The sequence below is a fragment of the Micromonospora sp. NPDC005173 genome (assembly GCF_040608515.1).
Lineage (GTDB): Bacteria > Actinomycetota > Actinomycetes > Mycobacteriales > Micromonosporaceae > Micromonospora.
Map to the genome: position 1 here is coordinate 57,672 of NZ_JBEXIK010000017.1, position 56,336 is coordinate 114,007.

The 56,336-nt window shown below is 72.4% G+C and carries 57 protein-coding genes (2 of these 57 cut by a window edge); 34 read left to right on the forward strand and 23 right to left on the reverse strand.

The window, feature by feature from the left end:
* From ABZV00_RS20105 to ABZV00_RS20135, 7 genes are all read left to right on the forward strand, one after another.
* Positions 1-2,664: the 3' portion of a vitamin B12-dependent ribonucleotide reductase gene (locus ABZV00_RS20105; protein WP_355608323.1), read on the forward strand. 228 nt of this gene lie to the left of the window's left edge; the window shows 2,664 of its 2,892 coding nt (coding positions 229-2,892); its start codon lies beyond the left edge, outside the window; the stop codon is at positions 2,662-2,664.
* A gap of 392 nt (positions 2,665-3,056) precedes the next feature.
* Positions 3,057-5,084, forward strand: coding sequence for a hypothetical protein (locus ABZV00_RS20110; RefSeq protein WP_355608326.1), 2,028 nt, complete (start codon positions 3,057-3,059; stop codon positions 5,082-5,084).
* Positions 5,085-5,488: 404 nt separating this feature from the next.
* A complete protein-coding gene (locus ABZV00_RS20115; protein WP_355608328.1) occupies positions 5,489-5,677 on the forward strand; it encodes a hypothetical protein in 189 nt (62 codons plus the stop codon).
* Positions 5,674-5,853, forward strand: coding sequence for a hypothetical protein (locus ABZV00_RS20120; protein ID WP_355608331.1), 180 nt, complete (start codon positions 5,674-5,676; stop codon positions 5,851-5,853). Before ABZV00_RS20115 ends, ABZV00_RS20120 begins: the two co-directional genes overlap by 4 nt.
* Entirely contained in the window at positions 5,850-6,068 is a 219-nt protein-coding gene (locus ABZV00_RS20125; RefSeq protein ID WP_355608333.1) for a hypothetical protein, read from the forward strand. The genes ABZV00_RS20120 and ABZV00_RS20125 overlap by 4 nt, the downstream gene beginning before the upstream one ends.
* Positions 6,065-6,232: a hypothetical protein gene (locus tag ABZV00_RS20130; protein ID WP_328424835.1), complete on the forward strand. Its 168-nt coding sequence runs from the start codon at positions 6,065-6,067 to the stop codon at positions 6,230-6,232. The genes ABZV00_RS20125 and ABZV00_RS20130 overlap by 4 nt, the downstream gene beginning before the upstream one ends.
* A gap of 52 nt (positions 6,233-6,284) precedes the next feature.
* Complete coding sequence (locus ABZV00_RS20135) at positions 6,285-7,220, forward strand: DUF2332 domain-containing protein (protein ID WP_355608335.1); 936 nt, start codon at positions 6,285-6,287, stop codon at positions 7,218-7,220.
* 20 nt (positions 7,221-7,240) lie between these two features.
* Here ABZV00_RS20135 and ABZV00_RS20140 read toward each other — a convergent pair whose 3' ends face one another.
* From ABZV00_RS20140 to ABZV00_RS20155, 4 genes are read right to left on the reverse strand one after another with little or no spacing between them, the layout of a single operon-like run.
* Positions 7,241-8,173, reverse strand: a complete 933-nt coding sequence (locus tag ABZV00_RS20140; protein WP_355608338.1) for a MerR family transcriptional regulator — start codon at positions 8,171-8,173, stop codon at positions 7,241-7,243.
* A gap of 55 nt (positions 8,174-8,228) precedes the next feature.
* On the reverse strand, positions 8,229-9,068 hold the full coding sequence (locus ABZV00_RS20145) for an alpha/beta hydrolase (protein ID WP_355608340.1): 840 nt from the start codon (positions 9,066-9,068) through the stop codon (positions 8,229-8,231).
* 54 nt (positions 9,069-9,122) lie between these two features.
* A complete protein-coding gene (locus tag ABZV00_RS20150) occupies positions 9,123-9,686 on the reverse strand; it encodes a dihydrofolate reductase family protein (RefSeq protein WP_355608343.1) in 564 nt (187 codons plus the stop codon).
* A 51-nt stretch (positions 9,687-9,737) separates the two neighbouring features.
* Positions 9,738-11,033: an MFS transporter gene (locus ABZV00_RS20155; RefSeq protein WP_355608346.1), complete on the reverse strand. Its 1,296-nt coding sequence runs from the start codon at positions 11,031-11,033 to the stop codon at positions 9,738-9,740.
* Positions 11,034-11,213: 180 nt separating this feature from the next.
* Between ABZV00_RS20155 and ABZV00_RS20160 the strand changes: the two genes are divergently transcribed.
* The 3 genes from ABZV00_RS20160 to ABZV00_RS20170 all read left to right on the forward strand — a co-directional run bounded on the left by ABZV00_RS20160 (position 11,214) and on the right by ABZV00_RS20170 (position 13,160).
* A complete protein-coding gene (locus tag ABZV00_RS20160) occupies positions 11,214-12,203 on the forward strand; it encodes an asparaginase (RefSeq protein ID WP_355608349.1) in 990 nt (329 codons plus the stop codon).
* Between the two features lie 31 nt (positions 12,204-12,234).
* The gene (locus ABZV00_RS20165; RefSeq protein WP_355608351.1) at positions 12,235-12,489 is read left to right on the forward strand and encodes a DUF5522 domain-containing protein; all 255 of its coding nucleotides are present in this window, start codon (positions 12,235-12,237) and stop codon (positions 12,487-12,489) included.
* Positions 12,490-12,611: 122 nt separating this feature from the next.
* The gene (locus ABZV00_RS20170; RefSeq protein ID WP_355608354.1) at positions 12,612-13,160 is read left to right on the forward strand and encodes a hypothetical protein; all 549 of its coding nucleotides are present in this window, start codon (positions 12,612-12,614) and stop codon (positions 13,158-13,160) included.
* A gap of 18 nt (positions 13,161-13,178) precedes the next feature.
* Here ABZV00_RS20170 and ABZV00_RS20175 read toward each other — a convergent pair whose 3' ends face one another.
* Complete coding sequence (locus ABZV00_RS20175; RefSeq protein WP_328424853.1) at positions 13,179-13,868, reverse strand: metal-dependent transcriptional regulator; 690 nt, start codon at positions 13,866-13,868, stop codon at positions 13,179-13,181.
* A 100-nt stretch (positions 13,869-13,968) separates the two neighbouring features.
* On the opposite strand from ABZV00_RS20175, the gene ABZV00_RS20180 reads away from it, so the two are divergent.
* The 3 genes from ABZV00_RS20180 to ABZV00_RS20190 are packed head-to-tail and all read left to right on the forward strand — an operon-like array spanning position 13,969 to position 18,624.
* Positions 13,969-14,829 (forward strand): sulfurtransferase, encoded by an 861-nt coding sequence (locus ABZV00_RS20180; RefSeq protein ID WP_355608357.1) that lies wholly within the window; start codon positions 13,969-13,971, stop codon positions 14,827-14,829.
* A gap of 48 nt (positions 14,830-14,877) precedes the next feature.
* Entirely contained in the window at positions 14,878-16,059 is a 1,182-nt protein-coding gene (locus ABZV00_RS20185) for an acetoin utilization protein AcuC (protein ID WP_355608360.1), read from the forward strand.
* Positions 16,060-16,068: 9 nt separating this feature from the next.
* On the forward strand, positions 16,069-18,624 hold the full coding sequence (locus ABZV00_RS20190) for a GNAT family N-acetyltransferase (protein WP_355608362.1): 2,556 nt from the start codon (positions 16,069-16,071) through the stop codon (positions 18,622-18,624).
* A gap of 48 nt (positions 18,625-18,672) precedes the next feature.
* Here the strand turns inward: ABZV00_RS20190 and ABZV00_RS20195 are convergent, their stop codons facing one another.
* From ABZV00_RS20195 to sigB, 4 genes are all read right to left on the reverse strand, one after another.
* The gene (locus tag ABZV00_RS20195) at positions 18,673-19,080 is read right to left on the reverse strand and encodes a VOC family protein (RefSeq protein WP_328424861.1); all 408 of its coding nucleotides are present in this window, start codon (positions 19,078-19,080) and stop codon (positions 18,673-18,675) included.
* A complete protein-coding gene (locus ABZV00_RS20200) occupies positions 19,077-19,574 on the reverse strand; it encodes an SRPBCC family protein (RefSeq protein ID WP_355608495.1) in 498 nt (165 codons plus the stop codon). The genes ABZV00_RS20195 and ABZV00_RS20200 overlap by 4 nt, the downstream gene beginning before the upstream one ends.
* A gap of 5 nt (positions 19,575-19,579) precedes the next feature.
* A complete protein-coding gene (locus tag ABZV00_RS20205) occupies positions 19,580-19,957 on the reverse strand; it encodes a metalloregulator ArsR/SmtB family transcription factor (RefSeq protein ID WP_355608366.1) in 378 nt (125 codons plus the stop codon).
* Between the two features lie 124 nt (positions 19,958-20,081).
* Positions 20,082-21,098, reverse strand: coding sequence for an RNA polymerase sigma factor SigB (sigB, locus tag ABZV00_RS20210; RefSeq protein ID WP_355608369.1), 1,017 nt, complete (start codon positions 21,096-21,098; stop codon positions 20,082-20,084).
* A gap of 231 nt (positions 21,099-21,329) precedes the next feature.
* On the opposite strand from sigB, the gene ABZV00_RS20215 reads away from it, so the two are divergent.
* The gene (locus tag ABZV00_RS20215; protein ID WP_328426374.1) at positions 21,330-22,118 is read left to right on the forward strand and encodes a sporulation protein; all 789 of its coding nucleotides are present in this window, start codon (positions 21,330-21,332) and stop codon (positions 22,116-22,118) included.
* Positions 22,119-22,239: 121 nt separating this feature from the next.
* Here the strand turns inward: ABZV00_RS20215 and dtd are convergent, their stop codons facing one another.
* Together dtd and ABZV00_RS20225 are read right to left on the reverse strand one after the other, a co-directional pair.
* On the reverse strand, positions 22,240-22,662 hold the full coding sequence (gene dtd / locus ABZV00_RS20220; protein ID WP_328424867.1) for a D-aminoacyl-tRNA deacylase: 423 nt from the start codon (positions 22,660-22,662) through the stop codon (positions 22,240-22,242).
* 40 nt (positions 22,663-22,702) lie between these two features.
* Entirely contained in the window at positions 22,703-24,187 is a 1,485-nt protein-coding gene (locus ABZV00_RS20225; RefSeq protein ID WP_355608372.1) for a methyltransferase, read from the reverse strand.
* 94 nt (positions 24,188-24,281) lie between these two features.
* Between ABZV00_RS20225 and ABZV00_RS20230 the strand changes: the two genes are divergently transcribed.
* Positions 24,282-24,872 (forward strand): HhH-GPD-type base excision DNA repair protein, encoded by a 591-nt coding sequence (locus ABZV00_RS20230; protein WP_355608375.1) that lies wholly within the window; start codon positions 24,282-24,284, stop codon positions 24,870-24,872.
* Positions 24,873-24,881: 9 nt separating this feature from the next.
* Here the strand turns inward: ABZV00_RS20230 and ABZV00_RS20235 are convergent, their stop codons facing one another.
* Positions 24,882-25,193 (reverse strand): hypothetical protein, encoded by a 312-nt coding sequence (locus tag ABZV00_RS20235; RefSeq protein ID WP_278138095.1) that lies wholly within the window; start codon positions 25,191-25,193, stop codon positions 24,882-24,884.
* Positions 25,194-25,206: 13 nt separating this feature from the next.
* Entirely contained in the window at positions 25,207-25,494 is a 288-nt protein-coding gene (locus ABZV00_RS20240; RefSeq protein WP_328424873.1) for a hypothetical protein, read from the reverse strand.
* 104 nt (positions 25,495-25,598) lie between these two features.
* On the opposite strand from ABZV00_RS20240, the gene ABZV00_RS20245 reads away from it, so the two are divergent.
* Positions 25,599-25,958 carry a DUF3099 domain-containing protein gene (locus tag ABZV00_RS20245; RefSeq protein WP_355608378.1) on the forward strand — a complete coding sequence of 120 codons (360 nt, stop codon included), beginning with the start codon at positions 25,599-25,601 and terminating at the stop codon, positions 25,956-25,958.
* A gap of 27 nt (positions 25,959-25,985) precedes the next feature.
* Here the strand turns inward: ABZV00_RS20245 and ABZV00_RS20250 are convergent, their stop codons facing one another.
* Both ABZV00_RS20250 and ABZV00_RS20255 read right to left on the reverse strand, forming a co-directional pair.
* A complete protein-coding gene (locus ABZV00_RS20250; protein WP_355608380.1) occupies positions 25,986-26,885 on the reverse strand; it encodes a PfkB family carbohydrate kinase in 900 nt (299 codons plus the stop codon).
* Positions 26,882-27,817, reverse strand: a complete 936-nt coding sequence (locus ABZV00_RS20255) for a pseudouridine-5'-phosphate glycosidase (RefSeq protein WP_355608382.1) — start codon at positions 27,815-27,817, stop codon at positions 26,882-26,884. Before ABZV00_RS20255 ends, ABZV00_RS20250 begins: the two co-directional genes overlap by 4 nt.
* Positions 27,818-27,906: 89 nt before the next feature.
* On the opposite strand from ABZV00_RS20255, the gene ABZV00_RS20260 reads away from it, so the two are divergent.
* The 3 genes from ABZV00_RS20260 (at position 27,907) to ABZV00_RS20270 (ending at position 30,786) form a co-directional block, all read left to right on the forward strand.
* The gene (locus ABZV00_RS20260) at positions 27,907-28,125 is read left to right on the forward strand and encodes a DUF3039 domain-containing protein (protein ID WP_088946800.1); all 219 of its coding nucleotides are present in this window, start codon (positions 27,907-27,909) and stop codon (positions 28,123-28,125) included.
* A 40-nt stretch (positions 28,126-28,165) separates the two neighbouring features.
* Positions 28,166-28,828, forward strand: coding sequence for a trimeric intracellular cation channel family protein (locus ABZV00_RS20265; RefSeq protein ID WP_355608385.1), 663 nt, complete (start codon positions 28,166-28,168; stop codon positions 28,826-28,828).
* Between the two features lie 233 nt (positions 28,829-29,061).
* Positions 29,062-30,786, forward strand: coding sequence for a DEAD/DEAH box helicase (locus ABZV00_RS20270; RefSeq protein ID WP_355608388.1), 1,725 nt, complete (start codon positions 29,062-29,064; stop codon positions 30,784-30,786).
* 239 nt (positions 30,787-31,025) lie between these two features.
* Here ABZV00_RS20270 and ABZV00_RS20275 read toward each other — a convergent pair whose 3' ends face one another.
* Entirely contained in the window at positions 31,026-31,259 is a 234-nt protein-coding gene (locus tag ABZV00_RS20275; protein WP_328424885.1) for a hypothetical protein, read from the reverse strand.
* A 245-nt stretch (positions 31,260-31,504) separates the two neighbouring features.
* On the reverse strand, positions 31,505-33,109 hold the full coding sequence (locus tag ABZV00_RS20280; protein ID WP_355608391.1) for an RNA polymerase sigma factor: 1,605 nt from the start codon (positions 33,107-33,109) through the stop codon (positions 31,505-31,507).
* A gap of 289 nt (positions 33,110-33,398) precedes the next feature.
* Between ABZV00_RS20280 and ABZV00_RS20285 the strand changes: the two genes are divergently transcribed.
* On the forward strand, positions 33,399-34,220 hold the full coding sequence (locus ABZV00_RS20285) for an inositol monophosphatase family protein (RefSeq protein WP_355608394.1): 822 nt from the start codon (positions 33,399-33,401) through the stop codon (positions 34,218-34,220).
* 197 nt (positions 34,221-34,417) lie between these two features.
* On the opposite strand, the gene ABZV00_RS20290 is transcribed toward ABZV00_RS20285, so the two are convergent.
* Positions 34,418-34,936, reverse strand: a complete 519-nt coding sequence (locus ABZV00_RS20290) for a LytR C-terminal domain-containing protein (RefSeq protein WP_355608497.1) — start codon at positions 34,934-34,936, stop codon at positions 34,418-34,420.
* A 435-nt stretch (positions 34,937-35,371) separates the two neighbouring features.
* Between ABZV00_RS20290 and ABZV00_RS20295 the strand changes: the two genes are divergently transcribed.
* Both ABZV00_RS20295 and ABZV00_RS20300 read left to right on the forward strand, forming a co-directional pair.
* A complete protein-coding gene (locus ABZV00_RS20295; RefSeq protein WP_007075406.1) occupies positions 35,372-35,668 on the forward strand; it encodes a DUF4193 domain-containing protein in 297 nt (98 codons plus the stop codon).
* Between the two features lie 120 nt (positions 35,669-35,788).
* Positions 35,789-36,589 carry a hypothetical protein gene (locus ABZV00_RS20300; protein WP_355608396.1) on the forward strand — a complete coding sequence of 267 codons (801 nt, stop codon included), beginning with the start codon at positions 35,789-35,791 and terminating at the stop codon, positions 36,587-36,589.
* Positions 36,590-36,637: 48 nt separating this feature from the next.
* Here ABZV00_RS20300 and ABZV00_RS20305 read toward each other — a convergent pair whose 3' ends face one another.
* Positions 36,638-37,165, reverse strand: coding sequence for a DUF3093 domain-containing protein (locus tag ABZV00_RS20305; RefSeq protein WP_355608399.1), 528 nt, complete (start codon positions 37,163-37,165; stop codon positions 36,638-36,640).
* An 89-nt stretch (positions 37,166-37,254) separates the two neighbouring features.
* On the opposite strand from ABZV00_RS20305, the gene dut reads away from it, so the two are divergent.
* The 4 genes from dut (at position 37,255) to ABZV00_RS20325 (ending at position 39,692) form a co-directional block, all read left to right on the forward strand.
* Positions 37,255-37,791 carry a dUTP diphosphatase gene (gene dut / locus ABZV00_RS20310; RefSeq protein WP_355608402.1) on the forward strand — a complete coding sequence of 179 codons (537 nt, stop codon included), beginning with the start codon at positions 37,255-37,257 and terminating at the stop codon, positions 37,789-37,791.
* 25 nt (positions 37,792-37,816) lie between these two features.
* Positions 37,817-38,488 carry a DUF3710 domain-containing protein gene (locus ABZV00_RS20315; RefSeq protein WP_355608404.1) on the forward strand — a complete coding sequence of 224 codons (672 nt, stop codon included), beginning with the start codon at positions 37,817-37,819 and terminating at the stop codon, positions 38,486-38,488.
* Between the two features lie 114 nt (positions 38,489-38,602).
* Positions 38,603-38,983: an OB-fold nucleic acid binding domain-containing protein gene (locus ABZV00_RS20320; protein ID WP_328424899.1), complete on the forward strand. Its 381-nt coding sequence runs from the start codon at positions 38,603-38,605 to the stop codon at positions 38,981-38,983.
* 25 nt (positions 38,984-39,008) lie between these two features.
* Complete coding sequence (locus ABZV00_RS20325; RefSeq protein WP_355608407.1) at positions 39,009-39,692, forward strand: DUF3159 domain-containing protein; 684 nt, start codon at positions 39,009-39,011, stop codon at positions 39,690-39,692.
* A gap of 13 nt (positions 39,693-39,705) precedes the next feature.
* Here the strand turns inward: ABZV00_RS20325 and ABZV00_RS20330 are convergent, their stop codons facing one another.
* Positions 39,706-40,395: a TrkA family potassium uptake protein gene (locus ABZV00_RS20330; RefSeq protein WP_328424903.1), complete on the reverse strand. Its 690-nt coding sequence runs from the start codon at positions 40,393-40,395 to the stop codon at positions 39,706-39,708.
* A gap of 3 nt (positions 40,396-40,398) precedes the next feature.
* Complete coding sequence (locus ABZV00_RS20335; RefSeq protein ID WP_355608409.1) at positions 40,399-41,064, reverse strand: TrkA family potassium uptake protein; 666 nt, start codon at positions 41,062-41,064, stop codon at positions 40,399-40,401.
* A 162-nt stretch (positions 41,065-41,226) separates the two neighbouring features.
* Between ABZV00_RS20335 and ABZV00_RS20340 the strand changes: the two genes are divergently transcribed.
* From ABZV00_RS20340 to dxs, 4 genes are all read left to right on the forward strand, one after another.
* Positions 41,227-43,320: an APC family permease gene (locus tag ABZV00_RS20340; RefSeq protein ID WP_355608412.1), complete on the forward strand. Its 2,094-nt coding sequence runs from the start codon at positions 41,227-41,229 to the stop codon at positions 43,318-43,320.
* Positions 43,313-44,584: a TRAM domain-containing protein gene (locus ABZV00_RS20345; protein ID WP_355608414.1), complete on the forward strand. Its 1,272-nt coding sequence runs from the start codon at positions 43,313-43,315 to the stop codon at positions 44,582-44,584. The genes ABZV00_RS20340 and ABZV00_RS20345 overlap by 8 nt, the downstream gene beginning before the upstream one ends.
* 17 nt (positions 44,585-44,601) lie before the next feature.
* Positions 44,602-45,771 (forward strand): anhydro-N-acetylmuramic acid kinase, encoded by a 1,170-nt coding sequence (locus ABZV00_RS20350; RefSeq protein ID WP_355608417.1) that lies wholly within the window; start codon positions 44,602-44,604, stop codon positions 45,769-45,771.
* 128 nt (positions 45,772-45,899) lie between these two features.
* Positions 45,900-47,846: a 1-deoxy-D-xylulose-5-phosphate synthase gene (gene dxs / locus ABZV00_RS20355; protein ID WP_355608419.1), complete on the forward strand. Its 1,947-nt coding sequence runs from the start codon at positions 45,900-45,902 to the stop codon at positions 47,844-47,846.
* Positions 47,847-47,899: 53 nt separating this feature from the next.
* Here dxs and ABZV00_RS20360 read toward each other — a convergent pair whose 3' ends face one another.
* Positions 47,900-49,090, reverse strand: a complete 1,191-nt coding sequence (locus ABZV00_RS20360; RefSeq protein ID WP_355608422.1) for a hypothetical protein — start codon at positions 49,088-49,090, stop codon at positions 47,900-47,902.
* A gap of 384 nt (positions 49,091-49,474) precedes the next feature.
* Here ABZV00_RS20360 and ABZV00_RS20365 point away from each other — a divergent pair, with 384 nt between their 5' ends.
* Complete coding sequence (locus tag ABZV00_RS20365) at positions 49,475-51,190, forward strand: hypothetical protein (RefSeq protein ID WP_355608500.1); 1,716 nt, start codon at positions 49,475-49,477, stop codon at positions 51,188-51,190.
* On the forward strand, positions 51,190-52,977 hold the full coding sequence (locus tag ABZV00_RS20370; RefSeq protein ID WP_355608424.1) for a hypothetical protein: 1,788 nt from the start codon (positions 51,190-51,192) through the stop codon (positions 52,975-52,977). The genes ABZV00_RS20365 and ABZV00_RS20370 overlap by 1 nt, the downstream gene beginning before the upstream one ends.
* On the opposite strand, the gene ABZV00_RS20375 is transcribed toward ABZV00_RS20370, so the two are convergent.
* Positions 52,974-54,839, reverse strand: coding sequence for a hypothetical protein (locus ABZV00_RS20375; RefSeq protein ID WP_355608426.1), 1,866 nt, complete (start codon positions 54,837-54,839; stop codon positions 52,974-52,976). The genes ABZV00_RS20370 and ABZV00_RS20375 overlap by 4 nt on opposite strands.
* 150 nt (positions 54,840-54,989) lie before the next feature.
* Here ABZV00_RS20375 and ABZV00_RS20380 point away from each other — a divergent pair, with 150 nt between their 5' ends.
* Positions 54,990-56,270: a PQQ-binding-like beta-propeller repeat protein gene (locus ABZV00_RS20380; RefSeq protein WP_355608429.1), complete on the forward strand. Its 1,281-nt coding sequence runs from the start codon at positions 54,990-54,992 to the stop codon at positions 56,268-56,270.
* Positions 56,267-56,336: the beginning of a PQQ-binding-like beta-propeller repeat protein gene (locus ABZV00_RS20385; protein WP_355608432.1), read on the forward strand. The gene runs 1,217 nt beyond the window's last position; only the first 70 of its 1,287 coding nucleotides appear in the window; its start codon is at positions 56,267-56,269; its stop codon lies beyond the right edge, outside the window. Before ABZV00_RS20380 ends, ABZV00_RS20385 begins: the two co-directional genes overlap by 4 nt.

A 56,336-nucleotide genomic window follows, 5' to 3' on the forward strand; every position in this document is an offset into this window, starting at 1 on the left:
ACCACGAAGTACTTCCGGGGCGCGGTGGGCACCCCGGAGCGGGAGTGGTCGCTCAAGCAGTTGATCGACCGGGTGGTCAGCACCTACCGCACCGCGGGTGAGGAGTACGGCTACTTCGCCAGCCCGGCCGACGCCGAGATCTTCGGGCACGAGCTGACCTGGATGCTGCTGCACCAGGTGTTCAGCTTCAACTCGCCGGTCTGGTTCAACGTCGGCACGCCGTCGCCGCAGCAGGTCAGCGCCTGCTTCATCCTGGCCGTCGACGACTCGATGGACTCGATCCTCGACTGGTACAAGGAAGAGGGGCTGATCTTCAAGGGCGGCTCCGGCTCCGGCGTCAACCTGTCGCGGATCCGCTCCTCCCGGGAGCTGCTCTCCTCCGGTGGCACCGCCTCCGGCCCGGTCAGCTTCATGCGCGGCGCGGACGCCTCCGCCGGCACCATCAAGTCCGGCGGCGCGACCCGGCGGGCGGCCAAGATGGTCATCCTCGACGTGGACCACCCGGACATCGAAGAGTTCGTGGTCACCAAGGCGCGCGAGGAGAACAAGATCCGCGCCCTGCGCGACGCCGGGTTCGACATGGACCTCGGCGGCGCCGACATCGTCAGCGTGCAGTACCAGAATGCCAACAACTCGGTCCGGGTCTCCGACGAGTTCATGTCGGCGGTGCAGAACGGCGGCGGCTTCGACCTGCGCGGCCGGCTGGACGGCGCGGTGATCGACACCGTCGACGCCAAGAAGCTGTTCCGCACCATCGCCCAGGCCGCCTGGGAGTGTGCCGACCCCGGCCTGCAGTACGACGACACCATCAACGACTGGCACACCTGCCCGGAGACCGGCCGGATCACCGCGTCGAACCCGTGCTCGGAGTACCTGCACCTGGACAACTCCTCGTGCAACCTGGCCTCGCTGAACCTGATGAAGTTCCTCCGCGCCGACGGTGGCTTCGAGGTGGAGAAGTTCGTCAAGTCGATCGAGATGGTCATCACCGCCATGGACATCTCGATCTGCTTCGCCGACTTCCCGACCGAGAAGATCGGTGAGACCACCCGCGCCTACCGACAGCTCGGCATCGGCTACGCCAACCTGGGCGCCCTGCTGATGGCCTCCGGCCTGCCGTACGACTCGGAGCAGGGCCGCTCGGTCGCCGCGGCGATCACCTCGCTGATGAACGGCACCGCGTACCGCCGCTCGGCCGAGCTGGCCGGCATCGTGGGCCCGTACGACGGTTACGCCCGCAACGCCGAGCCGCACAAGCGGGTCATGCGCAAGCACGCCGCCGCCAACGACGAGATCAAGCCCACCAGCACGGTGGCCACCGCGATCGTCCGCGAGGCGACCAAGCAGTGGACCCAGGGCAACAAGATCGGCGACAAGAACGGCTGGCGCAACTCGCAGGCCAGCGTCCTCGCGCCGACCGGCACCATCGGCCTGATGATGGACTGCGACACCACCGGCGTCGAGCCGGACCTGGCGCTGGTCAAGTTCAAGAAGCTGGTCGGCGGCGGCTCGATGCAGATCGTCAACCAGACGGTGCCGCGCGCCCTGCGCAGCCTCGGCTACCCCGAGGAGCAGGTCGAGGCGATCGTCGAGCACATCGCCGACCACGGCCACGTGGTGGACGCCCCCGGCCTCAAGCCGGAGCACTACCCGGTCTTCGACTGCGCGATGGGTGAGCGGACCATCGCCCCGATGGGTCACGTGCGGATGATGGCGGCCGTCCAGCCGTTCATCTCGGGCGCCATCTCCAAGACGGTCAACATGCCCGAGCAGGCCACCGTCGAGGACGTTGAGAAGATCTACTTCGAGGGCTGGAAGCTCGGCCTCAAGGCGCTGGCGATCTACCGGGACAACTGCAAGGTCGGCCAGCCGCTCTCGGTGGCCAAGCCGAACAAGACCACCGCCCCGGCCGCCGTCGAGGCCGCCAAGGCCGCGCCGGCCGTCGAGAAGGTCGTCGAGTACCGGCCGGTGCGCAAGCGTCTGCCGAAGAAGCGTCCGTCCGAGACGGTCTCCTTCTCCGTCGGCGGTGCCGAGGGCTACCTCACCGCGTCGTCCTACCCGGACGACGGCCTCGGCGAGGTCTTCCTCAAGATGTCCAAGCAGGGCTCCACCCTGGCCGGTGTGATGGACGCCTTCTCGGTGGCCATCAGCATCGGCCTGCAGTACGGGGTGCCGCTGGAGACGTTCGTTAGCAAGTTCACCAACATGCGCTTCGAGCCGGCCGGCATGACCGACGACCCGGACGTGCGCATGGCGGCCTCGGTGATGGACTACATCTTCCGTCGCCTGGCGTTGGACTTCCTGCCCCATGAGCGCCGCGCCGAGCTGGGCATCTTCACGGCCAGCGAGCGGGCCGCCCAGTTGCGGGCCGAGGCTGAGGCGGAGAGCGCCGCGGTGACCGGTGCGGAGCTCACCGCGATGGCGTCCTCGGCGCCGGTGGAGGCCCCGGCCAAGCCGGAGCCCGTCGCTCAGCCGGCCCAGGAACTCGCCGAGGTGGCCACCGCCAAGCCGGCCCCGAACGTGGGTTCCAGCACCGAGTTGCTGGAGGCCGTGATCGGCAAGGCCGCCGACGCGCCGCTCTGCTTCACCTGCGGTACGAAGATGCGCCCCGCCGGTAGCTGCTACGTCTGCGAGGGCTGCGGCTCCACCAGCGGCTGCAGCTGACGTACCAATCCCTCGTATGCCTCCTGAGATGGGCCCGTTGCATCCCGGCAGGATCAGTAAGCAGCAACGGCTCGCACCCTGACTAAAGGTTGGCAGCATGCCGGATCGGTAATGACCTAGGGTTCGGTGACACATGGCGCCCCGGTTCTCGTCGAGGACCGGGGCGACCCACCCCGGCTGAACGGACTGGACCAGAGCCCGGCGAGGGAAGGCAGTTGCGCAAAATGGTGAGTACAACCGAGTCGGAGACGACAGCTTTTACGCAGCTATGTCACCACCTTTCCCTTAACCGAACGGGTAAGGTGCAGGGAGCAGTAGACAGTCTCGTCCTTACCGTACTGGCAATCGACCCCACTGTCGGTGCCGGCGACCCTAACGAGGTCGCTCAAGCCTTGTCCACCTACTTCAGCATTGAACTGCCAGTAGGCGAGGTGCGAAAGGCGCTCGAGACGCACCTAAAGGTCGGCCGGCTACTTTCGGCACCTCCTGGTGGTCGGATTTCTCTCTCTCCGAGCACCCGCGCTGATGTTGAAGAGCGCATTGGAGCCGCCAACAATCTTGAGGAGACTGTCCGGCGTGAGTGGCTGCTTGAGGTTGCTGCCGTGTACCCGGACCTTGACGGCGAAAAGCTGTGGCGGGCGTTACAAGAGTACCTAGGTTCCGTATTCAGGAAAAACGGGGCCCTTGCGGCGGAGTTGTTGCGCCCCGGATCGACCGTCAACGCGGACGCGGGCAGTGGGTTGGTTCAGCTACTGCACGCAGCGCTGAATAAGCATGACCTGAGTCAGACAGCAGAAGCGGCGGCCGGCGTCACGCTGTTCTTCAAAGGTGGAACCCCTGCGCGTACCCGATACGTATCGCAGTTGCTTGACGGCACGTTCACCTTCTTTGCCTTGACTGTCAGCGACGCTACCGCCGAGTTCCTTCGGGGACAGCTACCCAGCACCCGTCTCTTCTTGGATACCAACGTGGTGCTTGGCATGCTTGACTTGCACGATAACCCGATGCAGGAGGCGACTCAAGAGCTGCTCAGCTTTCTGAAGAAGAACAAGCTTCCCTTTCAGCTCTACTATCACGAGCGGACGCTGAAGGAGCTGAGGGAGCTGATAAACAGCGCCGCAGGGAGGCTTCTCGCGAGCCGCTTTTCGGTTTCCCTGAGCCGGGCGGTTGTGCAATGGTCGGAAAGTAGCGGCCGCGTTTCCGGGATTGAGCGCCGTTACCACGCATTAAACTCGCAACAGCCGCTTGACCCAAAAGTGTTTCTCTCTAAGTTTGATCACATTGAGGACCTGCTCGCCGACAAGGGTGTGAAGCTTTATCGCGAGAGCCCACCTGAGTTCGATGTTAGCACCAAAGGATCATACATTGCGGAGTTCGAACACTTCCTGCAGATAAAGAGGCCCGGCAAGCCTCGTCCCTACGCCGCCCGTGATCACGACGTGGTCCTGTGGATGAGCTTGCAGCGCCAGCGCCGGCGAGCGTCGAATGCGCTGAAGACGGGAGCTATGCTCCTCACCAACGATTACGCACTATTCGATTTCGATGCCAAGGTTCTCCGTAGCAATGACCTTGGTCGGGTCAGCACTGTGGTCCTGCCGCAACAGCTCATTCAGGTATTGAGGCCGTTCGTAGGCACAACCGCTGATTTTGACACGCGCTTCCTTGAGGTATTCGCTGCCCCCGAGTTCCGTACCGCTCAGAGTGACTATGATGAGACAGCCTCGCTTGTTGTCTCCTACCTTGCTACCTACGAGGACGTATCCACCGAGACCGCCGTTCGGGTAATGAGCGATGAGGTTCTGCTGTCCCGGCTCAAGCCGGAAGAGCAGACTGAGTCCGAGTTTCGCGAGCTGATTGAAAATGCGGTGTTCCAGGACAACACTGCGCTCCTCACGGAGATTGAGGATAAGAAGCGTCGAATGGCCGACGTCGAGGCTGCGGGTCTCGCTCAGGCGGAGGCCGCTGGCGCTGCAGCGCGGGCTGCAGCGGAGGCGCGGCAGGCAGCAGAGCGACTTCGCCATGAGCGCGACGACGCAGCGGCTAGAGCCATGGCCGCCGAACAGGCCGCAGTTGCACGAGCGGAGGAGCTGGAGCGAGGGCTTCAGGAAGAGCGCGACCGTCGTGCTGCGGCGGAAGGGGCTTTGGCGGATCAGGCAGCCGAGAGCGGCCGGCGCCTGATGTGGATGCGAGTCGCGGTGGCCTGCATGCTCGGACTGTTCGGCGTCTTGGCCTTGGCGTTCGGCCCGGAGGCAACGGGCTGGCAGGGCTTCGTGCGCCACGACAAGCGGCTGCCCATCTCGCTGCTCTCAGGTGCCGTCTGGTTAGGAGCATGCTGGCTCGTTATCCGGCCGCGTAGCTGGTTAGTCGTGGTACCGAGCGTAATAGGGGCAGCAACGTTCACGGTCATCTCGCTGCTGTAGCAAGTACGCATGGCGGGGTTGCCTTACGACGCCCAGAGAGCTGTCAGCCACGACGAGGTCCTGCCTGGATGCTAGGGCAGGGCCTCGTCGTGTTCGTCTGCCGACACGTCAAATATCAACGGTCGTCGTCGCCGTCGGTTGCTCGCGGCGGGCGATTGTGGCGTGCCCACTCGTCTACCTCGTCAGCGTCCCAAACGGTCATCCCGATGAGCCGGGCCAAGGGTTCGGGGAAGCCGGGCCTGCGGGTGATCTGCAGGACCCTCTGACGCGACACGCCGAACACTGCGGCCAACTCGCCGGGTCCGTACAAGCGGGGTCGCTTCACGGCCTGAACGTAGGTGCGCATCAGCCTGTACAATCGTCACTTACAGATTGACTACCCGTGCGTGGATGGAGGAGATCGGGTGGCGAAGCGGGTGTCGTACGACGGCTACCTGCTGGCGGTGGCGATGACCCTGGCTCGACGGCATCGGCCGGTCTGGTCGTGGCGGCGATGGCGCCGGATCTGTCGCTGCGGCGCGGACCTGCCCTGTCGAGCCCGGCACCGCATCCCGATCCGCCGAGGCCACTGGCCGGGGGAGGAGCAGGAGTGACCGACGAACAGGTCGGACAGATCTTGGCGGTGCACCTGCCCGGCGTCGACGGCCTGTGCGCTGGCTGTCGCTGGTGGTGGGCACGGCTGTCTCCGTACCCCTGCTACCAGGCGGAATGGGCCGTCCGCTGGCACGCACGGGTCGCCACCCGGCGCTTTCTGGACGGCCTGCCGTGACCACGCACGGCCCGGTCCTTCCGGTGTGGACCTGCGGTGGCTGCGACGGTCCCTGGCCCTGCCAGACCAGGCGCACGGAGTTGCGCGCCGAGTTCGACGGTGCTCCGGTGTCGCTGGGCCTCTACATGGGCTCCTACCTGGTCTGGGCGGCCGAGGACCTGACCTGGGTGCCGGCCGGGCTGCTGCACCGGCGCTTCCTGGGCTGGATTCGGTGAGTCTGATCCGGCGGGGCGACGAGCGGTTCCACTACAGCGACAACTCGCACAGGTGGATCCCGCCAGACCCGGACTACGACCAGGAAGCCTGGGACGAGATGGTCCGGCAGCACCAACGTCAGCACCTGGAGGAGATATCCCGGCGCAGGAAGCCGCGCCCGTAACCCGGGGGAGGCGGGGTCGGTATTGGCGGGGGATGGCTGCGACGATCAGGGCATGACGACCGTTGAGGCGTACGCCAGGTTCGCCAACCGCGAGGTGCGGGGGGTCTCGCCCGCGTACGAGCGGCTGTCCCGGGCGGTGTCCCGGGACGCCGAACTGCTCGCCCTGCTCGACGGGCTCCCGCTGGCCAAGCGGCAGCCGAACCTGCTGTTCGGCGTCGTCCGGTGGCTCGGCGGCCCGGTCGAGGACCCAGTGGCGTTCCACGACTACGCGGTGGCGAACTGGCCGGCCATCGAGGCGCAGATGCGGGCTCGGGCCACCCAGACGAACGAGGCCGGCCGGTGTGCGGTCCTGCTGCCGGTGCTCGCCGCGCTGCCGCAGCCGCTCGCCCTGCTGGAGGTCGGGGCGTCCGCCGGGCTCTGCCTCTATCCCGACCGGTACGCCTACCGCTTCGGCGAGCACCGGGTCGGCTCCGGGGAGCCGGTTCTGGAGTGCGCGGCCAGCGGGTTGGTCCCGCCGGCAGCCGTACCCCAGGTGGTGTGGCGGGCAGGACTGGACCTCAACCCCCTCGACGTGACCGACCCCGACGACGTGTCCTGGTTGGACGCGCTGATCTGGCCGGAGCACGCGCACCGGCGGGCGCGGCTGCGGGCCGCGGCGGCGGTCGCCGCGGCCGAACCGCCGCTGCTGGTCCGTGGCGACCTGGTGGACGACCTGCCGGCGCTGGCCGCGCGGGCGCCGGCGGAAGCGACGCTGGTGGTTTTCCACACCTCCGTGCTCTACCAGGTGCCCGTGCCGCGCCGGGAGGCGTTCGTCCGGCTGGTCCGTGGGCTGCCCGGTCACTGGATCGCCAACGAGGACCCGGAGGTGCTGCCCTATGAAGGGCTGCCAGAGTCGCCGGAAGAGGGGCTGTACAACGTCCTGGCGCTGGACGGCACGCCGCTGGCCTGGACCCGAGGTCACGGTCAGGCGATGAGCTGGTTCGCCTGACGCCCTTCGCCCGCAGGCGATCAGGTCAGCATCCGGGCGCGCAGGGCCCGGCTGAACCAGTCCACTGCCGGTGCCACCCCGCCGCCGGTCGACCATCCGTTGATCACCGCGAGCAGGTCGAGGTACCGGTCCCGGCGGGGGTCGTTCGCCGTGTCCAGCCGGTCCAGCAGCCGCTGGCGCAGGTCGGCGTCATCGGGCCGGTTGGTGAGGTGTGCGTACCGGCCGATGACCGCCGCGACCACCGGATCGGCCTCGGGTCCGGTCGGATCGAGACCGGCCGCCAGGGCGGGGGCCACACCGTCCCGGACCACCGCGACGGCGTCCGGGCGGGGTAGCCCTGGGAGGTCGTGGTCGGCGGCGTACTGCTGCACCAGCCGTCGCATGCTGGCCCGGAAGTCCGGGTCCTGGGCCAGTTCGGCCAGCTCCACCCACGCCTGCACCTGCTCGGTGCGGGGATCGTCGGGCAGCTCCGGGGTCAGCGACCGCATGATCCCCGGGTACGCCGGTGTGGTGGCCAGGCCGTCGAAGACCGCGTCGAGGAAGTCGGCGACCAGCCGTCGACGTTCCTGCCCGGAGAGCCGGGCCAGGGTGTGCAGCAGCTCCATCTCCTCGGCTCCGCCGCCGCGCTTGGCAGCCGCGGTGAGCACCGCCTGGCGTAGCCGCAGCACGCGGATCTGCACCGCCAACGCCTCGGCGTGCGCCGCGGCCACCTCGTGCAGCGGAACCTCGTGGTCCACCACCCGCCGGATGGCGGCGAGGTCCACGCCGAGGTCGCGCAGCGTCCGGACCAGCTCCAACCGGGCGGCGGCGTCCGGGCCGTAGCGGCGGTAGCCGGCCGGGCTGCGGTCGGTCGGTGGCACGATGCCCCGGTCGGCGTAGTAGCGGATGGTCTTGACGCTCAGGCCGGTCCGTTGGGCCAGTTCGCCGATCGTGTAACGCGTCTCGCCGTTCATGCCCCTCACCATGCTGTCTCCTCCCGGTGGAGACTCAAGCGGCTGGTGCCGACGGTCAGCCGAGGAACGCCGCGAGCGTCGCGGTGAACCGGTCGGCGTCGTCGATCCACGGGTAGTGTCCCGCGCCGGGCTGGACGACCAGGTCGGCGCCCGGCATCAGCCCGCCGAGCTGGGCCACCAGGCCCGGCGGCGCGCCGAGGTCGACCTCGCCGGCGAGCAGCAGCACCGGGCCGTGGTGTGCGGCGAGCGCCGCGCGGGTGGCGGGCGGATCGAAGGCGCCGTCGGCGCCGAAGACCCGGGCCGCCTCCTGGTTGCGCTGGTGGGGCTCGGCCGCCTGGTGTGCCCGGGCGGCGGCGTCCCACCGGCCGTAGAAGAACGGCGCGATCGCCTGCCAGGCGTCGTCGGTGGCCCGACCGGCCACCATCGAGTCCAGTGCCGCGACCGCCGCCGGGTACCACGGTTCACCGGAGCGGACCCGGGTGACCTCCTCGCGCAGCGTCGCGGTCGCCGCCAGCCCGACGGCCCGGGTGCTCGGGGTCACCAGCGCGAGCCGGCCCACCCGCTCGGGGTGCCGGGCGGCGTACTGCAACGCCACGTTGGCGCCTGCTGAGTGCCCGAGCAGGTCCAGCCGGTCGAGGTCCAGGTGCCGGCGCAGCGCCTCCACATCACCGACCAGCCGGTCACAGCGGTAGCTGGAGACGTCCGCCGGCTCGGCCGACCGGCCGGTGCCCCGATGGTCGAGGACGACCAACGTCCGGTACGCGCCCAGACCGCCGAGGTCACCGAGGTACGCCGAGTCGCGCATCGGGCCGCCGGGCAGGCAGACCAGCGGGGCGCCACCGCCGAGGACCCGGTAGGCGAGCGTGGTGCCGTCCGGCGCGGCGAAGGTGGTCATGAGCACACCCTGCCAGGACCGGTCATCCTCGCGGGAGCCGCCCGGCGAGGTGGCTCAGCGGGCCCGCTCGTGGCGGATCAGGACGACCCCGTTGCCGAACTTCCTGCTCTCGACCAGCCGCAGGCCGGTCGGGGCGTCACTGTCGGGGAAGAGGCGGCGGCCCCGGCCGAGTAACACCGGGTGGATGTAGGTCCGGTATTCGTCGATCAGGTCGTGCCTGGCGAACGTGGCGGCCAGGTCGGCCCCGCCGACCGCCAGGTCGCCACCGGGTTCGGCGGTGAGCTTCCGGACCTGCTCGACGTCGACCTCACGCACCACGGTGGCGTTCCAGTCGGCGTGGTCGAGCGTACGGGAGTAGACGATCTTCGGCATGTCCCGCCAGATCTGGGCGTACTTGCGCATCGGGGCACTGGCGGTCGGGTCCTGGTCGGCGGTCGGCCAGAACGCGGCCATCAGTTGGTAGCTGACGCGCCCGTTGAGGAAACCGCCCATCGGGGCGATGACCTCGTTGAAGTGCTCGTGCAGCTCGTTGTCAACCTGGTGCCAGCTGAGGTCGCCACCCGGGCCCTCGAAGAACCCGTCCAGCGACAGGCTCATGTGCACAACGATCTTCCGCATCGTGTTCCCTCCGTGTTCCTCGACGGGTGCCGTGCCGAGCATCGTCGGACCCTACGACGGAATCGTCGGCCGCTCCGCCGACACCGGCGGCATGTCGCGCATCCGGCGCAGCGGGGAGCAGACCACGAACAGGCACGCCGCCCAGGTGCCCAACACGCACACCCAGAGCGCCCCGCGCAGTCCCAGCGCGGTACCGAGCGCGCCGCCGGCCAGCGCGCCGAGCGGGATCACCCCGAAGCAGATCCAGAGGAACGCCGCGTTGACCCGGCCGAGGATCGCCGGCGGCGTGATCCGTTGCCGGTACGTCATCGCCGCGACGTTGTACAGCACCGCGTTGGCGGAGAACGCGGCCAGCCCGACCCCGTAGAGCAGCACTCCCCACCCGGGCTGCGCCAGTGGCATGAGCAGGTAGAACGGGCCCGGCGCGGTCATCGCCACCCAGATCACCCGGGCCGAGCCGAGCCAGGTCGACAGCCGGGCGGCCAGCACACCCACCACCAGCCCGCCGACGGCGCTGGCCGAGAAGACCAGCCCCACCTGCACCGGGGTGGCGTGCAGCTCACGGACCAGGAAGGTCACCTCGATCGAACCGGACGCCATCACGAAGAAGTTCGACCAGGTGGTGCAGGCCAGGATGCTCACCAGGATCGGTTGCCGCCGGATGAAACCGAGCCCGTCGGTCAGCTCCACCCGCAGCGGCACCCGCGGTGCCGGCTCACGGCGTACGGGCGCCTCCCGGATCAGGATGAGCGTCACCGCGCTGACCAGGAAGGCGCACCCGTTCGCCAGGAACGTCCGGGCGGCGCCGACCAGCCCGATCAGCGCTCCGCTGACCGTCGGGCCGACGAGTTCGGCGGCGTCCTGGCTGATGGTGAGCTTGGCGTTGCCGTCCACCAGCAGGTCCGCCGGCACCAGCCGGGGCAGCATGCTCTTGTACGCCACGGTGAACAGCACGGTGAGCACCCCACCGAGCCCGACCACCGCGTACAGGAAGGCCAGGGTGAGCTGGCCGACCAGGGCGGCCACCGGCAGCGACAGCATGAGCGCGGCCCGACCCAGGTCGCACGCGATCATCAGGCGTCGCTGGTCGATCCGGTCGGCGACGATGCCCGCCGGCAGCGAGAAGAGCAGGTACGGCAGCCAGGCCAGGACGGTCAGCAGGGAGACCTGGAACACGCTGGCGTTCAGGGTGTCGGCGGCGAGCAGCGGCACCGCCACGCTGGCGATCCTGGTGCCCAACTCACTGACCGTCTGCCCGCCCCAGAGCAGCAGGAAGTTCCGGCTGTGCCACAGCGACGGGCCTCGCCCCGCCACGACCGTCGGGGCTTGGATCGCCTGCTCGGTCACGGTCACTGCCTGTCTGTGCGATCACGGGTGCCGCCGGGCGGCAGCCCGGGGACACTATCGGGGCCGCGACACCGTGCGACACCGCATTTCGCCCCGCCGGCCTGGTCACCGGGCCTGTCGCCAGGGCGGGTACGGTCCCAGGGCCGCCGGCACCGGGGCGGCGGAACGGAGGCCCCACCCGTGTCCATCGCCCTGATCACCCTCGGCGGCACGATCGCCATGGGCGGCGTCGACGCCGGCCGCCCAGGTGTGGTCACCCGCCTCACCGGCGCGGATCTCACCGCTGCCGTGCCCGGCCTCGCCGAGCTGGGCGTACCCGTGGACGTGCGGGACACCCACGCGGTGCCCAGCGCCAACCTCACCGGCCGTCATCTGCTCGACGTGGTCGCGGACGCGTCCCGGGCGGTGGCCGGCGGCGCGACCGGCGTGGTGGTCACCCAGGGCACCGACACGCTGGAGGAGACGGCGTTCCTGGCCGACCTGGTCTGGCCGCACGACGCCCCGCTGGTGTTCACCGGCGCGATGCGCAACCCCACTCTGGCCGGCGCGGACGGGCCGGCGAACCTGCTCGCGGCCCTGCGGGTGGCCGCCGCGCCGGGCGCCCGTGACCTGGGCGTGCTGGTCGCCGTCAACGACGAGGTGCACGCCGCCCGCTGGCTGCGCAAGACGCACAGCACCAGCACCGCCACCTTCGCCGCCCCCAACGCCGGCCCGATCGGGCAGGTGATCGAGGGGGAGGTGCGGGTGCTCACCCGGCCGGCGCGGCACGAGCCGCTGCCGCCGGTCGACCCGGCCCGGCTCGACGCGACCCGGGTGGCCCTGTACGTGCTGACGATGGACGACGACGGGCTGCTGCTGGACGGCCTGGCCGGCAGCCACCAGGGCCTGGTGGTGGCCGGCTTCGGAGTCGGGCACGTGCCCACCGCGCTGGCCCCGGTGCTCGGGGACCTCGCCGGCCGGATGCCGGTCGTGCTCACCTCCCGCTCCGGGGCCGGGTCGGTGCTGCGACACACCTACGGGGCGGTCGGCTCGGAGACCGACCTGCAACGGCGCGGGCTGCTCAACGGGGGGCTGCTCGACCCGTACAAGGCGCGTGTGCTGCTGCGGCTGCTGCTGGCCGCTGGCGCCGGCCGGGACGAGGTGGCCGCCGCCCTGGCCCGGCACCGCTGACCAGTGGGTCGGGCGTCCCTAGACTGCTGCGGTGACCGGAGAGCGACGACCGTTGGCGGATCGGCCGCTCACCGAGCCGCACCTGTCCCGGCTGCCGCCCGATCACCCCGACCGGGCTCGGATCCTCGCCGCGCACGCCGCCGCGCTGGCCACCGGCGAGGCCGGCTACCTGGACCCGGCGACGGGGTTGTTCGTGCTCAGCGCCGGGTTTCTGGCCCGGCGCGGCACCTGTTGTGGACGCGGCTGCCGGCACTGCCCGTACGTGGACGATCCGCCGGCCGGATGAGCGCGGGCCGGGTCGCGGCGGACCCGCCGAACGAGGGCTTCCGCCGGACCCGGACACCCCGTACGGTTTCCGACGGACATCCGGCGGGCGCCTACCGCCGTCGGTCGGCGAGAGGGTGGAGCGTGCGCGGGCGGATCGTGGTCGCCGGGTTGGCGGGGCTGCTGGTGAGCGGCTGTGCCGCCGACGCCGAGCCGGTGGCGGTGCCGCCGCCGGCGCCGATCGCGGTGGACGTGGCGGCGGCCTCCTCGGGCGGCGCCTGCCGACTGCTGGACTTCACGGTGATCGAGCAGTTGGTGAAGGTGCGCTTCGACGTGGCGGCCGCCAGCGAACGCGGTGACACCCACACTTGCGTGCTCCGGGCCGAGAGCGCGGCGCTGCCGGAGCTGACGTTGACCGTGACCGACACCAAGATCGACAAGGCCACCTTCGGCGCGGACGTGGTGCCCGACAAGGCGGCGAAGGTCACCGGGCTGGGTCAGCAGGCGTACCGGCGGACCGTGGCAGCGGCGGGTGGGCGCGGGCCGGTCGCCGAGGTGGGCTGGCTGGCCACCGAGGGGCGGCTGGCGGAGCTGAGCTGGACCGGCGCCCGCGACGCCGAGAGGTCGGCGGCCGAGAAGCTGACCGCCGACCTGATCGCACTGGCCAAGAAGGTGAACACCCGGGCGCTGTGACGCCGGGGCCGGCCTCGGTCAGTTGGCGGCGACGAAGACCCGGGAGGCGACCTCGCGGGGCAGCCGGACCCGGTCCCCGGAGCGGTCGATCGACACCCCGTCGCGCTCCTGGGCCACGGTCACCGTGGCACCCGGGTCGACGCCGGCGGCGTGCAGCTGGCGCAGCACGTCACCGTTGGTCTGCACGCTCTCGCAGATCCGGCGCACCACGACCGGCCCGGAGAGGCCCGGGAAGGCCAGGTTGCGCTCGCCCTCGCCGGCTTCGGCGGTCTCCGCCTCCGGCGAGCCCAGCTCCTCCAGCCCGGGGATCGGGTTGCCGTACGGCGAGCGGGTCGGCCGGTTGAGCAGGTCGTACACCCGCTTCTCCACGGCGTCGCTCATCACGTGCTCCCAACGGCAGGCCTCTTCGTGGGCCTCCTCGTAGGGCATCCCGATGACGTTGACCAGCAGCAGCTCGGCGAGGCGGTGCTTGCGCATCACGGACACGGCGCTGCCGCGGCCCTGTGCGGTGAGCATCAGGTGCCGGTCGCCCTCAACCGTGAGCAGGCCGTCGCGCTCCATCCGGGCGACGGTCTGGCTCACCGTGGGCCCGCTCTGCTTCAGCCGCTCGGCGATCCGGGCGCGCAGCGGCGGCACACCCTCCTCCTCCAACTCGAGGATGGTGCGTAGGTACATTTCGGTCGTGTCGACCAGGTCGTGAGACTTCATAACGTCAGCGGCCCTCCGGTGCACGATGCTACCTCGGAGAACGCCGATCGACCGCCGCCGAGCCGCGAGCCGACGACCGGGATGGTGTTGGATGGTCGCCATGTCCGGTACCCAGGAGCCGCTGGTCGAGGTCGATCGGCTCGCCGCCGAGCTCGACCGCGCCGATCCGCCCGCCCTGCTCGACGTCCGCTGGCGGCTCACCGGCCCGCCCGGCCGCGACGACTATTTGGCCGGTCACCTGCCCGGCGCGGTCTTCGTCGACCTGGACACCGCGCTCTGCGGGCCACCCGGTGCCGGCGGCCGGCATCCACTGCCCGACCCGGCCGCGTTGCAGGCCGCGCTGCGGGCCGCCGGCGTTCGCGCCGGTCACCCCGTGGTGGTGTACGACGGCGGCGATGGCCTGGCCGCCGCCCGGGCCTGGTGGACGCTGCGTTGGGCCGGGCACAGCCCGGTCCGCCTGCTGCACGGCGGCTATCCGGCCTGGGTCGCCGCCGGCCAGCCCGTCTCCACCGTGGCGCCCGCCCCGGCCTCGGGCGACGTCGAGGTGCGCCCGGGTGATCTCCCGGTGCTCGACGCGGGGCAGGCCGCCGCGCTGGCGACGGCGGACGACGCCGTGCTGCTCGACGTGCGGGCCGCGCCCCGCTACCGCGGCGAGGTGGAGCCGATCGACCCGGTCGCCGGGCACGTGCCGGGAGCGGCGAACCTGCCCGCCACCGAGTACGTCGGCCCGGACGGGCGCTTCCCGGCGGCCGACGTGCTGCGCGAGCGGTTCGCCGCCGTCGGGGTGACCGGGGCGCGGTCCGTCGGGGCGTACTGCGGCTCCGGGGTGACCGCCGCGCAGGCCGTGCTCGCGCTGCACCTGGCCGGCCGACCGGACGCGGCGCTCTACGTCGGATCGTGGAGCAACTGGGTGGCCGACCCGACCCGGCCGGTCGCCTCCGGACCGACACCCGGTCGCTGACCAGCGCGTGCGATGGGCCGGCGACGGTCCTCGTGCGACGATGGGCTCATGTCCGAGGACACGGTGGTGGTGTGGGACGAGTCGTTGCTCGCCTACGACATGGGCGAGCATCCACTCGACCCGGTCCGGGTGGAGCTGACCATCGCGCTCGCCCGCGAGCTGGGCATCCTGGACCGCCCAGGGGTACGCCTGGTCAAGCCGGAGCCCGCCGACGACGCCCTGCTCGCCCGGGTGCACCAGCCGGCCTACCTGGCTGCGGTGCGCGCCGCGCCGTACGACCCGCTGTTCGCCGGCTACGGGCTGGGCACCTCCGACAATCCGGTCTTCGACGGGATGCACGAGTCCAGCGCGCTGATCGCCGGTGCCACCGTGGCCGCCGCCGAGGCGGTCTGGCGGGGTGACGCCCGGCGAGCCGTGAACGTGGCCGGTGGCCTCCATCACGCGATGCCGGCCCGGGCCTCCGGCTTCTGCGTCTACAACGACCCGGCGGTGGCCATCGCCCGCCTGCTCGACCTGGGCGCCGAGCGGGTCGCGTACGTGGACGTCGACGTGCACCATGGCGACGGGGTGCAGGAGATCTTCTGGGACGACCCTCGGGTGCTCACGGTCAGCCTGCACGAGACCCCACTCGCGCTCTTCCCGGGCACCGGCTTCCCGGACGAGACCGGTGGGCCGGGCGCGCAGGGCACCGCGGTGAACATGCCCCTGCCCCCGGGCGTCAACGACACCGGTTGGCAGCGGGCATTCCACGCGATCGTGCCGTCGGTGCTGCGGGCGTTCCGACCGCAGGTGCTGGTCAGCCAGTGCGGCGCCGACGGGCACCGGCTGGACCCGCTCGCCGACCTGAACCTGACGGTGGACGGGCAGCGGGCCACCTACCTGGCGTTGCGGGCGCTCGCCGACGAGCTGTGCGACGGCCGCTGGGTGGCCACCGGCGGCGGCGGGTACGCGCTGGTCGAGGTGGTGCCCCGGGCCTGGACCCACCTGCTGGCTGTGGCCACCGGCGCCCCGCTCGACCCGGCGACGCTCACCCCGCCGGCGTGGCGGGCGCTGGCCGCCGCCCGTGGCCCCGGTCGGGAGGTGCCGCTGCGGATGACCGACGACGCGGACCCGTCGTACGAGCCGTGGCAGCCGACCGGCGAGCCGAACGCGGTGGACCGGGCGATCGCGGCCACCCGCAAGACGGTGTTCCCGCTGCTCGGGCTCGACCCGCACGATCCGCGGGACTGAGCCGGGCCGGTGACGACCGTCGACCAGTCGGTGGACGTGCTGCTCAGCGACGGCAGCACCGTCCAACTGCGACCAATCAGTCCGGAGGACGCGCCGGACATCGTGGCGATGCACGGCCGGTTCTCCGAGCGCACCCGCTACCTGCGCTACTTCTCGCCGTACCCGCGCATCCCCGAGCGGGATCTGATCCGCTTCGTCACCGTCGACCACCGCGACCGGGAGGCGTTCGTGGTGCTGGCCGGCGACCAGATCGTTGCGGTCGGCCGCTACGAGCGGCTCGGCCCGCAGGCCCCGGAGGCGGAGGTGGCCTTCGTGGTGGAGGACGCCCACCAGGGCCGGGGCATCGGTTCGGTGCTGATGGAGCACCTGGCCGAGGCCGCCCGGCGTAACGGCATCATGAGCTTCGTCGCCGAGGTGCTGCCGGCCAACGGGACGATGCTGCGGGTCTTCGCCGACTTCGGCTACCAGGTCCAGCGCGAGTACGCCGACGGCGTGGTTCACCTGAGTTTCCCGATCGCGCCCACCGAGGCCACGCTGGAGGTGCAGCGCGGTCGGGAGCATCGCACCGAGGCCCGCTCGATCGCCCGGTTGCTCGCCCCGCGCGGGATCGCCGTCTACGGTGCCAGCGCCACCGGCCAGGGCGTCGGCGCGGCGGTGCTCGGGCACCTGCGCGACGGCGGTTTCACCGGTGCGGTGGTGCCGGTGCATCCGAGCGCGTCGACCGTGGCGGGGCTGCGCGCGTACCCGTCGGCGGTCGACGCCGAGTTGCCGGTGGACCTGGCGGTGGTGGCGGTTCCGCCGGAGGCGGCGACCGCGGTGGTCGCCGACGCGGCCGCTGCGGGAGTGCACGGCCTGGTGGTCATCTCGGCCGGTTTCGGCGAGGCCGGCGCCGAGGGCGCGGCCATGCAGCGGGCGCTGGTCCGCGCGGCGCACGCCGCCGGGATGCGGGTGGTCGGCCCGAACTGTCTCGGCGTGGCCAACACCAACCCGGCGGTACGCCTCAACGCCACGCTCGCCCCGGCGCTGCCGCCAGCCGGTCGGGCCGGCATCTTCAGCCAGTCCGGTGCCTTCGGGGTGGCGCTGCTCGCCGAGGCCGACCGGCGTGGCCTCGGGCTGTCCAGCTTCGTCTCGGCCGGCAATCGGGCCGACGTCTCCGGCAACGACCTGCTCCAGTACTGGCAGGACGACCCCGACACCGACGTGATCATGCTGTACCTGGAGACCTTCGGTAATCCGCGCAAGTTCGCCCGGCTGGCTCGGCGGATCGGCCGGGCCAAACCGGTCGTCGCGCTCGCCTCGCCCGCCCGTCCGGTCGGGGTCGGCGACACCGCCGGGCCGGACGAGGTGGCGGTGGCGGCGCTCTTCGCCCAGTCCGGGGTCATCCGGGTGGACACCGTTCCGGAGCTGCTCGACGTGGGGGTGCTGCTGGCCAACCAGCCACTGCCGGCGGGCGGCCGGGTCGGCGTGGTCGGCAACTCCTCGGCGCTGACCGGCCTGGCGGCGAGCGCCTGCGCCGGGCAGGGCCTCACCGTCGTCGACGGCTACCCCCGTGACGTCGGGCCGAGCGCCGGCGCCGCCGATTTCGCGGCCGCGCTGGCCGAGACGGCGGCCGACGACCGGGTGGACGCGCTGGTGGTGGTCCTCGCCCCACCGCTGCCCGGCCAACCCAGCAATGTGGACGCCGATGTCGCCGCCGCGCTGCCCGCCGCACTCGCGTTGGGTAAGCCGACCGTGGCGACGTTCCTGGTCGGGCGACTGCCGGCCGGGGTGCCGGTGTACGGCGGCGTGGAGGAGGCGGTGCGGGCATTCGCCCGGGTGCACCGGTACGCCGAATGGCTGCGTCGCCCGCCCGGAGTCGCGCCCGAGCTGTCCCGGATCGACCGGACCGCCGCGCAGACCGCGCTGCGCGCCGACCCGCCTGACCCGACCGCGCTACTGGCGGCGTACGGCATCGACGTGGTGGCGTCGGTGCCCGTCGACTCGGTCGACGCCGCGGCCGGCGCGGCGGCGCGGCTGGGCTTCCCGGTCGCGCTCAAGGCCGCCGCCCCGGGGCTGCGGCACCGGCTCGACCTGGGCGCGGTCCGGCTCGACCTGCCCGACGAGTCGACGGTCCGCCGGGCGTACGCCGAGCTGGCGGCGGCCTTCGGCGCGGACGTGCTGGTACAGCCGATGGTCCCGCCCGGGGTGGCCTGCGTGGTGGAGCTGGTGGAAGATCCGGCGTTCGGGCCGGTGGTCGGCTTCGGCCTCGGCGGGGTCGCCACCGAGCTGCTCGGCGACCGGGCTTGGCGGGCGGTGCCGCTGACCGACCGGGACGCCGCAGAGCTGGTCGACGAGCCCCGGGCGGCGCCGCTGCTGCGCGGGCACCGGGGCGCCGCACCGGTCGACCGGGCGGCCCTGGCCGACCTGCTGCTGCGGGTGGGTCAGCTCGCCGACGAGCAGCCCCGGGTGCGCTCGCTGACCCTCAACCCGGTGCTCGCCCGCCCGGACGGCATCTCGGTCCTGCACGCCCAGGTACGGGTCGGCGGCGTGGCCGCCCGACCGGACACCGGCCCCCGCCGCTTGTGAGGGCTCCTTCTCAGCGCGTCCGGTCAGGCCCCTTCTCAGCGGGTCCGGTCAGGCGCGGCTGGAGATCTGCTGGATGGCCCAGGCGTTGCCGTCCGGGTCGGTGAAGAAGACGAAGCCGACGTTGTCCAGCGGGTGCGGCGTGGGGCTCGGGCTGGCGCCCAGCACCTGGATCTCGCTGACCTCCACACCACGTTCGACCAGCTCGGCGCGGGCCCGCTCCAGGTCGGGCACCACCAGTTGCAGTCCCTTGAGCGAGCCCGGCGGCATGTCCGGGACGGCGCCCTTGCCGATCACGACCGAGCAGCCGGACCCGGGCGGGGTCAGCTGGACGATCCGTGCGCCGTCGCCGACCACCGTGTCGTGGTCCACGGCGAAGCCGAGCTGGTCGGCGTAGAACTTCTTTGCCCGGTCCACATCGGAGACCGGCACGATCACCACTTCCAGTGTCCAGTTCATGGTGTCTCTCCTCGCATCGTCGTTGTCAGGTGCAGCAGTTCGGCGAGCCGTGTGAAGCTCTGCCCGACGCCCCGGACCATCGGGTAGCGCAGCACGATGTCCCGCCCCTCGGGGGTGGCGTAGCGCAGCGTGGTGGTGACTGTCGTTCGCCCGGCCAGCTCGGTGAACTCGTGGCTCACCAGCGTCTCGCCCGGGTAGGACTGGTCGTCGAAGAGCTCGGTGCAGACCAGCAGGTGCGGTGGCTCGATCTGCCGGTAGACCCCGGCCTGGACCATCCGAGCGCCCTCCGGGCCCAGTGACACATACCGCCACCGCCCGCCGACCCGCAGTTCGACATCGCACTCCGCCAGCCGCCACCCGCGTGCGCCGTACCACCGGACCAGCAGCTCAGGCTGGGTGAAGGCGGCGAACACCAGGTGCACCGGTGCGTCGAACAGCCGACTCAACACGATCTCCCGGTCGCCCGGGGTGTGTACGACGAGCGGGTCGCCGATGCCGGTCACCCGCCCGTCCCGTCCAGTCGGGCGCGCCGGCGCTCGGCGTCGGTCTGGTCGACGGCCTGGAGTTCGTCGAGCAGGGCGTCGAGGCGCTGGTAGCTCTCCGCCCAGTAGTCGCGGTAGTCGGCGAGCCAGGCCGTGGCCTCCCGCAGCGGTCGGGCCTCCAGCCGGCACGGTCGGCGCTGGGCGTCCCGCCCCCGGCTGACCAGGCCAGCGCGTTCCAGCACCTTGAGGTGCTTGGAGATGGCCGGCTGGCTCATCGCGAAGGGCTCTGCCAGCTCGGTCACCGTCGCCTCACCGCCCGCGAGTCGGGCCAGGATGGCCCGCCGGGTCGGGTCGGCCAGCGCCGCGAAGGTCGCGTCCAACAGTTCGGTGCCCACCGCCTATAACCTCCTGGTTGTATAACCACATGGTTTCTATCGCGGATCGGTGCCGCCGTCAAGCACCTCGACAGCATGAAAGGCCCCGGCGAACCGCCGAGGCCTTCCATGGGAACCGGGTGCGTCAGCAGGCGTACGCCTCCAGGCGCTGGGCCCGCTCCGGGGCGCGCAGCTTCAGCAGCGTCACCTTCTCGATCTGCCGGATCCGCTCCCGGGACAGGCCGAACTCCCGGCCGACCTCGTCCAGGGTGCGCTGCCGGCCGTCGTCCAGCCCGAACCGGAGCCGGATGACCGCCTGCTCCCGCTGCGACAGGGTGGCCAGCACGATGCTCACCTCGTTGCGCAGCTCGCCCTGCGCGGCCGCGTCGCCCGGCACGCCGCGCGGGTCCACCGCCGCCACGAAGTCACCGAGCGCGCTCTCGCCGTCGTCGCCGACGGCCTGGTCCAGGCTGACCGGCTCCCGGTCGTAGGAGATCAGCTCGATGACCTGGAACTCGGGGATGTCCAGCGCCTGGGCGACCTCGGCGACCGTGGGTTCGCGGCCCAGCGACACCGCCAGCTCGCGGCGGGCCCGGACCATCCGGTTGACCTGCTCGACCATGTGCACCGGGATGCGGATGGTGCGGGCCTGGTCGGCCATCGCGCGGGTGATCGCCTGCCGGATCCACCAGGTGGCGTAGGTGGAGAACTTGTAGCCCTTGGCGTAGTCGAACTTCTCCACCGCGCGAATCAGGCCGAGGTTGCCCTCCTGGATCAGGTCCAGGAAAGCCATCCCGCGACCGGTGTAGCGCTTGGCGATGCTGACCACCAGCCGCAGGTTCGCCTCCAGCAGGTGGTCCTTGGCAGCGCGGCCCTCCGCGACGATCAGCTCCAGATCGGCCCGCAGCTCCGGCGAGACCGGGGTGCAGGTGGCCAACTTCTCGTCGGCGAACAGGCCGGCCTCGATCCGCCGGGCCAGGTCGACCTCCTGGGCCGCGGTCAGCAGCTTCGTCCGGCCGATCCCGTTGAGGTACGCCCGAACCAGGTCGGTGGAGATGCCACGCTCATCGGTGGCGTCCAGGTCGGCGAGGACCTCGGTGGCCCCGTCGGTGTCGGTGCTGGCGGCCGGGCGCATCCGGTGTTCCGTCATCTGCAGGACCATCTCTGTCTCTCCCCGTGTCCACGTCTGTGCCGTGCCTCCGGCTCAGTGGTGCCGGTGTGACACACAGCTTGGCGGGCGGGGCGTGAAACGGGAGTGAGGCGATCGGGCACCCGACAGGAATCCGGTCGGATCGGCGGAGCGGTGTGTCGCCCGGGTGTGCCTTGCCCGCCCGGGCTACCGTCCCGACCGTCGGCCATCGCAGGTCGGCGGGGACAGCAGATGGAGGATGGTGTGGTCTTCAAGCGGCTCATGAAGGCGATGGGGGTCGGCGGTCCGTCGGTGGAGACGGTGCTGGCCAACCCGAACTGCCGCCCGGGCGGCCAGTTGGAGGGCCGCATCCAGGTCGTCGGCGGTGACCACCAGGTCGACATCGACCACGTGGCGCTCGGCCTGGTCACCCGGGTCGAGGTGGAGAGCGGCGACAACGACTACGACACCACTCAGGAGTTCCACCGCCAGCAGGTCACCGGTGCGTTCCGGCTGGAGCCGGGGCAGCGCCACGACATCCCGTTCCGCTTCGACGTGCCGTGGGAGACGCCGGTCACCGAGCTGTACGGGCAGCACCTGCACGGCATGACGATGGGGCTGCGTACGGAGCTGGAGGTGGCCCGCGCGGTCGACAAGGGCGACCTGGACGCGGTGGCGGTGCACCCGCTGCCGGCGCAGGAGCGCCTGCTGGAGGCGTTGCTGCGACTGGGTTTCCGGTTCGCCCGCGCCGATGTGGAGCGTGGCCACATCTACGGCGTACGGCAGACGCTGCCCTTCTACCAGGAGATCGAGTTCAGCCCGGGGCCGCAGTACGCCCGCTCGATCAACCAGTTGGAGGTCACCTTCATCGCCGACCCGCAGCAGATGCAGGTGGTGCTGGAGGTCGACAAGCGCGGCGGCGTCTTCACCGAGGGCCGCGACGCCTTCGGTCGCTTCACGGTCGACCACGCCACCGCCGACCGCACCGACTGGACCGCCGAACTCGACGGCTGGCTCCGCCAGTCCCTCTCCCGCCGAGGCCTCTTCTCCTAACGGACGTGCTCGACCCCACCTCCCCGGTGATCAAGAGGTTTGCGTCACATCGAGGGCGAATTCTGACGCGAACCTCTTGATCACCGCTGCGCGGGTGCGGGTGCGGGGGTGCGGGGTGGGGTTAGAGGTCCAGGAGGATGGTTCGGGGGCCGATGTTGGTGCTTTCGACGAGCATGTGGGTGCGGAAGCGGCCGGTCTCGACCGGCGCGCCCCGCTCGCGCAGCGCGGTCACCACGGCGGTGACCAGGGGCTCGGCCACCTCGGCGGGGGCGGCTGCGGTCCAGCTCGGACGGCGACCCTTGCGGGCGTCGCCGTAGAGGGTGAACTGGCTGACCACCAGGATCGGCGCACCCGTGTCGGCGGCGGACCGCTCGTCGTCCAGGATGCGCAGCTCGTGCACCTTGCGGGCCATCGTCGCGGCGGTCTCGGCGGTGTCGGTGTGGGTCACCCCGAGCAGCACCAGCAGGCCGTCCTTGATCGCGCCGACCACCGCGCCGTCCACCGTCACGCTGGCTCGCCCGACGGTCTGCACCACCGCGCGCATCAGCGGCCCGCCAGCGGCCCGGCCGCCCGTCTCACCCGCATCAGGCGGTCACCGGCTCGATGATGCCGCGCTCCACCAGGTGCGCGACGATCGGGCCGGCCGCCTCGGCCAGCTCATCGGGCGCGACGTCGTGCGCCGCGGCCAGCAGCGCGAGCTGGTCGCGCAGCGGCAGCCGCCCATCGGCGCCCCCGACCAGCGCCAACACCAGCGGGTCGACCTCCTCGGTCCAGCGCAGGCCGTGCGGCATCGCGAGGACCTGCCGGTCCACCGCCCAGCCCTCGTCGCCCATGGTGGCCTCCTGTCGCAGTTGGAGACCCTCGGCGGCCCGGTAGCGCTCGGCGAGCAGCGCCTCGGTGTCGCGTACCCGAAGGAAGTCCTGGCGGTCGAACCAGGCTGTGACCTGGTCGCCCAGCGGCGGCTGCACCCGCTGGCGCAGCTCCTCCACCCGGACCACCGGGTCGGCGTGCCCGCCCCTGCGCAGCGACACGATGCCGAAGCCGATGGCCTCCACCTTGTGCGCGTCGAACCAGTCCAACCAGGCGGCCATCCGCTGCGGGTCGGCGCTCTCGCCGACGTCGGTGAGCCACAGGTTGACGTACGCCATCGGGTCGGCCACCTCCCGCTGGATCACCCAGGCGTCCAGGCCAGTCCCCGTGAACCAGCCGGAAACCCGCTCGTCCCACTCCTCGCCGGCGACGTGCACCCAGTTCGCCAGGTACTGCATGGTGCCGCCCTCGGTGAGCAGGCCGGGGGCGGCGGCAGCCAGTTCGGCGCCGATCGCGTCACCCACCCGACCGGAGTCGCGGTAGACGTGCGTGGTGGTGCCCGGGCCCACCACGAAGGGCGGGTTGCTCACCACCAGGTCGAAGCGCCGGCCGGCCACCGGCGCGACCATGTCGCCGCGCAGCAGTTCCCAGTCCTGGCCGTTGAGCGCGGCGGTGGTCGCGGCGAAGCGCAGGGCCCGCTCCGAGAGGTCCGTGGCGGTCACCGAGCCCGCGTGGGTGGCCAGGTGCAGGGCCTGGATGCCGGAGCCGGTGCCCAGGTCCAGCGCAGTGTCGACCGGCCGACGGACGGTCGCGCCGATCAGGGTCTGGGTGGCCCCGCCAAGGCCGAGCACATGCTCGGCGTGCAGCGGCCGGCCCGGCCGGGCGCTGGCCGGCACGTCGGCGAGCACCCACCAGTCGTCGCCGTACGGTTCGAGGTCGACGCCGGCGCGCAGGCCGTCACCGTGCCGCTCAACCAGCCCGCCAGCCACCGCCTCGTCGATGCTCAGCGGCGCCAGCGCGGCAGCCACCGTCGCCTCCGACTCGGTCTGGTCGCAGATGAACACCCGGATCAGGGTGCCGAGCGGATCGCGGTCCTCGGTCGCCCGCAGCGCGGCCCGGTAATCGTTGCGCGCGACCGCGCCGGTCGCCTGCGCGCCGAGCCGGTTCGCGATCCCGTTGCTGGTGAACCCGGCCCCGGTCAGCGCGGTCCGCAGCGCGTCGACGCCAGCGGGGGAGAGCAGCATGTCGTGTTCGTCCACGCCGCCATCCTGCCCCCCGTTGTGTCCCCGGTCACGCCACCCGCCGGATCCGACCCGGAGCGTCGGTGTTCGCCCGGCTGGGCGGCCGGGCAGGATGGTGTGCATGACGCTCGTGCTACCCATCGACCCGGAGGCCAACCTGCTGCTGGAGCGCAGCCCGCTGGCCAGACTCCTTGGCATGGTTCTTGATCAACAAGTGCCGATGGAGAAGGCATTCTCCTCGCCGTACGTGCTGGAGCAGCGGCTCGGCCACGACCTGGACGCCGCGGAGCTGGCCGGGTACGACCCGGAGGCCCTGGTCGCGATCTTCGCCACCCCGCCCGCGCTGCACCGGTTTCCGAAGGCGATGGCGGCCCGGGTGCAGGAGGTGTGCCAGGTCCTGGTGGACCGCTACGACGGCGACGCCGCCCTGCTCTGGTCCGACGTCGCCGACGGGCCCGAGCTGTTCCGCCGGGTCGCCGAGCTGCCCGGCTTCGGCAAGCAGAAGGCGCAGATCTTCGTGGCCCTGCTCGGCAAGCGGTTCGGGGTAACCCCGCAGGACTGGCGGGAAGCGGCCGGCGGGTACGGCGACCCGGGCGCGTACCGGTCGGTGGCCGACGTCACCGACGCCGACTCGCTGCGCAAGGTGCGGGAGTACAAGCAGCAGATGAAGGCGGCGGCGAAGGCGAAAACCGCGGGCAGCTGACCCGATCGCTCAGGCGGCGGTGGGGTGGGCCAGCGAGGCCAGCGCACGCCGGACGTCGGCGAGCGAGACGGTGGCGGAGTCGTCCAGGTCGGCCAGGCCGGCCTCGATCCACTGACGCATGAGCGTGGTGACCCCGATGCCCCGGGCGTCGGCGGCGGCCCGCACCCGCTCGTAGGTGTCCAGCGGCAGCCGGACCGATCGGCTCACCATCGGCACGTCGGTGTCGGGGGTGGGCAGATCCACCGCCGGGCTCTCATCGATCAGCTCGGCGATCCGGTCGTCGCCGCTGTGGAACTGCTTGGTCGCGTCGTTACGGTGCATCGTCACGGCCTCCTCATCGGCGAGATCTCCGCACGGCCTCGTCGTAGCGCTTGGACTCGACGTCGCTCAGCTCGCGAGCGGAGAGGATGTCCCAGTCGTTGTCGGTGCCATCGGCCTCGGCGAGCAGCACCGCCAGTCGGCGGCCCCGCCGGGCGACGGCGTAGACGACCATCACGTCGTCGCCCAGGTGGCGAATCACCCGTCGGGCGCTGTGCAGCGCCTCCCAGACTTCCCCGGGCGTGACGTCGTAGACCCTCAGGTTGGCCAACGCCTCATCGGTGAAGCTGAACCTGCTGCCCACGTCGCGGAGCGTACCACGGGCGTAACACGCAACGGGATGAGTCGAATTTCGCTGATCACGGCGACGCGGTGACAGGATGGGGCGTAATCCCCTCGAGGAGGTCCATGGTGAAGCGTCAGGCGTACCAGCCGATTCTGATCACCGACGCCTCGCGCAGCCAGGACGATCAGCTCACCAGCCGTCAGCGCCGCTACGTCCTGATGATGTGCATCAGGGTCGCCTGCATCGTTGTCGGCGCGATCCTGGTCGGCGTGAACGCCCCACTGCTCTGGCTCTGGCTGTCGCTGTGTGCCCTCGGCATGGTGCTCATCCCGTGGCTGGCCGTGCTGCTCGCCAACGACCGCCCGCCCAAGGAAGAGCACCGGCTGGCCAACCGGTTCCACCCACGCCAGCAAGACGACACCCCGCCGATGAGCCTCACCGCCGACGAGCGCCCGCACAAGGTCATCGACGCCGAACCCTGACCCGCGTACGGGCCAGGGTCCGACAGGTCACGGCCGTGGCCGGGCGCCGATCGTGGAGACGGCCAGCGCACCCAGATCGGTGGCGCGGTTCAGCGCCGCCGCCGGGGTGGCGCCGGCGAGCCAGGCGGTGAGCAGACCGGCCGCGAAGGCGTCGCCGGCACCGGTGACGTCCACCACCGTCACTCGCCGGGCCGGGGCCACGCTGACCGTGTCCGTGCGGTCCACCCAGACCGCGCCGGCCGCGCCGCCCTTGACCACCACCCGTCGGGCGGTCGCCGACAACGCCCGCCCCTGCGCCGCCGGGTCCAGGCCGCCGGCCAGCGCCGTCGCCTCGTCCGCGTTGAGCAGCAGCAGGTCGACGTCGCGTACCCAGCCCAGGAAGGCCGCAGCGCCGACCCGCCGCAGCGGCGCCGCGGAGGCCGCGTCGACGCTGGTGGTGAGCCCGCGCTCGCGGGCGGCGGCGAGCGCCCGCAGCCCGGCGCCGCGCGACCCGGCGTCCAACAGGGTGTACGCGGACAGGTGCAGATGCCCGGCGTCGGGCACCGCCGCGATGGCCCGCTCGACGTGCTCGGCGCTCAGCCGCAGGCTCGCGCCCCGCTGGCTGACCATGGTGCGCTCACCATCGGTGGTCAGCACGATCACCATGCCGGTCGGGACGCCCTCGACCCGGTCGATCGCGCAGTCGACGCCCGCCCGGTCGAGCTCGGCTATCCGGTCCCGCCCCGCGTCGTCGTCGCCGACCGCGGCGACGAGCGTGACGTCAACCCCCTGCGCGGCGACCCAGGCGGCGGTGTTGGCCGCCTGCCCACCCCCACCAAGGCTGATCTCGGCCGCGGTGTCCGAGCCGGCCGCGAGCGGCCCGGACAGCACGGCGACCACATCGGTGATCACGTCCCCGACGACGACCACCCGGGCCGGGTGGGTCATGCCGGTACGGCGGTGGAGCGGGCGGCCGAGGCCACCGCGATCCGCGCGGCCAGATCGGCGTTGCGCAGGATGATCCGGACGTTCACCGCCAGGCTCGCGCCCTCGGTGGCCGAGTGGAAGTGCGCCAGCAGGTACGGGGTCACGGCCTTGCCGGTCACCCCGTCCCGGTCCAGCCGGGCCAGGCCGTCGGCGAGGGTCCGGTCGTGCAGCTCCGGGTCGAGCTGCTCGTCGACCGGCAGCGGGTTGGCGATGATCAGTCCGCCGGCGTGCACGGCCTGCCGGTCACGGGCGGCGAGTACAGCGGCGACCTGCTCCGGCGAGTCCACCGACCAGTCCAGGTCGAAGCCGCCGTCGGTGAGGTAGAAGCCGGGGAACCGGTGGGTGCGGTAACCGACCACGGCGACCCCGAGGGTCTCCAGCCGCTCCAGCGTCGCGCCCACGTCGAGGATCGACTTGACCCCGGCGCAGACCACCGCGATCGGGGTCCGGGCCAGGGTGATCAGGTCTGCCGACTCGTCGAAGGTGTGCGCGGCCTCCCGGTGCACCCCACCCAGACCGCCGGTGGCGAACACCCCGATCCCGGCGCCGGCGGCCACCGCGCTGGTCGCGGCCACGGTGGTGGCACCGTCCGCGCCGGTCGCCGCCGCCACCGCGAGGTCGCGGACGGAGAGCTTGGTCACACCATCGACGGTGGCCAGCCGGGTCAGCTGCGCGTCGTCCAGGCCGACCACCAGCTCGCCGCCGATCATGCCGATCGTCGCCGGTACCGCTCCGGCGTCCCGGACCGTCTGCTCGATCTCCCGGGCCACGCGCAGGTTCTCCGGCCGGGGCAGGCCGTGCGAGACGATGGTGCTCTCCAGGGCGACGACGGGCCGGCCGTCGTGCAGGGCCTCGGCCACCTCGGTGCCGTAGCTGATGCGAAAGTCAGTCACGGGGGGCACGGTACGGGGTGGGGCTTCGGCCGGCCTCAAGTGGACCCGGCCGTGATGACCTGCCAAACTTGACGGTTGGAGGTGCAGACGTGAGCACAGAGGTTCTCGAGCGTCCGGAGCTGAAGGACGCCGACACCGGTCCTGAGATGTTCCACTACGTCCGCAAGGAGAAGATCGCCGAGAGTGCCGTCATGGGCACCTACGTCGTGGCGCTCTGCGGGGAGACCTTCCCGGTCACCAAGGCGGCCAAGCCGGGTTCGCCGGTCTGCCCCAAGTGCAAGGAGATCTACGACTCGTACCGCGAGTGAACGCAGGCCGGCGTTCCGGCCGGCGACGTAGCCTGCGGCGGTGACCACCTCCACCGCCCTGCTCCTCGCCGACCTGACCGGGGTGGCCGTGTTCGCCGCCTCGGGGGCCTCGGCCGCGGTGGCCAAACGGCTCGACCTGTTCGGTGTCGCGTTCGTCGGCTTCGTGGCCGCCCTCGGCGGTGGGATCCTCCGGGACCTGGTCATCGACGAGGTGCCACCGCTGGCCTTCGCCGACTGGCGGTACGTGGCCACCGCCGCGATCACCGCCCTCGCCGTCTTCTGGCTGCACCCGCAGTTGGCCCGGCTGCGCACCACGGTGCTGGTGCTGGACGCGGCGGGCCTCGGGCTGTTCACCGTGACCGGCACGCTCAAGGCGCTCGACGCCCGGGTGCCGGCGGTCGGCGCCTGCCTGATCGGCATGCTCACCGCGATCGGCGGAGGGCTCGGCCGGGACCTGCTCACCGCCGAGATCCCGGTGGTGCTGCGCCGGGAGATCTATGCCGTGGCCGCGCTGGTCGGGTCGGTCGCGGTGGCGCTGCTGTACGTCGCCGGGCAGACCGGGCCCGCGCCGCTCACCGCCGCCGCTGTACTGGTCTTCGGCCTGCGTCTGATCGCGCTGCGCCGACGCTGGTCCGCCCCGGTGGCGACGCTGCGCCCGCCGCGCATCAGCGGGGCGGATCCCCGCACCGACCGGGAGTGGTGACGCGCTCGCGCTGACCGAGTGCCGGGGCCGGGCACCCGTGCGAGGGGGTCGTGGGGCGCTGAGGGCGGGTGTGGTGGATGTGACCAGCGTGGCGTCGCCTGGGCCGCAGCGCCCGCGCTGGTTATGCTGAGTCGGCCTTCGCGGCAGCTTCTGCGCGGAGGCGTTTTCATGGGCGGCGGTACTCGTGGCCCTCGCCCCGGATCCGCCGTCGTGCGGTCGGAGAGGAGCTTCGCGTGGCAGCCCGGACGCCGGTGCTTGAGACGTTCCCGGCCCTACGCGCCTGGCAGCGCAAAGCCCTGGTGGAGTACCTGCGCCGACGCACCGAGGACTTCACGGCGGTCGCCACGCCGGGTGCCGGCAAGACCACCTTCGCCCTGCGGATCGCGGCCGAGCTGCTCGGTGACGGCACGGTGGAGGCGGTCACCGTGGTCGCCCCGACCGAGCACCTGAAGAACCAGTGGGCGGACGCCGCCGCCCGGGTGGGCATCCAACTCGACGCCGCCTTCCGCAACGCGGACGTGCACTCCGCGGCCGACTTCCACGGGGCCGTGGTCACCTACGCCCAGGTGGGGATGGCCCCGCAGGTGCACCGTCGGCGCACCATGACCCGGCGCACCCTGGTCATCCTCGACGAGATCCACCACGCGGGCGACTCCCGATCCTGGGGCGACGGGGTGAAGAACGCCTTCGAGCCCGCCGTACGCCGGCTCATGCTCACCGGCACGCCGTTCCGCTCCGACGACAACCCGATCCCGTTCGTCAGCTACGAGCGGGGCGGTGACGGGCTGCTCCGCTCCCGCGCCGACTCGGTGTACGGCTACTCCGACGCGCTGCGCGACGGCGTGGTCCGGCCGGTGCTCTTCCTGGCGTACTCCGGGGAGACCCGCTGGCGGACCAACGCGGGGGAGGAGTTGGCGGCCCGCCTCGGCGAGCCGATGACCCAGGACCTGGTGGCGCAGGCGTGGCGTACCGCGCTGGACCCGGCCGGAGACTGGATGCCGCAGGTGCTGCGGGCCGCTGATGCCCGGCTCACCGTGCTGCGCAACGCCGGGATGGCCGACGCCGGCGGGCTGATCATCGCCACCGACCAGCAGACCGCCCGCTCGTACGCCAAGCTGATCGAGCAGGTGACCGGCGAGAAGGCCGCCGTGGTCCTCTCCGACGACCTGGGCGCGTCCGCACGGATCGCGACATTCGCGGCGTCCGAGCAGCGGTGGCTGGTCGCGGTGCGGATGGTGTCCGAGGGTGTGGACATCCCGCGGCTCGCCGTCGGGGTCTATGCCACCAGTGCCAGCACCCCGCTCTATTTCGCCCAGGCGATCGGCCGGTTCGTCCGGGCACGCCAGTCCGGGGAGACCGCGTCGGTCTTCCTGCCCAGCGTGCCGCACCTGCTCGGGCTGGCCAGCGAGATGGAGACCGAGCGGGACCACGTACTCGGCAAACCCAAGGAAGCCGACGGTTTCGACGACGATCTGCTGGAGCGTGCCCAGCGCGACGACCAGGCCAGCGGGGAGCTGGAGAAGCGGTTCGCCGCGCTCTCGGCCACCGCCGAGCTGGACCAGGTGATCTTCGACGGCGCGTCCTTCGGCACCGCGGCCCAGGCCGGCACCCCCGAGGAGGAGGAGTACCTCGGCCTGCCCGGCCTGCTCACCGCCGATCAGGTCTCCCTGCTGCTGACCAAGCGGCAGACCGAGCAACTCGCCGCCCAGCGCCGCCGCACGGCCGCTCAGCCGGCCGCTGCGCCCACCGCGGCGCCGCCGGCACCCATGAGCGCCGCCCAGCGCCGGGTGGCGCTCCGGCGCCAACTGAACGCTCTGGTGGCCGCCCGGCACCACCGCACCGGCCAGCCGCACGGCAAGATCCACGCGGAGCTGCGCCGACTCTGCGGCGGCCCGCCGAGTGCCCAGGCCACCATCGAGCAGCTAGAGGAACGCATCGCCACCGTGCAGACCCTCTGACCCCACCGGCCCCACCCGCACCGACCACCCCCGCCCCCGCCCCCGCGTGACCGGCGCTGGCCGGTGTCCGGCGGCGTCAGCTCTCCATGATCGTGCTCGTTCCAGGTGGCATCCCGTATCGGTGAGGCCACTACTTCCAGGATCGAGCACGATCATGGGCGCGGGGGTTTGGTGGGTAGAGAAAAGCCGACCGGAGACACCCTCGGGGTGCCTCCGGTCGGCTATGTCGGGTTGCGGGTTTAGTTTTCCATCAGGTCGGCGCCACGCCAGCTGAACTCGGGGTCCGTCGCGAACCGGACGGTGATCTTCACGAGATCCTCCGCGTACTTGTTCGCGTGGTGCCCACAGAACACCAACTCGCTACCACCCGCCAGAGTGATCCGGAGCTTGCCGGCAGCATTGCAGCGGTCGCACCGTTCATCGGCGGCTGGGGGAGCCACCGTTGCGGGCGGCGGCGTGAGGGTCGGGGTCATCGCCTTCCTCCTCTGGTCGTCACCGATGAACAATCTCTTCGGTCGTTGCTCACCTATCGTGCAACACCCATGCTGGGCCGTGCCTTCCCTGTGTGCCCGCGGGGGACCGAGGTCACACATGGCAGGGACAGTGTGCCGTGCACCCAGGGTGCCACGTCAACGATCACATTCGTGCATCCGGACGATCACCATCTGGCGTTGCACACCAGGTGGTCAAAACGACACGTTCGGTTGACGAAACCTGCTCAGTCCAGGTAATCCCGGAGGACCTGCGACCGGGACGGGTGACGCAGTTTGGACATCGTCTTGGACTCGATCTGCCGGATCCGCTCCCGGGTCACCCCGTAGACCTGGCCGATCTCGTCCAGCGTCCGCGGCTGGCCGTCGGTCAGGCCGAAGCGCAGACGCACCACACCCGCCTCACGCTCGGAGAGCGTCTGCAGCACCTGCTGGAGCTGGTCCTGCAGGAGCGAGAACGAGACGGCGTCGACCGCGACCACGGCCTCGGAATCCTCGATGAAGTCACCGAGCTGGCTGTCGCCCTCGTCGCCGATGGTCTGGTCCAGCGAGATGGGCTCCCGGGCGTACTGCTGGATCTCCAGCACCTTCTCCGGTGTGATGTCCATCTCTTTGGCCAGCTCCTCCGGAGTGGGCTCGCGGCCCAGATCCTGGAGCAGCTCGCGCTGTATGCGGCCGAGCTTGTTGATGACCTCGACCATGTGCACCGGGATGCGGATGGTGCGGGCCTGGTCGGCCATCGCGCGGGTGATCGCCTGCCGGATCCACCAGGTGGCGTAGGTGGAGAACTTGTAGCCCTTGGTGTAGTCGAACTTCTCCACCGCGCGGATCAGGCCGAGGTTGCCCTCCTGGATCAGGTCCAGGAAGGCCATCCCGCGCCCCGTGTACCGCTTGGCCAGCGAGACCACCAGGCGGAGGTTCGCCTCCAGCAGGTGGTTCTTGGCCCGCTCACCGTCGCGGGAGATCCAGCCCAGGTCGCGGACCATCTCCCGGCTGAGCTTCTCTTCGCCCTCGTCGGCCGCGCGCAGCCGCTCGGCGGCGTAGAGCCCGGCCTCGATCCGCTTGGCCAGCTCCACCTCCTGCTCGGCGTTGAGCAGCGGGACCTTGCCGATCTGCTTGAGGTACGCACGGACCGAGTCGGCGGAGGCGGTCAGCTCGGCGTCCCGCCGAGCCTGCTTGAGCGCCTCGGACTCCTCGTCGTCCCACTCGAAGTCGTTGTCGGTGGCCGAGGCGGCGGCGTCGGTCTCGGCGGCCTGGGCCAGCTCGGCCGGCTCCTCGACCACCACGTCCTCGATCGTGGCGGCGAGCTCCTCCGGGTCGATCTCACCCTCGGCGCCCTTGCCGCCGGCCTTGGCCGGCTTGGCGCCAGCGGCCGCGGCGACCGTTGCCTTGGTGGCCCGGGTCGACCTGGCCGCCTTCGCCGGCGTCGCCGCTGCGGCGGCGACCTCGGCGGTGCCGCCGGTGGCCTTGCGCGCGGCCACCTTCCGCGGAGCCGGCGCCGACGGCGCCTCGTCTGCGGCGGGCGCCTGCTTCGGCGCCGGCGCGACGGCCTTCTTGGTGGTCTTGGCGGTGGTGGCCCGGGACGCCGGCGTGGTCGAGCGGGCCGCGGCGACCCGGCGGCGGGTGCTCGCCGAGCCGTCCACCACCACGGTCACTCCCGCCTCGGAGAGCGCCCGCAGAATCTTCTTGGCCTGGGCCGGAGTCACCTCGGCGGACTCGACGGTGCGCGCGAGCTGGGCCGACGTGAGCTGACCACCGGCGCTCTGCGCGTGGGCGATCAGGGTGTCGGTGAGCGAGCGAACGTCGGCGCCGGTCTGGCGGGGTTCTGTCACGAATGACCTTCCGGAGGCGAAGAGCGGGTACGGCCGGGTCGTCCGGCACAGCGTGGGGCAACAGGCCGGGCGATGTGGTTGAGGGGCCCCCGTGTCACGGGCCGGCCGGTGGTCGGCGGTCCGTGGCGCGTGGGCAGGGGTGAATTGTAACGCCGTCTGCGGCGATCATCCTGCGCCGCACGGCGTAACGGCGGTTGGGGACCGCCAATTCAGCGCAGATGTGGACTTTGTAAGGATGATACTCGCGCGTGGCCCGGAACGCCCCGGTCGTGCGGGAAGGGGACCTGGGATGGACCGTTTGGTGCCGTCAGCGCAGGAATTGTTGGCGATCGCGCTCGACGTGGCGCGGGACGCCGCGGCCACCGCGTACCGGATGCGGGTCGAGGGTGCTTCGGTTGCGGCGACCAAGAGCACGGTAACCGACGTGGTCACCGCGGCGGACCGGGCGGTGGAGCGGCAGGTGCTCGACGCGCTGCACCGGCGGCGGCCGGGCGACGCGGTGCTCGGCGAGGAGTACGGCACGGGGGACACCGGGCCGGTCGGTCCGGGCGGCGTGCGATGGATCATCGATCCGATCGACGGCACCGTCAATTACCTCTACGGGCTGCCGTACAGCGCCGTGTCGCTCGCCGCCGAGGTGGACGGGGTGGTGGTCGCCGGTGTGGTGCGCAACGTGAGCACCGGCGAGGAGTGGACCGCCACGGCCGGCGGCGGTGCCTGGCGCGACGGCGTCCGGTTGCGCTGCTCCGGCGAGACCGACCTCGGGCAGGCGCTGGTCGGCACCGGCTTCGGCTACGACGCCGGCCGCCGGGCACACCAGGCCCGGGTGGTGGCTGGGCTGATCGCCCACGTGCGGGACATCCGCCGGCTCGGTGCCGCCGCGCTGGACCTCTGCCTGGTCGCGGAGGGGCGGTTGGACGCGTACTTCGAGAAGGGCCTCGCCGCCTGGGACCTGGCGGCCGGCGGCCTGGTGGCCGCCGAGGCGGGCGTGCGGGTCAGCGGCCTGGACGGTCGCCCGCCCGGCCCGGACCTGGTGGTCGCGGCCCCGGCGGCGCTCTTCGCGCCGCTGCACGACCGGCTGGCCGCCCTGGACGCCGCCGGCGGCCCCTGACCGGGTACCCGGACGCACGGCGCGCCAGGGCCCCGGTGCCGGCCGTCGGGCCGGCGGGGACGCCGGGCGCGCGGTGATGGACGGGCGCGCGGTGGCGGACGGGCGCGCGGTGGCGGACGGGCGCATGGTGGCGGACGGGCGCGTGGTGGTGGTCGGGCGCGTGGTGGTGACGGGTCAGCGCCCGCCGACGTACGCGATCACTTCTTCTTGACTGGGGCGGGGCAGGAGCCCTTGGGCGCCACCGGGGCGCCCAGGTCACCGAGGGACTGGTTCACCTCGGTGGTCGTGGCGAGCTGCTGGAAGCGGTTGCCCAGCACCACGTCGACCGTGTCGCCCTTGCGCTTCTCGTCGTAGGCCGGTTCGGCGTTGTTGAGGAAGTACGCCTGCAGCAGGTGAGCGGAGCCGACGCCCTCGGGGCCGTACTGGAGCACGGCCACCTCGTCGATCCCCTTGGGCGCGTTGCCGACCTTCTGGACCTGGAACTTGCGGTTGCGGAAGTCGTCCGCGACGCTGCCGGCCCGGCCGGCCTCGTCAGTCGCGTTCAACACGTTGATCTTGACGTCCTTGGTTTCGCGCAGGGTGACGTCGGCCAGTGGCCAGCCATCCGGGCAACCCTTGGCCGTGCCCGCCGTGCCCTGCGTGTCGCGGATCAGGGCAGTGACCACGAAAGCCAGGGCCAGCACCCCGAGCAGGCCGACGACGACGAGTGCTCGCACTCGCGCAAAACTCATCTGGGCGCTCCCGGGACCTCAGGTGGGTGGCGGCGGCCGCCAACGATCGCAGTGACCCGCCGGCCGTCGAATACGCCGCTGAGGTTAACGGTTGTCCGGCCGTCGCGTGGAAACAGTCCGACATGCCGGCGCGCCGACCGCGAACCGGGTACTACTACCCCTATCTTCGTGTCGCCTGAATCACATTGGGAACAACTTCGCGTGCAGGGGCGTACATCTCAGCCACGAGGGCGGTATACATGCCTCGCCCAAAGGGGGGGTAAGGTTCCGCGCTCGCAGGGGAGTCGCCCCAGCGGTCTCGACCCGTTCGGTCCCCGGGTCGGGTGCCCGACACAACTGGTGGCCGGCCAGCGGAACCGAAACAGCGTCGTCCGGCGTTACAACCGGAAGCGACAACATCGATATGGGAGAGTGAAACCGATGGCCACCGACTACGACGCCCCGCGTCGCGACGAGGTCGACCTCGGCGAGGACAGCCTGGAAGAGCTCAAGGCCCGGCGCGTCGACTCGCAGTCCGGCGCGGTGGACGTCGACGAGGCCGAGGTAGCCGAGAGCTTCGAGCTGCCCGGTGCCGATCTGGCCGACGAGGAGCTCACGGTCAAGGTGCTACCGATGCAGCAGGACGAGTTCCGGTGCGCCCGCTGCTTCCTGGTACACCACCGCAGCCAGCTGGCGGTCGAGCGTAACGGCGAGCTGATCTGCCGCGAGTGCGTCTGACACTCACGACACCAGCGGCGGCCTCCTGATCGGGGCCGCCGCTGCCGGTGTAGGCGTGCGGCACCTGTGGGTACCTGCTTGACTCGTAGCGGGTAGCCAGAGCACCGGGAGGTTCGACCCATGAGCGATCGAGGCGACACCACCACCGGCGGCGGCGCGGACGACCTCGGCGCCACGGTCGCGGCGTTGACCGCGGACGACATCGAGCCCGCCCAGCGCCGTCAACTGCTCACCCGGATGGTCGGGCAGGCCCGCGTCCGTGGGATCGCCGACCTGTTCAAGCCCCGCGCCGCCGTGCGCTGGATGGTCGACACCGTCGCCGAGATCGCCCCGCACATAACGGTGCGGGACCTGGCCACCCTGCGTCAGCACTTCCCCGGGTTGGATGACGACGCCCTGGCCGAGCGGTTGATCCGCAACGCGGCCCGGACCACCGCCGCGGTCGGCGCGGCCGGCGGAGGAGTCGCCGCCGTCGAGTGGACGGTCGCCCCGACCCTGCTCTCCGCGCCGGTGCTGCTCGCCGCCGAGACGGTCGCCGTGGTGGCGGTGGAGCTGAAGCTGGTCGGTGAGCTGCACGAGGTCTACGGCGTGCCGCTGGCGGACAGCGGCAACCAGCGGACGGTCGCCCTGGTGCACTCCTGGGCCACCCAACGCGGGGTCAATCCGATGGTGCCCGGCGTGGGGGTTGGCGCGGTGCTCGGCACCGCCGCCCGCAAGGAGCTGCGGGACACGCTGCTCCGGCGCTTCGGGCGCAACCTCACCACGCTCGGGCCGTTCCTCACCGGCGCCGCGGTGGCCAGCTTCCTCAACCGCCGGGCCACCCGGCAGATGGCCGATCAGCTCCAGGCCGACCTGCGCCGGCGTGGCATCGCCCGTCCGGCCCCGCCGCAGGCCCTCCCGGGCCCGCCTACCGGCACCTGAGCGGGCCACGCACGTCGGCGCTGGTGGAAGCCGCTGCGGCCGGTGCGGTCAGCCCGGCCCGCCGGCCGGGTGGTCGACGGGCGATCGGGCGTCCCGCGCGGTCAGCAGCGCCTCGGCCAGCTCCACCGGGTGCCGGGTGCTCACCACCCAGAACGGGGTCGGATCGGCCGGGTCGTCGAGCACCACCTGCACGGCGCCGCCGATCCACGGCCGCTGCACCACGAAGGCGAGCGGGTCCGCGCCCACGCCGAGCACCTCACGGCGGCCGGCCGCGTCCAGCGGCACCACGTCGGCCACGAAGCGCACCGGCAGCCGGGCGTCGTCCACCCGTAGCTCGGAGTCGGCGACCGCGACCCGGATCCGGCCCAGCCACCACAGCCCGGCCGCGGCGGCCGGCAGCAGCACCGCGAACGGCAGCCAGGTGCGGACGCCGTCGGCGCCCATCCAGATCTCGACGGCCAGCAGCGCGGCGGCCAGGAGCCCGACCAGCCACAGCCACCAGGGCAGATCCAGCCGTTCGGCGTAGGCCGTGCGGGCCGCGACCGGCGACTGATCGGTGGACGGAGAGGGCGACATGCTCACTCCTGCGAGGGTACGGCGCACGGCGGCCCGGGTAACCGGCAGGATGGCAGGGTCACCCGATGAACCGGACGAAGAGGGGACCCGTGACCGACGTCGTACCCGTGCCCGTACGCCTGCTCGATGCCGAGCTGCCGCTGCCCGCGTACTCCCATCCCGGCGACGCCGGGGCCGACCTGGTGGCGGCCGCGGACGTGGAGCTGCCGCCCGGCGGCCGTGCTCTGGTGCCCACCGGCGTGGCCATCGCACTGCCGGAGGGGTATGTGGGCCTGGTTCATCCCCGGTCCGGTCTGGCGGCCAGGCTCGGCGTGACGGTGCTCAACGCGCCCGGTACGGTCGACGCCGGCTACCGGGGTGAGATCCTGGTCAACCTGATCAATCATGATCGGGAAACGCCGGCGAAGATCTCCCGGGGCGACCGGATCGCCCAGCTCGTGGTCCAGCGGGTCGCACGGGCGCGGTTCGAGCCGGTGGCCGAGCTGCCCGGGTCCCGACGCGGCACCGGCGGGCACGGCTCCACCGGCGGGCACGCCGGGCTGGTGCCGTCGCCAGCGGGTCAGGACCGGGTCGAGCAGCGGCGGGACGAGCCGGGCCGAGGGTGGACGGAAGAGGTGGCAGGGTGAGTGTGAACAGCGGAGGGTGGGCGCAGTGATCTTCTCCCGAAAGCGGGCCGGTGCCGGACGGCACACCCGCGACGAGCGGACCACCGAGGTCGGCGGCCAGGGGGTCGAGGAGTCGACGCCGGCGCTGGAACGCGGCCCGTACGACGTCTCCGAGGTCAACGATGACGTACAGCGCCTCGACCTGGGCAGCCTTCGCATCCCGGCGATCGCCGAGGTGGAGGTGCGGGTGCAGGCCGACCCGCAGGGCGTGATCCAGCAGGTGGTGCTGGTGCACGGGGAGAACGCGCTGCAGCTCGGCGTCTTCGCCGCCCCCCGGTCCGAGGGGATCTGGGACGAGGTGCGCGAGGAGATCCGCCAGTCGCTGCTCCGCGACGGTGCCACCGCCCAGGAGGTTGACGGCGAGTACGGCCCCGAGCTGCACGCTCAGGTGAGCACCCCGGACGGCCCGACGAACCTGCGGTTCGTCGGTGTCGACGGGCCGCGCTGGATGGTCCGCGGCGTGTTCCAGGGCCCGGTGGCCACCGACCCGGCCAGTGCCGGTCCGCTCGCCGAGTGCCTGGACGGCCTGGTGGTCGACCGGGGCCAGGAGGCGAAGCCGGTCCGCGAGCCGCTGCCGCTGCGTCTGCCCCAGGAGATCGCCGACCAGGCCGGAGCCGAGGCTGAGGGTGCCTCCGCCGCCGAGCCCCGCCAGGTCTGATCCACGCGCACCGGCCCGCCGGAACCGGCCCCGTCGGCGTACGCTGGCGGCACGGTTCCGGCGTTGCCGGTGCCGGCCGGGGACGGTGAGCGTGGAGAGGGTGACGCGGAGGTCATGACGACCGACGAGAGCAGGGTGTCGCTGCGGCGCATCCTGCAAAGGTTCACCGCCAGCGAGGCCGAGATCGACGCGCAGGAGCTGCGTCGGGAGAGCGCCGAGTGCGGCAGCGTCCCGGCCCAGCAGTGCTCCCGGGGTCAGGTGGTCTCGGTCGCCGGCCGGCTGCGCACCGTGGTCTACACGCCGCGGACCAACCTGCCCACCCTGGAAGCCGACCTGTACGACGGCAGCGACGTGGTCACCCTGGTCTGGCTGGGCCGGCGGCACATCGCCGGGATCGAGCCGGGGCGGCACCTGACCGCGCGCGGCCGGGTGGCGATGCGCGACGACCGCAAGGTCATCTACAACCCGTACTACGAGCTGGACTCGCCGAAGTGACGGCGCTGCGGACGGAAGGTCGGCGATGACCACGGGACAGCACCGGGCGGCACAGCCGGAGACCGGCCCTCCGGACGACGAGCGACTCCCCACGATCGCCGAGCAGATGGCCGACCAGCTCGGCGGCTGGCGGGGGCTGGTCGAGTCCAGCATCCCGGTGGTGGTCTTCGTGGTCGCCAACATCATCGGCGAGCTGCGGCCCGCGGTGATCGCCTCGATGGCCGTCGCGTTGCTGATCGCCGGGCTGCGGCTGGCCCAGCGCCGGCCGATCCGGCACGCGGTCAACGGGCTCTTCGGCGTCGGCATCGGTGCTGCCATCGCCTGGCGTACCGGCGACGAACGGGATTTCTACCTTCCCGGCATCCTCTACGGCATCGGCTACGGCATCGCCCTGCTGATCTCGGCGGCCATCCGGCAGCCGCTGGTGGGCTGGATCTGGTCGGTGCTGGTGGCCAAGGGTCGCGCGGAGTGGCGGGACGACCCGAAGCTGGTGCGTACCTTCACCCAGCTGACCGTGCTCTGGGGCGTGGTGTGGCTGGCCAAGGTGGGCGTGCAGGCCGGGCTCTACCTCGCCCATCAGGACACCGCGCTGGGCGTGGCCCGGCTGGCGCTGGGCTACCCGCCGTACGCGCTGCTGCTGTTGATCACGGTCTGGACGGTGCGCCGGGTCACCCGGGAGCCGCAACCGACCCCGCTGCCCGGCGCCTGAGCGCCCCCGCGGCTCAGCGTGAGCCGCGGGTCCGTTCGACGCTGTCCGGCCCGAGGATCACCGCGCGGACCTGGTCCTCCACCTCGGCGGTGCAGACGAAGACCAACTCGTCGCCGGCCTCGATCGGGTCGTCCGGGCTGGGCACCAGGACCCGCTTGCCGCGCAGGATCGCCACCAGAGCGGCGTCGCGGGGCAGCGGCACGGCGTGGATCGGCTGACCGACGTACGGCGCGGTCGGCGGCAGCGTGATTTCGACCAGGTTCGCCTCGCCCTGCCGGAAGGTCATCAGCCGGACCAGGTCGCCGACGGTGACCGCCTCCTCGACCAGCGCGGCCATCACCCGCGGCTTGCTCACCGCGACGTCCACGCCCCACTGCTCGGTGAACAGCCACTCGTTCTCGGCCCGGTTGACCCGGGCGACCACGCGGGGCACCGCGAACTCGGTCTTGGCGAGCAGCGACACCACCAGGTTGACCTTGTCGTCGCCGGTCGCCGCGACCACCACGTCGCAGCCGGCGACGTTGGCCTCCTCCAGGCTGGCCAGCTCGCAGGCGTCGGCCAGCACCCACTCGGCGGACGGCACCCGCTCCGGGCGCAGCATCTTCGGCTGGCGCTCGATCAGCATCACCTGGTGGCCGTTCTCGATCAACTCCTGGGCGATCGAGCGGCCCACGTTGCCGGCGCCCGCGATGGCGATCCGCATGGCTCAGTGCCCCCCTTCCGGCGGTGTCGCCGCCACCGACGTGACCGTCGCCACGATGTCGTCGCTGACCAGCATGAAGACCTGGTCACCCTCCTGCACGACGGTGGAGGCGGTGGGCAGCGTGCCGATGCCGAAGCGGATCAGGTAGGCCACCCGTGCCCCGGTCGCCTCCTCCAGCGTGCGTACCGGCCGGCCGATCCAGTCCTTGTGCACCGGGACCTCGACGATCGACACCGTGCTCGTGGGGTCGCGGAAGATCTCCACGTTGCCCTCCGGCACCAGGTGCCGCAGCATCCGGTCGGCCGTCCAGCGCACGGTCGCCACGGTGGGGATGCCCAGCCGCTCGTAGACCTGCGCCCGGCGCTGGTCGTAGATGCGTGCCGCGACCCGGGACACGCCGAACGTCTCCCGGGCCAGCCGGGCGGAGATGATGTTGGAGTTGTCTCCGCTGGACACGGCCGCGAAGGCGTCCGCCCGCTCGATGCCGGCCTGCCGCAGGACGTCGCCGTCGAAGCCCGCCCCGGTCACCGTGATCCCGGCGAAGTCGGGGCCGAGCCGACGGAAGGCGTCGGCGTCCTGGTCGATCACCGCCACCGAGTGCCCCCGGGACTCCAGGCTGTGGGCGAGGGTCGACCCGACCCGGCCACATCCCATGATCACGACGTGCACGCTGTCCCTCCCAAGGTGCGTACCGCTCCCGCTTCCGGTGGCCTTCGGTGCGAGCCTGCCACGTCCGGGTCGACAGCGGGGACCGACCGTACCCCGTGGCCTCGGCCAGCCGTGATCGCCCACCCCCGCACTCTTGCCGTGGTGGTCGTAGTCTTGGCGTTCGTGGCCAGTCCCACCTCGCTGCTGAAGCGGCTGCTCGTCGGTCGACCGTTCCGGTCCGACCGGCTGCAGCACACCCTCCTGCCGAAGCGCATCGCGCTGCCCGTGTTCGCCTCCGACGCGCTGTCCAGCGTCGCGTACGCGCCTGACGAGATCCTTCTGACCCTCTCCATCGCCGGAGCCTCCGCGTACGTCTTCTCGCCGTGGATCGCGCTGGCGGTGGTCGTGGTCATGCTGACCGTGGTCGCCAGCTACCGGCAGAACGTGCACGCCTACCCCTCAGGGGGCGGGGACTACGAGGTGGCCACGGTCAACCTCGGCCCGAAGTTCGGCGTCGGCGTGGCCAGCGCCCTGCTGGTCGACTACGTGCTCACGGTGGCGGTGTCGGTCTCCTCCGGCGTGGCCAACCTCGGCTCGGTGGTGCCGTTCGTGGCCACCCACAAGGTCATGATCGCGGTGGCGGCGGTGGTGCTGCTGAGCGCGGTGAACCTGCGCGGCCTGCGCGAATCGGGCACCGCGTTCGCGATCCCCACCTACGGCTTCGTGATCGTGATGGGCGGGATGCTGCTCACCGGGCTGGTCCGGGTCTTCGTACTGGGCGACGAACTCCGCGCGCCGAGTGCCGATCTGGTGATCCAGGCCGAGCACAGCGTGACCGGTTTCGCGCTGATCTTCCTGCTGCTGCGGACGTTCAGCTCGGGTGCCGCCGCGCTCACCGGCGTCGAGGCGATCTCCAACGGGGTGCCGGCGTTCAAGGCGCCGAAGAGCCGCAACGCCGCCACCACCCTGCTGCTGCTCGGCACCATCTCGGTGAGCATGCTGGTCGGGATCATCTGGCTGGCCCGGCTGACCCACCTGCAGTTCGTCGAGGACCCGGCCCTCCAGATCGTCTCCGGCCCCGAGGGGTACGTGCAGAAGACCGTCACCACCCAGCTCGGCGAGACGGTCTTCGGCTCCGGGTCGATCCTGCTCTACATGGTGGCCGGGGTGACCGCCCTGATCCTGTTCCTGGCCGCGAACACCGCGTTCAACGGCTTCCCGGTGCTCGGCTCGATCCTCGCGCAGGACCGTTACCTGCCCCGGCAGTTCCACACCCGGGGCGACCGGCTGGCGTTCTCCAACGGCATCGTCTTCCTCGCCGTCTTCGCGATCGTGCTGATCGTCGGCTTCCAGGCCGAGGTGACCCGGCTCATCCAGCTTTACATCGTCGGGGTCTTCGTCTCGTTCACCGTCTCCCAGGCCGGCATGATCCGGCACTGGAACCGGCACCTGCGGACCGAGCGGGATCCCGAGGCGCGCCGCCGGATGCACCGGTCCCGGGCCATCAACACGTTCGGCATGGGCCTGACCGGCACGGTGCTGGTGATCGTGCTGGTCACCAAGTTCCTGCTCGGCGCCTGGATCGCGATCGCCGCGATGGCGGTGATCTACGTGTTGATGCTGGGCATCCGCCGGCACTACGACCGGGTCGCCCAGGAGTTGACCCCGCCGGACGAGGGTCGTGCCGTGCTGCCCGCCCGTAACCATGCGATCGTGCTGGTCAGCAAGCTGCACCAGCCGACCCTGCGGGCTATCGCGTACGCCCGGGCCACCCGGCCGGACACGCTGACCGCGGTGACGGTCAACGTGGACGACAAGGACACCCGGGACCTGCAGGCCGAGTGGGAGCGGCGGGAGATGGCCATCCCGCTCACCGTGATCGACTCGCCGTACCGGGAGATCACCCGGCCGATTCTGGACTTCGTCGCCTCCACCCGCCGCAAGTCACCCCGGGACGTGGTCACCGTCTTCATCCCGGAGTACGTGGTCGGACGCTGGTGGGAGAACCTGCTGCACAACCAGAGCGCGCTGCGCCTCAAGGGCCGCCTGCTCTTCGAACCGGGGGTGATGGTGGTCAGCGTTCCGTGGCAGCTCGCCTCGACCGCGAGCAAGAACCTGGACCGGCTGGACGCCACGCTGTCCCGGACCCCGGCGCGCGGCCCACGGGTGGCCCCGCGCGGCACCCTGCCGCCGGTGGTCTCCGCGCCGGCAGGCGAGAGCGGGCCGGTCGACGGCGGGCCGGTCGACGGCGGGCCGGTCGGGACCGGCCGTGACTGAGCCGGACGTGCGGGCCGTGACACCTCCGCCGCCGAAGAGTGGGCTGGCCGAGGCGGAGCTGGTCGAGCTGACCGTTGACGCGATCGCCCCCGGCGGGCACTGCGTGGCCCGGGTGGACGGGCAGGTGGTCTTCGTCCGGCACGCGCTGCCCGGCGAACGGGTGATCGCCGAGGTCACCGAGGTGCACCGGGGGTTCGTCCGGGCCGACGCGGTCACCGTGCTGGAAGCCTCTCCGGACCGGGTCGAGCCGCCCTGCCCGTACGCGAAGCCGGGCGCCTGCGGCGGCTGCGACCTGCAACACGTGGCCCCGGACGCGCAGCTGGCGTGGAAGGCCGCCGTGGTGCGCGAGCAGCTTGTCCGCCTCGGCGGGCTGACCGACGCCGAGCTGGACCAGCTCGGCGTCCGGGTCGAGGCGCTGCCCGGCGGGCTGCTGGGCTGGCGCTCCCGGGTCCGCTACGCGGTGGACGCCGCGGACCGGGCCGGCCTGCTCAAGCACCGCTCGCACGAGGTGGTGCCGATCGACCGCTGCCGCATCGCCCACCCCGCCATCCAGCACCTGCCGGTGCTCACGCCGACCGGCGCGCTCTGGCCGGCCGCCGAGGCGGTGGAGACCGTCGCCAGCACCGGCGGGGACGTGACCGTCGCGGAGGTCCGCGACGGGGTGGCCACCCCGGTGAGCGGGCCGACCGTGGTCCGCGAGGTGGCCGCCGGGCGGGACTGGACGCTGCCCGCGTCCGCCTTCTGGCAGGTGCACCCGGCCGCTGCGGACACCCTGTCCACGGCCGTGCTGGAACTGCTCGACCCGCGACCGGGTGAGCTGGCGTGGGACCTCTACGGCGGTGCCGGGCTGTTCGCCGCCGGGCTGGCCGCCCGGGTCGGTGCGACCGGCCGGGTGACCCTGGTGGAGGCGGCGCCGCAGGGCGTCGCCGCCGCCCGGGAGAACCTGGCCGACCTGCCCCGGGTCGAGGTGGTGTCGGCCCGGGTGGAGACCGCGCTGGCCCGCCGACGGATCACCGGCCCGGTCGACGTGGTGGTGCTCGACCCACCGCGCGCCGGAGCGGGCGCCCCGGTGGTCCGCGCGCTGGCCGCCGCCGGCCCACGGGCGATCGCGTACGTGGCCTGCGACCCGGCCGCCTTCGCAAGGGACGTGCGCACGTTCGCCGAGCTCGGTTGGCGGCTGACCGCGCTGCGCGGCTTCGACCTGTTCCCGATGACCCAGCACGTCGAGTGCGTCGGGCTGCTCCTCCCGCCGGCCGGGCACTAGCAGGGGAGCCGTCCTCCATGCGGATCGTCGGGTTGATGTCCGGAACGTCGTACGACGGGGTGGACGTGGTGGCGGCGGAGTTCACCGCCGAGGGGGACACCCTGTGGCTGCGTCCGCTGGGGCACCGCGGCCTGGACTACGACGAGCGGCTGCGCGCCGAGATCGCCGCGCTGCTGCCGCCGGCGGCCACCACCATCGAGGCGGTCTGCCGGCTCGACAACCGCCTCGGCGACGTCTTCGCCGAGGCAGCGGCGGTCGGCCTGGAGCTGGCCGGCGGGCGGGCCGACGTGGTGGTCTCACCCGGGCAGACGGTCTTCCACTGGGTCGCCGACGGGGTGGCCCGGGGCACCCTGCAACTGGGCGCGGTCGCCCGGGTGGCCGCCCGGGTGGGCGTACCGGTGCTCAGCGACCTGCGCTCGGCGGACATCGCCGCCGGCGGGCAGGGCGCGCCGCTGGTGCCGGCCTTCGACGCGTTGCTGCTGGACCTGGCCGACGGCGCCGCCGCACCGCGCGCGGCGCTGAACCTCGGCGGCATCGCCAACCTCACCGTGGTCGCGCCGGGGGCGCCGGTGCTCGGGTACGACGTGGGCCCGGCCAACGCCCTGCTGGACGCGGCGGCCCGGCGCTTCCTGGACCGGCCGTGTGACCTCGACGGCGCCCGCGCGGCGGCCGGCCGGGTGCATCCGGGCCTGCTCGCCGAGCTGCTGGCCGAGCCGTACTACGCGGCGGCGCCGCCGAAGTCCACCGGCAAGGAGTTGTTCCACGCCGGCTACCTGGACCGGCGGCTGGCCGCGCTCGGTGAGCCGGTGCCGGTGGACGACCTGCTGGCCACGCTGACCGAACTGACCGCGCGGGTGGTGGCCGCCGAGTGTGACCGGCACCACGTGGTCGAGGTGGTCGCCGCGGGCGGTGGTGTGCGCAACCCCACCCTGCTGGGTCGGCTCGCGGCGCTGGGCGCCGGCCGGTGGCGGCTGCGGGGCACCGAGGAGCTGGGTGTGCCCGCGCAGGCCAAGGAGGCGTACGCCTTCGCGTTGCTCGGCTGGCTGTCCTGGCACGGGCTACCCGGGTCGATCCCGTCGGTGACCGGCGCCACCCGGGGTGTGGTGCTCGGCTCCTGGACCCCGGCGGGGCCGGCGTACCCCGGCACCCCGGCCGACCCGCCGCACCGGCTGCGAATCCGGTCCTGACCAGGCACGTGGCCGATCGCCGCGAGCCGGGCCGGCCGGGGTCTGACCAGGCGCTCAGCTGGCGGGCGTGGGTGTACCGGCCTCGGCCCGGGCTGCGGAGTACCGGAGGGCCGATAGACTCTCCGGTCATGAGTGTTGAAGAGGACACGGCCAACCACGGCCGGCTGCTGGCGACGGTGCGCGGTCCGCAGGACGTCAAGCGGATGTCCGGCGAGGAGCTGGACGTCCTCGCCGCGGAGATCCGGGACTTCCTGATCGCCAAGGTCTCCCGTACCGGCGGGCACGTCGGTCCCAACCTCGGTGTGGTCGAGCTGACGCTGGCCATGCACCGCGTCTTCGACTCCCCCCGGGACCGGCTCCTGTTCGACACCGGCCACCAGTCGTACGTGCACAAGATCCTCACCGGGCGGCAGGCCGGCTTCGACAAGCTCCGCCAGCGCGGTGGCCTCTCCGGCTACCCCAGCCAGGCGGAGAGCGAGCACGACCTGATCGAGAACTCGCACGCCTCCACCGCCCTCTCCTACGCCGATGGCCTGGCCAAGGCGTACGCCCTGCGGGGCGAGGCGCGCAGCGTGGTGGCCGTGGTCGGCGACGGCGCGCTCACCGGCGGCATGTGCTGGGAGGCGCTGAACAACATCGCCACCGCCGGCAACCCGCTGGTGATCGTGGTCAACGACAACGGCCGCTCGTACGCCCCGACCATCGGCGGGCTGGCCGACCACCTCTCCTCGCTGCGGCTCAACCCGGGCTACGAGAAGGTCCTCGACACGGTCAAGGACGCCCTCGGCTCCACGCCGCTGGTCGGCCGGCCGATGTACGAGGTGCTGCACGCGGTCAAGAAGGGCATCAAGGACGCGGTCGCCCCGCAGGCCATGTTCGAGGACCTCGGCATCAAGTACGTCGGCCCGGTGGACGGGCACGACGTGGCGGCGGTCGAGTCGGCACTGCGCGCGGCGAAGAACTTCGGCGGCCCGGTGATCGTGCACGCGGTCACCCGCAAGGGCTACGGCTACCGCCCGGCCGAGGAGGACGAGGCGGACTGCCTGCACGGCCCCGGCAGCGCCTTCGACGTGGAGACCGGCGCGCTGCTGGCCGCCCCCTCGGTGAAGTGGACCCACGTCTTCGCCGACGAGCTGCTGGCCGTCGCCGACGAGCGGCCGGACGTGGTGGGCATCACCGCCGCGATGGCCGAGCCGACCGGCATCGCCAAGCTGGCCCGCAAGTACCCCGAGCGGGTGTACGACGTGGGCATCGCCGAGCAGCACGCCGCCACCTCGGCGGCCGGGCTGGCGCTGGGCGGCCTGCACCCGGTGGTCGCGGTCTACGCCACCTTCCTCAACCGCGCCTTCGACCAGGTCCTGCTGGACGTGGCGATGCACAAGCTGCCGGTGACCTTCGTGCTGGACCGGGCCGGCATCACCGGCCCGGACGGCCCCAGCCACTACGGCATCTGGGACATGTCGGTCTTCGGCGTGGTGCCCGGGCTCCGGATCGCCGCTCCTCGGGACGCCGCCACGCTGCGCGAGGAGCTGCGCGAGGCGGTGGCTGTCGACGACGGCCCGACCGTGGTGCGCTTCCCGACCGGCTCGGTCGCCGCGGACCTGCCGGCGCTGCGCCGGGTCGGCCCGGTCGACGTGCTGGCCGAGTCGGCCCGTACCGACGTGCTGCTGGTCGCCGTCGGCTCCTTCGGCCACCTGGGCATGGAGGTGGCCGCCCGGGTCGCCGAGCAGGGCTACGGGGTCACCGTGGTCGACCCCCGGTGGGTCCGCCCGATCCCGGCCGAGCTGGTCGAGCTGGCCGCCGGTCACCGGCTCGTGGTCAGCGTCGAGGACGGCGTCCGGGTCGGTGGCGTGGGCGACGCGCTCGGCCAGGCGATGCGCGACGCCGATGTCCGCGTTCCGCTCAGGGATCTGGGCGTACCGGCTGACTGGCACCCGCACGGCACCCGCGCGCAGATCCTCGCCGACCTGCGCCTGACCGCCCAGGACGTGGCCCGCGACGTCACCGGCTGGATCTCCGGCCTGGACGGCACCCCGGTCCAGCTGACCGCAACCGACGCCCCGGCCCAGAACTGACCCCTGCGCGACGGCGGGCGTCCCCTCCGGGGGCGCCCGCCGTCGCCGTGTAATCAGCGGGGGGTTATCGAGCGGTAGTGGGTCTTGTCGGTGCCGGCGAGGCTGAACGTCTGGGTGCGGGGTGGTTCGGGGACGACCACCAGGCCGGGGCGTTCGACCAGCACTGGGGTGCCCGGCGGGACGGAGAGTGAGCTGTCCCGGGTGGCCCGCCAACTGAGTACCACCAGCGGCTGGCCGGGCACCGGCAGTTCGTACGTCTGCAGAGGGGTGGCCCGGTCGGCCGGCGAGACCACCGGCGCGCTCCCGTCCGCGGGGCGGTAGACCACCGCGGTCATCGTGCCGGCATCGGTGTCCCAGCTGAGCTGCTGCAACTCGGCGGCCTCCCCGCCGCCCAGGGCGACCTCGCCGAGCGAGCGGACCGTGAGCTTCGCCATCGGCCAGGACGTCGGCACCGAGCGCGGCGCGTCCCGGTCGCCGATCCGGCGCGGAATGCTGCCGAACGGACCCCGGTCGCCGGCCAGCACACAGGTGTCCAGGCCGGTGAGCGCCCGCCGGCCGGTGCCGGACTCGTCCCGCACCAGCGGATAGCGCGGATCGGCGGTGCCGGTGCCCAGGTCGAGCAGCCGGTCGGCGGCTCGGCCCCGGGGCAGCGACTCGGTGGCCCGCAGGGTCGCGGTGACCGGGACCGCCGTGCAGGCCGGCACGTCGACCGGAGCGCTGAGGCCGTCGGCGACGGTCAGCGCCCGGCCCTGCGGCCCGAGCAGCTTCTGCACCCGGGCGGACACCAGGTAGCGCCGGCCGCCAGCGGTCTGCACCGGCAGCACGTCGGAGTAGACCAGGTAGCCGGGGTCGGTGTACTCGGTGGCGCGGGTCACCGCGTACCGGTCGCCGTCCCGGGTGAGTTGCAGCAGCCAGGAGGCGCTCTCGCCGGGCACGTCGGCGGCGACCAGGGCAACCGGGGTGCCGTCGATCCGGCCGGAGAAGAGAATGCCGGACGAGGGCAGGTGCGCCCGATCGTCGACCGGCGACCGCCAGTCGCGTACCACGTCGGTGACGGCCGCCGTCACCGCGGCGTCGGCGGCCAGGTCACCCCGGGGCGGCCACACCGCCAGCGAGCCGTCCAGGCTGTCATAGCCGACCCGCAGGTCTTGTGGCTTCCGGTCGGCGACCGGACCGCACGCGGTGCCGGCCAGCAGCGCACCGAGCAGGACGGCGAGTGTCCAGCCGTACCGGCGGCCTGGCATCACCTGATCCGCCCTCCGATCGCCTCGCAGTCGCTGTCGGAAAGCGCCATAGTACGAGATGTCCGACGCGACGCCTCCGGTGGCCGCCGCTCCACCCACCACAATGGACCTCACCGGGGCTTTAGTGCCCTTTCGAGCCTCGGGTAGACTCCGCCGACTGTGACGCCTGCCGAGTCCCGCGCCCTGTCCGCGCCGCACCCGGAGGCGGCGGCCGGCCCCGACGAGACAGTGAGCCATCGCACTCCGGCCTCCGCGCCGACCGCCACGCTGACTGCAGCGCCGACCGCCACGCCGGTCACAGTGCCGGTTGAGTCCGGGGCGGACGACCGAGCGGAGCCAACCGTCGGGACGTGGCGTCGTCGGTGGACGCGGCGGCGGCAGGACCTGGCCGTGGGCGGGTTGTTCCTGCTCGCCGCGGTCTGGGTGACCAGCCGGATCTGGCTGGACCCTGCCGGGCGGGCGGCGTCGCTCTACACCGGCGACCCGGCCCAGGTGCAGTTCTTCCTCGCCCACTCGGTACGCGTGGTGCTGCACGGCGAGTACCCGTTCTACACCGAGCAGTTCAACTACCCCGACGGCGTCAACCTGATGGCCAACACGGCCGTGTTGGCGCTGGGCATCCCGATGGTGCCGGTGACCCTGCTCTTCGGGCCTGCGGTGTCCTTCGTGGTGCTGGTCACGCTCGGCCTCGCCGGCACCGCGATGGCCTGGTACGTCATGCTCTCCCGGCACCTGGTGCGTACCCCGCTGGCGGCGGCGGCCGGCGCGTGGTTCTGCGGGTTCTCCCCAGCGATGCTCTCGCACGCCAGTTGGCATCCGAACATCATCAGCCAGTTCCTGCTGCCGTTCATCGTCTGGCGGGTGCTGGTGCTCACCCGGTCCCGCCGGCCGGTACGCGACGGGGCACTGCTGGCGCTGCTGGTCACCGCGCAGGCGTTCATCAACGAGGAGATCCTGCTCTTCACGGCGATGGCCTCCGGGATCTTCCTGCTCGCGGTGCTCGTCCAGGAGCCAGCCCGCTGGCGAGCGGCGTGGCGACCGCTGGGCGCCGGCCTGGCAGCCTGTGCGCTGCTGGCCGGGGCGCTGCTGGCGTACCCGCTGTACGTGCAGTTCGCCGGGCCGATGGCGTACCACGGGCTCAGCGACGCGGTGCAGGACTACGGCAACGACATCGCCGCCTTCTTCGCCCCCGGCTCGCCCACCCTCGGCGGCAACCAGCGGGCCAACGTCAACCTGTCGCCGAACTACTCCGAGGAGAACGCCTTCTTCGGTTGGAGCCTGTCGCTGCTGGCCGTCGGCGTCGTGGTCTGGCTGCGGCGGAATCTGGTCGTCCGGGCGCTCGCGGCAACCGGCGTGTTCTTCGCCGTGCTCTCCCTCGGTGAGCGAATCTCCTGGTGGGACCGGGAGCTGGTCACCGGGCCCTGGCAGTTCCTGGTGCACCTGCCGCTGCTGGACGCCGTGGTGCCGACCCGGTTCGGTCTGATCACCAGCGTGGTGGTCGGTCTGCTGCTCGCGCTCGCCGTCGAGCGGGCCTGGGCGCTGCGTCCGGCCGGCCGGCGCACCGTGCGGAAGCTGACCGTCGCCGGGCTGGCGTTCGCGCTTCTGCCGATCGCCCCGATGCCGCTGCGGATGGTCTCCCGGCCGCCGGTGCCGGACTTCATCACCGCCGACCGCTGGCGGGCGTACGTCGGCCCGGACCAGACGCTGGTGCCGATCCCGGTGCCCAGCATGGGCAACACGCACGGCATGCGCTGGGCGGCGGCCACCAATCTCGACTTCAAGATCCCCGGCGGCTACTTCCTCGCCCCCCGCAACGGCAACACCGGTGACCCTGGCCGGTTCGGCGGCCGGCCGAGCGGGGTGGGTCAGGTGCTGGAGGAGGTGGCGACCACCGGGCGCACGCCCAAGCTGGACGACCGGCAGCGCCGTCGCTTCACGGACGAACTGCGGCACTGGCGGGCGGCGATCCTGGTGCTGCCGGTCCGGCAGCAGAACGCCGAACCGCTGCGGCGTACCGTCGAGGATCTGGTTGGTCCCGGCCGCCAAGAGCTGGACGTCTGGGTGTGGGACGTCCGGACACTGACCGACCGCTCGGTCTGATGACCACCGGGACGGCGTCCCCGGCGACGACGGTCCCGGCGACGCCAGACCGGCCGCGGCGGGCGTGGCTGCCGGACGCGCTGGTGGTGGCCGGCTATCTGGTTCTGGCCGTGCTGCTGACCAGCGGGCAGTGGCGCCACCCCGGGCGGTTGTTCCACCAGGCGGGCGACCAGGTCCTCTTCGAGTGGATGCTGGCCCACGCGGCCCACGCCGTGACCGAAGGGGAGAACCCGCTCTACAGCACCGCGTTGAACGCGCCGGACGGGGTCAACCTGATGGCGAACACCTCGGTGCTCGGCCTGGGTGTTCCGCTGACCCCGGTCACCCTGCTCTTCGGCTCGCAGGCGGCGTTCTGCGTGGCGGTCGTCTGCTGCCTCGCCGGCACCGCCACGGCCTGGTACGCGCTGCTGCGCGGCCGCCTGGTCACCGCCCGGTCCGCGGCGGCGGTCGGTGGGCTGATCTGCGGCTTCGCCCCCGGCATGATCGCCCAGGCCGGCGCACACCTGCACATGGCCGCCCAGTTCCTGGTGCCGGCGATCCTCGCCCTGGTGTTCCGGCCCGGGCCGGGTCCGGGCGGGGTGTGGCGGCCCGGCGTCGGCCTCGGCCTGCTGCTCGCCTGGCAGGTCTTCATCGGCGAGGAGGTGCTGGTCTTCCTGGCGCTCGCCGCCGGGGTGTTCGCGCTGGGCTACGCGCTCGCCGACCGGGTGGCCGCCCGGCGGCTCGCACCGGCACTGCTCGGCCGGCTCGGGGTGGCGGCCGTGGTGGCGGCGGCGCTGCTGGCGTACCCGCTGTGGTTCCAGTTCCGCGGCCCGCAGCACTACTCCGGGATGGCCTTCGCCGTGCACGGCTTCCAGCTCGATGCGGCGTCGTTCACCGCATCGGCGCGGCAGACCGTGCTCGGCGACGACTGGCTGCCGGGGCTGCTCTCGCCGAACCCGACCGAGGAGAACTCGTTCTTCGGCCCCGGGCTGCTGGTGCTCGCCGTGGTGATCGTGATCTGGCTGTGGCGACGACCGCTGGTCCGTGCGCTGGCCGGCTGCGGCCTGATCTTCGCCCTGCTGTCGCTCGGCACCGAGCTGCGGGTGGACGGCACGGCCACCGGCATCCCGGGGCCGTACCGGCTGGTCGCCGGGCTGCCGCTGCTGGACCTCGCGGTGCCGGCCCGGTTCGCGCTGGTGTGTGTGCCGGTGCTGGGCCTGCTGGTGGCGCTCTCCCTGGACCGGGTCCGGGCGGCGCGCGGGCCGTCGGCCGCACCGGGGCTGCCGGTACGGCTGCTCTGGACCGGCGCGGTGGCCGCCGCGCTGCTGCCCCTGGTCCCGACGCCGATCCGGGCGGTGCCCGTCGCGCCGGTGCCGGGGTTCGTCGCCGACGGAGGGTGGCGCCCGCTGGTGCCGCCGGGCCGGACCATCGTGGCGGTACCCCCGGTCACCGGTGCCGCGCTCAGCCCCGTGATGCTCTGGTCAGCCCGCACCGGGCTGGCGTTTCGCGCGCCGGGCGGGTACTTCATCGGCCCGAGCGGCCCGGACGACCCGGCGGCCCGCTGGGGAGCGCCGGACCGGCCGACCGCCGTCCTGCTGCGCCGGGTGGCCGAGACGGGCACGGTGCCGGTGCTCAACGACACCGACCGCCGGCAGGCCCTGGAGGATCTGCGGCACTGGCGGGCCGCGCTGGTGGTGCTCGGCCGGTTGCCGCACGGCGACCCGGTCCGCCGGACCGTCGAGGAGCTGCTCGGCCCGGGCCGACCGGTCGACGGCGGGTGGGTGTGGGACGTCCGGGACCGCGTCTAACCCACCAGCGCGCGGACGTCCCAGACCCAGACGTCGTCGACCCGTTGCGGCGGCCCGAGCAGGGCGGTGACCAGGTCGCGCAGCACCGCCTCACGCGGGTGCGCCCCGAGCACCACCACCGACGCGCGCCAGAACCGCAGGTCCTCGACGGCCTGACGGCGGTTCTCGTCGGTGAGCGCCGGCACCACGCCAGTGTCCATCGTGGAATAGATGAGGCTGCTGGTCGGCCGGTTCGGCGCGCCGAAGACCCCCTCACCCACCTCGTTCGGGCCGATGAAGTAGCCGCCCGGGACGGGGAACTCCTGCCCGGTCAGCGCGCTCCAGCGCAGCGTCGGCAGGCCGTGCACGTTGCTGGGGATCGGCACCGGCACCAGGGTCCCGCCCGCCGGCACGTACGGCCGCCAGCCGCCGGCGGTGATGAAGTGCGGCGGCGGGTCCATCGGCTGGGCCGGCAGCGGCCGGGGGAAGAGCGGCAGCAGGGCGAGGGCCACCGCCGCGTACCCCACCGGGCGTAGCCACCGCCGGCGCGACGCGACCGGCGCGGGTGCGGTCGACTCACCGGACGTCGCCGGCTTCGGCTCGCCGGCGCGCGGTGCCGGCACCCGGGGTCGGTCGGCCAGCGGCCGGCCCTGACGGGCCGCCGCGTCCCAGGTCAGCGCGAGCAGCACGCCCACCGCGGCGGCGACCACCAGGCTCAACCGGGTCGGCATCATCATCTCGACCAGTGGCAGGTCGTCCGGGACGTACGACCACGGGCCGCGCACCTCGGTCTCCACGCCGTTGAAGCGCACCGTCGGCCCGATCGCGGCCACGGTGAAGACCACGATCAGCACCGCGACGATCCGGGCGGCCAGCGACCGGCGCACGAGCAGCACCAGGGCCACCACCGAGAGCAGCACCAAGGGCCAACCGAACCAGGTGTTCTGCTCGGTCAGCCCGATCGTCTTCTCGACCGCGGGGTCCCCGGCCCAGGTGTCCCGGGCGAAGGTGACGAAGGCGACCAGGTCCTCACCCCAGTTGTGGAAGACACCGCCCTGGAGGCCGCGGTACGACTGCGGGCCGTTGAACTGGAACCAGATCGGGTACGCCGCGAGCAGCAACGCCAGCCCGCCGCCGACGCCGAGCGCGGCCAGGAAGGGGCCGGCTGCGGCCCGTGCCGCCGCCGGTCGCTGCACGGCGTACGCCAGCACGACGACCAGGCAGGCCAGCGCCGTGAGCAGCAGCATCTCCTCGTTGATGAAGATCTGGTACGCCACCAGCACCCCGAGCACCAGCCCGTTGCGCCGCCACCGACCCGGCTCACCCAGCCGCAGCACCCGCACCACGATCAGCGGCAGCAGGAAGTTGGACACGAAGTTCGGCTGGCCGTTGGCGTGGTGGATGATCCCCGGCGCGAAGCCGAGGAACGCGCCGCCGACGAAGGCCGCGGCCCGGGAGCGCACCAGATGCCGGGAGAGCATCCAGTACGAGGTGCCGGCGGTGGCCGCCAACGCCCCGCCCAGGTAGAGCGCGTACATCACCTGTGGACCGAGCAGCATGGTCAGCGGGGCCAGCGGCAGGGTCACCCCGAGCAGCGAGGTGTTGGCCATCATGTTCACCCCGTCCGGGGCGTTCTGACGGGCCGTGAACAGCGGGTTCTCCAGGTGCTGCACCGAGTACGCGCCGTGCGCGAAGAGCCACTCGAACCAGCTGTGGTCGGTGGGCAGGTGGGAGGAGACCCGGCCCTGCACGTCCCCCCAGTAGTTGAGGCAGACGAACACGCCCAGCAGCACATAGGCTCCGAGGGCCAACAGGTCGGCGCGGACCGGGCGCCGTCGGGGCCGTCGCGTCGGTTCGGCCTCGGCCGGGTCGACGTCGGTCACGGGATTCAGCGAAGGGTCTACCACCGGCACAGCCACGACGCGCCATCGTACAGGCGACCACGCGTCGCATTTGCCGGGCCGGTGCACCCACGGCCGGTTTGCCGGAGGTGACCCGTCGGCCAGCAGCGCGTGGCGGGGGGAGGACGGTCGGTGTCGATCATTGAGCTGGGCGAGGTCCGGGAGGAGCCGGCCTCGGCGCCGCCGGTCCACCGGCCGCGCGCCGCCGGCCGTCCGCTGCGCTGCGCGGCGGTGCTGCTGGTGGCGCTGGTGGCGCTGGCCAGTGCGACACCGGTGCCGGAGCGCGTGGTGACCCCGGTGCCGGCGTCGCAGGGCGCCATGGCGTACCTCGCCGGGGACGGCGTCTTCGTCGTCGACCCGTCGGTACCCAGCGGTAGTCGGTACCTGACCGCGTACGCGCAGCCGTCGTCCACCTCGGGGGGCAGTTTGCGACGTCGGTGGCAGGTGCGGTTGACCCGTACCGGTGATGTCCTCGACGTGCGGGCCGAAGGGGGCCTGGTGCTGATGTTGGAGGTCAGCGCCGCGAACGGAGTGTTCCAGACCACCGCCTTCGACGCCGAAACGGGCCAGCAGCGCTGGCAGCATCCCGGGGCCGCCCAGTGGACCGTCGACGGCGGTCTGCTGCTGATTGACACCATGGCGGACGGGCCGGGCGCGATACGCCGGGTGGCGCCGGACACCGGTCAGATGCTCTGGTCGGAGCCCGTCCCACCGCCGGGCAACCCCGGCTACCACCTGGGCGACGGCCAGGTCGACCGGTTCGTCCTCGTCCAGCCGACCGGCGAGGTGCAGGTGCACGACGCCGGCACCGGCCGCCTGCTGCGCAGCCTCGACACACTGCCCGGCGACCGGGCGGCGTTCCAGCGGGTGCAGGTCGTGGGTGACCTGCTGCTGCTCGTCCCACCCGGCAGCACCCGACTGGTCGGCTACGGGCTGCCCGGGCTGGAGGCCCGGTGGACGGCCGACGTGCCGCTGGTGTCCTATGTGGTCGACTGCGGCGACCTGCTCTGCGCGCTGCAACAGACCGGCGGCATCCAGACCCTCGACCCGGCGACCGGCACGGTGCGCTGGTCGGACCAGGGCCAGGACACGCTGGCCGACACCCGGCAGGGCCGGCTGCTGGTGGCCGGGCCGGAGCAGCGGTACGCGGTGCGGGACGCGGCCACCGGGCGGGTCCGGGTCGAGCTGGGCCAGTGGGACCTGGTGCCGGTGCCGGAGCGCGACCATCCGCTGATCGGCGTACGGCCGGGGGCCGACAATCGGCTGGTCGTCGCCGAGTTGGACCTGGTGGCCGGTCGGCCGCGGATCCTGGACGTCCTACCGGACGTGCTGGGCGGATGCCAGGCGGCGCTGCCGGTCCTGCTCTGCCGGCGCCTCGACGGCTCGACCGCACTGTGGCGGTTGCGGCCGTGACCGGCCCGGTCATCGATCTCGGCGAGCTGCGGCACGAGCCGGATTCCGTCCCGCTGCCCCGTCCGC

Bases quoted from the DNA above. Each gene is read 5' to 3' on its own strand.
- ABZV00_RS20135 (WP_355608335.1), top strand. From the start codon at position 6,285: ATGACGACCGTTGAGGCGTACGCCAGGTTCGCCAACCGCGAGGTGCGG.
- ABZV00_RS20140 (WP_355608338.1), bottom strand. From the start codon at position 8,173: ATGAACGGCGAGACGCGTTACACGATCGGCGAACTGGCCCAACGGACC.
- ABZV00_RS20145 (WP_355608340.1), bottom strand. From the start codon at position 9,068: ATGACCACCTTCGCCGCGCCGGACGGCACCACGCTCGCCTACCGGGTC.
- ABZV00_RS20150 (WP_355608343.1), bottom strand. From the start codon at position 9,686: ATGCGGAAGATCGTTGTGCACATGAGCCTGTCGCTGGACGGGTTCTTC.
- ABZV00_RS20175 (WP_328424853.1), bottom strand. From the start codon at position 13,868: ATGAAGTCTCACGACCTGGTCGACACGACCGAAATGTACCTACGCACC.
- ABZV00_RS20180 (WP_355608357.1), top strand. From the start codon at position 13,969: ATGTCCGGTACCCAGGAGCCGCTGGTCGAGGTCGATCGGCTCGCCGCC.
- ABZV00_RS20185 (WP_355608360.1), top strand. From the start codon at position 14,878: ATGTCCGAGGACACGGTGGTGGTGTGGGACGAGTCGTTGCTCGCCTAC.
- ABZV00_RS20195 (WP_328424861.1), bottom strand. From the start codon at position 19,080: ATGAACTGGACACTGGAAGTGGTGATCGTGCCGGTCTCCGATGTGGAC.
- sigB (WP_355608369.1), bottom strand. From the start codon at position 21,098: ATGGTCCTGCAGATGACGGAACACCGGATGCGCCCGGCCGCCAGCACC.
- dtd (WP_328424867.1), bottom strand. From the start codon at position 22,662: ATGCGCGCGGTGGTGCAGACCGTCGGGCGAGCCAGCGTGACGGTGGAC.
- ABZV00_RS20230 (WP_355608375.1), top strand. From the start codon at position 24,282: ATGGTGTGCATGACGCTCGTGCTACCCATCGACCCGGAGGCCAACCTG.
- ABZV00_RS20235 (WP_278138095.1), bottom strand. From the start codon at position 25,193: ATGCACCGTAACGACGCGACCAAGCAGTTCCACAGCGGCGACGACCGG.
- ABZV00_RS20245 (WP_355608378.1), top strand. From the start codon at position 25,599: ATGGTGAAGCGTCAGGCGTACCAGCCGATTCTGATCACCGACGCCTCG.
- ABZV00_RS20250 (WP_355608380.1), bottom strand. From the start codon at position 26,885: ATGACCCACCCGGCCCGGGTGGTCGTCGTCGGGGACGTGATCACCGAT.
- ABZV00_RS20275 (WP_328424885.1), bottom strand. From the start codon at position 31,259: ATGACCCCGACCCTCACGCCGCCGCCCGCAACGGTGGCTCCCCCAGCC.
- ABZV00_RS20285 (WP_355608394.1), top strand. From the start codon at position 33,399: ATGGACCGTTTGGTGCCGTCAGCGCAGGAATTGTTGGCGATCGCGCTC.
- ABZV00_RS20295 (WP_007075406.1), top strand. From the start codon at position 35,372: ATGGCCACCGACTACGACGCCCCGCGTCGCGACGAGGTCGACCTCGGC.
- ABZV00_RS20300 (WP_355608396.1), top strand. From the start codon at position 35,789: ATGAGCGATCGAGGCGACACCACCACCGGCGGCGGCGCGGACGACCTC.
- ABZV00_RS20305 (WP_355608399.1), bottom strand. From the start codon at position 37,165: ATGTCGCCCTCTCCGTCCACCGATCAGTCGCCGGTCGCGGCCCGCACG.
- ABZV00_RS20320 (WP_328424899.1), top strand. From the start codon at position 38,603: ATGACGACCGACGAGAGCAGGGTGTCGCTGCGGCGCATCCTGCAAAGG.
- ABZV00_RS20325 (WP_355608407.1), top strand. From the start codon at position 39,009: ATGACCACGGGACAGCACCGGGCGGCACAGCCGGAGACCGGCCCTCCG.
- ABZV00_RS20330 (WP_328424903.1), bottom strand. From the start codon at position 40,395: ATGCGGATCGCCATCGCGGGCGCCGGCAACGTGGGCCGCTCGATCGCC.
- ABZV00_RS20350 (WP_355608417.1), top strand. From the start codon at position 44,602: ATGCGGATCGTCGGGTTGATGTCCGGAACGTCGTACGACGGGGTGGAC.
- dxs (WP_355608419.1), top strand. From the start codon at position 45,900: ATGAGTGTTGAAGAGGACACGGCCAACCACGGCCGGCTGCTGGCGACG.
- ABZV00_RS20360 (WP_355608422.1), bottom strand. From the start codon at position 49,090: ATGCCAGGCCGCCGGTACGGCTGGACACTCGCCGTCCTGCTCGGTGCG.
- ABZV00_RS20370 (WP_355608424.1), top strand. From the start codon at position 51,190: ATGACCACCGGGACGGCGTCCCCGGCGACGACGGTCCCGGCGACGCCA.